At 70.3% G+C, this 57,141-nt stretch carries 52 protein-coding genes (2 of these 52 running past the window's edge); 29 read left to right on the top strand and 23 right to left on the bottom strand.

Going from position 1 to position 57,141, the window contains the following annotated elements; all coding sequences use genetic code 11:
* Together ACIBLA_RS23430 and ACIBLA_RS23425 are read right to left on the bottom strand one after the other, a co-directional pair.
* A protein-coding gene (locus ACIBLA_RS23430) for a hypothetical protein (protein WP_399199744.1) crosses the window boundary here: on the bottom strand, positions 1–97 show its beginning. The gene continues 116 nt to the left of window position 1, outside the view; the window shows 97 of its 213 coding nt (coding positions 1–97); its start codon is at positions 95–97; its stop codon lies off the left edge, out of view.
* A gap of 295 nt (positions 98–392) precedes the next feature.
* Positions 393–1,415 carry a hypothetical protein gene (locus ACIBLA_RS23425; RefSeq protein WP_399199743.1) on the bottom strand — a complete coding sequence of 341 codons (1,023 nt, stop codon included), beginning with the start codon at positions 1,413–1,415 and terminating at the stop codon, positions 393–395.
* A gap of 795 nt (positions 1,416–2,210) precedes the next feature.
* Here ACIBLA_RS23425 and ACIBLA_RS23420 point away from each other — a divergent pair.
* Positions 2,211–3,152, top strand: coding sequence for a hypothetical protein (locus tag ACIBLA_RS23420; RefSeq protein WP_399199742.1), 942 nt, complete (start codon positions 2,211–2,213; stop codon positions 3,150–3,152).
* A 70-nt stretch (positions 3,153–3,222) separates the two neighbouring features.
* Here ACIBLA_RS23420 and ACIBLA_RS23415 read toward each other — a convergent pair whose 3' ends face one another.
* The 4 genes from ACIBLA_RS23415 to ACIBLA_RS23400 all read right to left on the bottom strand — a co-directional run bounded on the left by ACIBLA_RS23415 (position 3,223) and on the right by ACIBLA_RS23400 (position 7,824).
* Complete coding sequence (locus ACIBLA_RS23415) at positions 3,223–3,522, bottom strand: hypothetical protein (protein ID WP_399199741.1); 300 nt, start codon at positions 3,520–3,522, stop codon at positions 3,223–3,225.
* Entirely contained in the window at positions 3,519–3,989 is a 471-nt protein-coding gene (locus ACIBLA_RS23410) for a hypothetical protein (RefSeq protein WP_399199740.1), read from the bottom strand. The genes ACIBLA_RS23415 and ACIBLA_RS23410 overlap by 4 nt, the downstream gene beginning before the upstream one ends.
* Before the next feature lie 276 nt (positions 3,990–4,265).
* Positions 4,266–6,377 carry a DUF4429 domain-containing protein gene (locus ACIBLA_RS23405; protein WP_399199739.1) on the bottom strand — a complete coding sequence of 704 codons (2,112 nt, stop codon included), beginning with the start codon at positions 6,375–6,377 and terminating at the stop codon, positions 4,266–4,268.
* Positions 6,378–6,540: 163 nt separating this feature from the next.
* Positions 6,541–7,824: a CAP domain-containing protein gene (locus ACIBLA_RS23400; protein WP_399199738.1), complete on the bottom strand. Its 1,284-nt coding sequence runs from the start codon at positions 7,822–7,824 to the stop codon at positions 6,541–6,543.
* A gap of 263 nt (positions 7,825–8,087) precedes the next feature.
* On the opposite strand from ACIBLA_RS23400, the gene ACIBLA_RS23395 reads away from it, so the two are divergent.
* From ACIBLA_RS23395 to ACIBLA_RS23380, 4 genes are all read left to right on the top strand, one after another.
* Entirely contained in the window at positions 8,088–8,783 is a 696-nt protein-coding gene (locus ACIBLA_RS23395) for an SAM-dependent methyltransferase (protein WP_399199783.1), read from the top strand.
* Positions 8,784–8,909: 126 nt separating this feature from the next.
* Entirely contained in the window at positions 8,910–9,986 is a 1,077-nt protein-coding gene (locus tag ACIBLA_RS23390; RefSeq protein ID WP_399199736.1) for a pyridoxal-phosphate dependent enzyme, read from the top strand.
* Positions 9,983–11,221 carry an ATP-grasp domain-containing protein gene (locus ACIBLA_RS23385; RefSeq protein WP_399199735.1) on the top strand — a complete coding sequence of 413 codons (1,239 nt, stop codon included), beginning with the start codon at positions 9,983–9,985 and terminating at the stop codon, positions 11,219–11,221. The genes ACIBLA_RS23390 and ACIBLA_RS23385 overlap by 4 nt, the downstream gene beginning before the upstream one ends.
* Positions 11,218–12,474 carry an MFS transporter gene (locus ACIBLA_RS23380; protein ID WP_399199734.1) on the top strand — a complete coding sequence of 419 codons (1,257 nt, stop codon included), beginning with the start codon at positions 11,218–11,220 and terminating at the stop codon, positions 12,472–12,474. The genes ACIBLA_RS23385 and ACIBLA_RS23380 overlap by 4 nt, the downstream gene beginning before the upstream one ends.
* A 33-nt stretch (positions 12,475–12,507) precedes the next feature.
* On the opposite strand, the gene ACIBLA_RS23375 is transcribed toward ACIBLA_RS23380, so the two are convergent.
* Positions 12,508–13,098, bottom strand: a complete 591-nt coding sequence (locus ACIBLA_RS23375; protein WP_399199782.1) for a sigma-70 family RNA polymerase sigma factor — start codon at positions 13,096–13,098, stop codon at positions 12,508–12,510.
* Between the two features lie 212 nt (positions 13,099–13,310).
* On the bottom strand, positions 13,311–13,979 hold the full coding sequence (locus ACIBLA_RS23370) for a hypothetical protein (RefSeq protein WP_399199733.1): 669 nt from the start codon (positions 13,977–13,979) through the stop codon (positions 13,311–13,313).
* A gap of 204 nt (positions 13,980–14,183) precedes the next feature.
* On the opposite strand from ACIBLA_RS23370, the gene ACIBLA_RS23365 reads away from it, so the two are divergent.
* The 7 genes from ACIBLA_RS23365 to ACIBLA_RS23335 all read left to right on the top strand — a co-directional run bounded on the left by ACIBLA_RS23365 (position 14,184) and on the right by ACIBLA_RS23335 (position 23,654).
* Positions 14,184–15,209 carry a ferric reductase-like transmembrane domain-containing protein gene (locus ACIBLA_RS23365; RefSeq protein WP_399199732.1) on the top strand — a complete coding sequence of 342 codons (1,026 nt, stop codon included), beginning with the start codon at positions 14,184–14,186 and terminating at the stop codon, positions 15,207–15,209.
* Positions 15,210–15,329: 120 nt separating this feature from the next.
* Entirely contained in the window at positions 15,330–17,525 is a 2,196-nt protein-coding gene (locus ACIBLA_RS23360) for a hypothetical protein (protein ID WP_399199731.1), read from the top strand.
* A gap of 35 nt (positions 17,526–17,560) precedes the next feature.
* On the top strand, positions 17,561–18,367 hold the full coding sequence (locus ACIBLA_RS23355; RefSeq protein ID WP_363244629.1) for an FHA domain-containing protein: 807 nt from the start codon (positions 17,561–17,563) through the stop codon (positions 18,365–18,367).
* A gap of 5 nt (positions 18,368–18,372) precedes the next feature.
* Positions 18,373–19,506 (top strand): serine/threonine-protein kinase, encoded by a 1,134-nt coding sequence (locus ACIBLA_RS23350; RefSeq protein ID WP_363244628.1) that lies wholly within the window; start codon positions 18,373–18,375, stop codon positions 19,504–19,506.
* Positions 19,503–20,177: a hypothetical protein gene (locus ACIBLA_RS23345; RefSeq protein ID WP_399199730.1), complete on the top strand. Its 675-nt coding sequence runs from the start codon at positions 19,503–19,505 to the stop codon at positions 20,175–20,177. The genes ACIBLA_RS23350 and ACIBLA_RS23345 overlap by 4 nt, the downstream gene beginning before the upstream one ends.
* Complete coding sequence (locus ACIBLA_RS23340; protein ID WP_399199729.1) at positions 20,170–22,644, top strand: Hsp70 family protein; 2,475 nt, start codon at positions 20,170–20,172, stop codon at positions 22,642–22,644. Before ACIBLA_RS23345 ends, ACIBLA_RS23340 begins: the two co-directional genes overlap by 8 nt.
* Positions 22,645–22,649: 5 nt before the next feature.
* On the top strand, positions 22,650–23,654 hold the full coding sequence (locus tag ACIBLA_RS23335) for a tetratricopeptide repeat protein (RefSeq protein ID WP_399199728.1): 1,005 nt from the start codon (positions 22,650–22,652) through the stop codon (positions 23,652–23,654).
* 195 nt (positions 23,655–23,849) lie between these two features.
* Here ACIBLA_RS23335 and ACIBLA_RS23330 read toward each other — a convergent pair whose 3' ends face one another.
* Both ACIBLA_RS23330 and ACIBLA_RS23325 read right to left on the bottom strand, forming a co-directional pair.
* Positions 23,850–24,215 carry a PH domain-containing protein gene (locus ACIBLA_RS23330; RefSeq protein ID WP_363244683.1) on the bottom strand — a complete coding sequence of 122 codons (366 nt, stop codon included), beginning with the start codon at positions 24,213–24,215 and terminating at the stop codon, positions 23,850–23,852.
* Between the two features lie 64 nt (positions 24,216–24,279).
* The gene (locus tag ACIBLA_RS23325; protein ID WP_399199727.1) at positions 24,280–25,287 is read right to left on the bottom strand and encodes an alpha/beta fold hydrolase; all 1,008 of its coding nucleotides are present in this window, start codon (positions 25,285–25,287) and stop codon (positions 24,280–24,282) included.
* Positions 25,288–25,650: 363 nt separating this feature from the next.
* On the opposite strand from ACIBLA_RS23325, the gene ACIBLA_RS23320 reads away from it, so the two are divergent.
* The gene (locus tag ACIBLA_RS23320) at positions 25,651–28,509 is read left to right on the top strand and encodes a LuxR C-terminal-related transcriptional regulator (protein ID WP_399199726.1); all 2,859 of its coding nucleotides are present in this window, start codon (positions 25,651–25,653) and stop codon (positions 28,507–28,509) included.
* Positions 28,510–28,649: 140 nt separating this feature from the next.
* Here ACIBLA_RS23320 and ACIBLA_RS23315 read toward each other — a convergent pair whose 3' ends face one another.
* Both ACIBLA_RS23315 and ACIBLA_RS23310 read right to left on the bottom strand, forming a co-directional pair.
* A complete protein-coding gene (locus tag ACIBLA_RS23315; protein ID WP_399199725.1) occupies positions 28,650–29,216 on the bottom strand; it encodes a hypothetical protein in 567 nt (188 codons plus the stop codon).
* 192 nt (positions 29,217–29,408) lie between these two features.
* Positions 29,409–30,416, bottom strand: a complete 1,008-nt coding sequence (locus ACIBLA_RS23310; protein ID WP_399199724.1) for a threonine/serine dehydratase — start codon at positions 30,414–30,416, stop codon at positions 29,409–29,411.
* Between the two features lie 225 nt (positions 30,417–30,641).
* Here ACIBLA_RS23310 and ACIBLA_RS23305 point away from each other — a divergent pair, with 225 nt between their 5' ends.
* A complete protein-coding gene (locus tag ACIBLA_RS23305; RefSeq protein WP_399199723.1) occupies positions 30,642–31,619 on the top strand; it encodes a sporulation protein in 978 nt (325 codons plus the stop codon).
* Positions 31,620–31,635: 16 nt separating this feature from the next.
* On the opposite strand, the gene ACIBLA_RS23300 is transcribed toward ACIBLA_RS23305, so the two are convergent.
* Both ACIBLA_RS23300 and ACIBLA_RS23295 read right to left on the bottom strand, forming a co-directional pair.
* Positions 31,636–32,568, bottom strand: coding sequence for a M56 family metallopeptidase (locus ACIBLA_RS23300; protein ID WP_399199722.1), 933 nt, complete (start codon positions 32,566–32,568; stop codon positions 31,636–31,638).
* Between the two features lie 3 nt (positions 32,569–32,571).
* A complete protein-coding gene (locus ACIBLA_RS23295) occupies positions 32,572–32,967 on the bottom strand; it encodes a BlaI/MecI/CopY family transcriptional regulator (protein ID WP_363244618.1) in 396 nt (131 codons plus the stop codon).
* A 117-nt stretch (positions 32,968–33,084) separates the two neighbouring features.
* Here ACIBLA_RS23295 and ACIBLA_RS23290 point away from each other — a divergent pair, with 117 nt between their 5' ends.
* On the top strand, positions 33,085–33,384 hold the full coding sequence (locus tag ACIBLA_RS23290) for a twin-arginine translocase TatA/TatE family subunit (protein ID WP_399199721.1): 300 nt from the start codon (positions 33,085–33,087) through the stop codon (positions 33,382–33,384).
* On the opposite strand, the gene ACIBLA_RS23285 is transcribed toward ACIBLA_RS23290, so the two are convergent.
* Both ACIBLA_RS23285 and ACIBLA_RS23280 read right to left on the bottom strand, forming a co-directional pair.
* Positions 33,378–35,567: an MMPL family transporter gene (locus ACIBLA_RS23285; RefSeq protein ID WP_399199720.1), complete on the bottom strand. Its 2,190-nt coding sequence runs from the start codon at positions 35,565–35,567 to the stop codon at positions 33,378–33,380. The two genes, ACIBLA_RS23290 and ACIBLA_RS23285, sit on opposite strands and share 7 nt — an antisense overlap.
* Before the next feature lie 173 nt (positions 35,568–35,740).
* The gene (locus ACIBLA_RS23280; protein WP_399199719.1) at positions 35,741–36,652 is read right to left on the bottom strand and encodes a hypothetical protein; all 912 of its coding nucleotides are present in this window, start codon (positions 36,650–36,652) and stop codon (positions 35,741–35,743) included.
* 452 nt (positions 36,653–37,104) lie between these two features.
* Between ACIBLA_RS23280 and ACIBLA_RS23275 the strand changes: the two genes are divergently transcribed.
* Together ACIBLA_RS23275 and ACIBLA_RS23270 are read left to right on the top strand one after the other, a co-directional pair.
* Positions 37,105–37,689, top strand: coding sequence for a carbonic anhydrase (locus ACIBLA_RS23275; RefSeq protein WP_363240471.1), 585 nt, complete (start codon positions 37,105–37,107; stop codon positions 37,687–37,689).
* A 124-nt stretch (positions 37,690–37,813) separates the two neighbouring features.
* Positions 37,814–39,331, top strand: a complete 1,518-nt coding sequence (locus ACIBLA_RS23270; RefSeq protein ID WP_399199718.1) for a SulP family inorganic anion transporter — start codon at positions 37,814–37,816, stop codon at positions 39,329–39,331.
* 51 nt (positions 39,332–39,382) lie between these two features.
* Here the strand turns inward: ACIBLA_RS23270 and ACIBLA_RS23265 are convergent, their stop codons facing one another.
* Positions 39,383–40,501, bottom strand: coding sequence for an NADH:flavin oxidoreductase (locus ACIBLA_RS23265; protein ID WP_399199717.1), 1,119 nt, complete (start codon positions 40,499–40,501; stop codon positions 39,383–39,385).
* A 255-nt stretch (positions 40,502–40,756) separates the two neighbouring features.
* On the opposite strand from ACIBLA_RS23265, the gene ACIBLA_RS23260 reads away from it, so the two are divergent.
* Entirely contained in the window at positions 40,757–41,071 is a 315-nt protein-coding gene (locus tag ACIBLA_RS23260) for a metallophosphoesterase (protein WP_399199780.1), read from the top strand.
* Here ACIBLA_RS23260 and ACIBLA_RS23255 read toward each other — a convergent pair.
* Entirely contained in the window at positions 41,041–42,027 is a 987-nt protein-coding gene (locus ACIBLA_RS23255) for a helix-turn-helix transcriptional regulator (protein ID WP_399199716.1), read from the bottom strand. The genes ACIBLA_RS23260 and ACIBLA_RS23255 overlap by 31 nt on opposite strands.
* A gap of 119 nt (positions 42,028–42,146) precedes the next feature.
* On the opposite strand from ACIBLA_RS23255, the gene ACIBLA_RS23250 reads away from it, so the two are divergent.
* From ACIBLA_RS23250 to ACIBLA_RS23205, 10 genes are all read left to right on the top strand, one after another.
* Complete coding sequence (locus tag ACIBLA_RS23250) at positions 42,147–42,704, top strand: DinB family protein (RefSeq protein ID WP_399199715.1); 558 nt, start codon at positions 42,147–42,149, stop codon at positions 42,702–42,704.
* Between the two features lie 4 nt (positions 42,705–42,708).
* Positions 42,709–43,818: a winged helix DNA-binding domain-containing protein gene (locus ACIBLA_RS23245; RefSeq protein ID WP_399199714.1), complete on the top strand. Its 1,110-nt coding sequence runs from the start codon at positions 42,709–42,711 to the stop codon at positions 43,816–43,818.
* 270 nt (positions 43,819–44,088) lie between these two features.
* A complete protein-coding gene (locus ACIBLA_RS23240; protein ID WP_399199713.1) occupies positions 44,089–44,655 on the top strand; it encodes a snapalysin family zinc-dependent metalloprotease in 567 nt (188 codons plus the stop codon).
* 115 nt (positions 44,656–44,770) lie between these two features.
* Positions 44,771–44,920, top strand: coding sequence for a hypothetical protein (locus tag ACIBLA_RS23235; RefSeq protein ID WP_363240463.1), 150 nt, complete (start codon positions 44,771–44,773; stop codon positions 44,918–44,920).
* 59 nt (positions 44,921–44,979) lie between these two features.
* A complete protein-coding gene (locus ACIBLA_RS23230) occupies positions 44,980–45,696 on the top strand; it encodes a M24 family metallopeptidase (RefSeq protein ID WP_363240462.1) in 717 nt (238 codons plus the stop codon).
* An 86-nt stretch (positions 45,697–45,782) separates the two neighbouring features.
* Positions 45,783–46,892 carry a hypothetical protein gene (locus ACIBLA_RS23225; protein WP_363240461.1) on the top strand — a complete coding sequence of 370 codons (1,110 nt, stop codon included), beginning with the start codon at positions 45,783–45,785 and terminating at the stop codon, positions 46,890–46,892.
* Positions 46,893–47,194: 302 nt separating this feature from the next.
* Positions 47,195–47,794, top strand: a complete 600-nt coding sequence (locus ACIBLA_RS23220; protein ID WP_399199712.1) for a hypothetical protein — start codon at positions 47,195–47,197, stop codon at positions 47,792–47,794.
* Between the two features lie 187 nt (positions 47,795–47,981).
* On the top strand, positions 47,982–48,950 hold the full coding sequence (locus ACIBLA_RS23215; RefSeq protein ID WP_399199711.1) for a DUF5996 family protein: 969 nt from the start codon (positions 47,982–47,984) through the stop codon (positions 48,948–48,950).
* Positions 48,951–49,006: 56 nt separating this feature from the next.
* Positions 49,007–49,450, top strand: coding sequence for a VOC family protein (locus tag ACIBLA_RS23210; protein WP_363240458.1), 444 nt, complete (start codon positions 49,007–49,009; stop codon positions 49,448–49,450).
* Positions 49,451–49,635: 185 nt separating this feature from the next.
* Complete coding sequence (locus ACIBLA_RS23205; protein WP_363240457.1) at positions 49,636–49,884, top strand: SCO4226 family nickel-binding protein; 249 nt, start codon at positions 49,636–49,638, stop codon at positions 49,882–49,884.
* Between the two features lie 37 nt (positions 49,885–49,921).
* Here the strand turns inward: ACIBLA_RS23205 and ACIBLA_RS23200 are convergent, their stop codons facing one another.
* From ACIBLA_RS23200 to ACIBLA_RS23180, 5 genes are all read right to left on the bottom strand, one after another.
* On the bottom strand, positions 49,922–50,695 hold the full coding sequence (locus tag ACIBLA_RS23200; RefSeq protein WP_399199710.1) for a polysaccharide deacetylase family protein: 774 nt from the start codon (positions 50,693–50,695) through the stop codon (positions 49,922–49,924).
* A 220-nt stretch (positions 50,696–50,915) separates the two neighbouring features.
* Positions 50,916–51,569 carry a hypothetical protein gene (locus tag ACIBLA_RS23195; protein ID WP_399199708.1) on the bottom strand — a complete coding sequence of 218 codons (654 nt, stop codon included), beginning with the start codon at positions 51,567–51,569 and terminating at the stop codon, positions 50,916–50,918.
* Positions 51,570–51,707: 138 nt separating this feature from the next.
* Complete coding sequence (locus ACIBLA_RS23190) at positions 51,708–54,707, bottom strand: BTAD domain-containing putative transcriptional regulator (RefSeq protein ID WP_399199707.1); 3,000 nt, start codon at positions 54,705–54,707, stop codon at positions 51,708–51,710.
* 70 nt (positions 54,708–54,777) lie between these two features.
* A complete protein-coding gene (locus ACIBLA_RS23185) occupies positions 54,778–55,098 on the bottom strand; it encodes a GYD domain-containing protein (RefSeq protein ID WP_399199706.1) in 321 nt (106 codons plus the stop codon).
* A gap of 49 nt (positions 55,099–55,147) precedes the next feature.
* Positions 55,148–55,558 (bottom strand): SHOCT domain-containing protein, encoded by a 411-nt coding sequence (locus ACIBLA_RS23180; protein WP_363240452.1) that lies wholly within the window; start codon positions 55,556–55,558, stop codon positions 55,148–55,150.
* 248 nt (positions 55,559–55,806) lie between these two features.
* Here ACIBLA_RS23180 and ACIBLA_RS23175 point away from each other — a divergent pair, with 248 nt between their 5' ends.
* Positions 55,807–57,141, top strand: partial view of a tetratricopeptide repeat protein gene (locus ACIBLA_RS23175; RefSeq protein ID WP_399199705.1) — the 5' portion only. 1,059 nt of this gene lie beyond the right edge of the window; only the first 1,335 of its 2,394 coding nucleotides appear in the window; its start codon is at positions 55,807–55,809; the stop codon falls past the right edge of the window.

The following is a 57,141-nucleotide window of genomic DNA, read 5'->3' as shown; positions in this document are numbered from 1 at the left end:
GTTCGAAGTCGGGTTGGGCGGACCAGATACGTACGGTGCGGTCGTCGGAGCCGGTGGCGATGAACTGGGCGTCGGGAGACCAGACGACGCCGCGCACACGCCCTTCGTGCCCTTTCAGTACATCGACGGGCGGCCGGTGGAAACGTCCCGTACCGCCGCTGGCAAGGCATCATCCGCTCCGGCCTCGTCCACGAGCACGTCGATCACGCACACGCCAACGCCAACCATGAATGAGCTCGTTGGGCGACTGCCGGAGTGGGGGCGTTGGTCCGGGGGCCTGTTGACGCCGTGTCGCACTCCGAGGATGGAAGAGCCTTCACCGATATCTCGGCTCTTGCCGAGCGACTGACCGCAAACGTGAGTGCCTGGCATGGCGCCGTGTAGAGGCCAGCTCAGGGCAGCGTGCGTTGCAGACGCACCAAGAGGGGTTCAAGTTGTGTGCGGGCTAGCTTTCTTACCTTTCCGAGGTGGGTGAGCGCCCGCAAGGCCGTCGGATCCAGACGGAGAAATTCCGGAGTCCAGGCGGCATCGAAGTGGACAATTCCCCGCACTGCCGGCTCCCACGTTAGGCGGTCCGGGTGTTGGAGAGGGGGGCAGTCGGGGAGACGGGGCGGCTGCAGTCGCGGATCCCTTGTGGCGAAGGCTTCCGGAACAGCCTGCCGGAAGCGGTCGTATGTGCTAGACCCGTTGGGCGGTGCGGCCTCTGCCAGTACGAGCAGGACCAGGCGGGCTGGCGGGAGAAGGCGTACGGCCTCGGTGAACTCCCACAGGGTTCCTGGCCCGGGAGTAGCGACGAGGACGACCAGACGGGCACGACGGATGAGTTCGCTGACGACGGGCTGCCAGGCATCAAGGGGCAGGTAGAGCTTGTCAGCACCAGGTAGGGGGAGTTTCTCGCCCGGCTGACCGACCGCAAGTAACTTGGCGAACCGTTGGAAGGTCCGGCTAATCCATTCCTCAACGGTTCGCGAGCTCGGGTTCTCGAGGCCCAAGCCCATGAACATACTCAGTGCCGAGCTCCGCCCGACGAATGCCGTTCCCGCCTGGAACGTCTTGCGATCCTCAGCGAAAGGGCGGAGGAAGAGGACGAAGGGCTCTGGCCCCAGCTTGAGGGGCGAGTGGAACACGCGCGTAATGTGTCGACGCCCGTGACGTGATAATCGTCTGCCGGCGTAAAGCGCGGCGCCTCCAGCACAGATCGTCCCGACCGTGATCAGGAGCGTCTGCCATGCCGGCTGGCCGCGGTACGGCGAGCTCAACACCACTCCCGTCACGCGTAATCGGCTTGCCCCGACGAGAATCAGGAGGCAACCTGATGCCTGCATGACCAGCCCGAAGATGCGCATCCCCAGTCCGGCCGCAGGGTGTTGCGCCTGCCGGCGCGCTGGTTGCTTGTTCCCTATTTCGTTGTCCATGAGGAAATGATGTGTCCACGGAACAGGTTAGCAAAGACCGAGAAGAGGTAAGTCTGCGCTACTTCAACCGCTAGGTGAAGCGCGAGTTGCTGGTTCCATCGACGAAGAACTCGAACAGCAGCCACGTGACCACCAACGTCGAATCCTCAAAGAGCGGTACCGATCATTCCAGACGCTTGCGAAGAAAGCTCCCAGGCCAGCGCCGTCAACGGCACCGCGACCTTGACCCGCCAAGGGCGGGCGGTGCGTACCGCAGGCAGGCCTGGCCTGCGGTACCGCGGCTGGGCTACCCGCCGCGTGGCCTCCTGCGCTTTGCATCGAACGCCATCCGCTGACCGGCCGTACCGCACCAGCCGCAGCTCAGCCGGCTGCGGGAGTTTATCCTCGGTGAAGCTTGCCGCGCTTTGCTTGCGGCAGCCTGTGGCGAGCCGCCGCCGCTCGCCTCGGTGAACCTGCGGTCGCGGCTCGTATGGGCTTGGCGCGAGCCGTACTCTGCTTGTTCGACAGCCAGTTGAGTCACGCTGACCCTGCTGTGCCGCTACCGGGGCGCTAACAAGCACCCGGCGTCGCGTTCGCAGCGAGAGGAGCGACATGGGTGGGCCGCAGCAACGGTTCAGAACGACCCCGACTCCTGGACAGAGACGCGTCGCGGGCCACGGGCTGACCGTCGTGGGCCGAACCCTGCGTCTCGGGGGGTTCGCCTTGGGCGCGGGGGCAGGTGGCGCCTTGCTGCGGGTTTTCGTAGTCGACCCGAGCCCAGAGACCGGGAGAATCCCTCTGGGACTGCGTCTCCTGATGGTGGTCGGGATCGTCACGAGCGGATGGCTCGTCTTCTATGCCGCTCGCGGGCTCCTGGTGCGGGGAAAACAGCACAGAACCCGGACGGTCACCTCCTTTGATCAGCTGAAGGGCGAGCGTTACGTTCTCTACCTGCGGCCCTTCGGGCTCGATTCCCAAATGGCCGCAGCCCCACCAGAGGCCCCCGGATCCTGGTCGCGTTCGCCCTTCGAGCTCCCGGGGCTCACTACGGAGGAGTTCCTCACCGGACAGTTCGCTGACTGCGGCAGGGTCGTAGCCGTCGGTCAACCCGGCGAACGGCTGCCGCTGCTCGGTGCAGAGCGGGGATACCTCCCCCTCGAAGACTGGCAGAACACTGTGAGCCAACTGATCCAGGATGCTCACGTGGTACTGATGTCCGTTGCACCAGGTCCGGGCACAGTGTGGGAGTACGCGGAGGCGCTGCGCACCATCCCGCCGGAGCGGCTGGTGCTCATGGTCTGCTGCAATGTCGCCGACTACAACGAGTTCCGCTCGGCCGCCGCCCAGAAGTACGCCGCCCGGAAGGCCGAGGAAGGAGGAAGCACATGGGCTCCCCTCCCCGCCTTGCCGGACTGCCCCGTGATTCACACCGCATCGAAGCGAGACTGGGAGTTGCCAGTCAGAGCGTTCGTTACTTTCGATCAGCAGTGGAAGCCGTGCCTACTCCGGTTAAGGGTTCAGGTTCCTCCTCTTCGGCACGCCTGGACCGTACGGCGTGCAGTGCGACGGCAGTTGGAACCTGTGATCGCGCCGTTAGCGGCGCTTCCCCAAAAGAGTGCGTCAACCGTGCCTGGCCCGCCGACGGTGTCCACGCCCCTTACTTCACCCCGGCAGCCCCTGCTTGGCAGCGCCCTCTCCCAGCAGACGCTGAGACGACGAGGGCGCAAGAACTCGCGCTGGGGGCTGCGCCGAAAATGACCGCACCGTCCAGCCTGGCCAGCAGAGAAGACGGAACCCATCGCCAGAGTCCTTCCGAGTGTGCCTCCGGCTACTCCGCTCTGTGTTCCGCCTGCCGAGCTGCTGCGCGGATAGCCTCGGCATAGGGGGCGTCGAAGGCGCGTGTTTTCCGGTCGAGATCGTGGAACGGGACGAGTGCATGGTGAGCGCTGTTCACCGACTGCATCCATGCGGACCAGGCATTGTGGACGTCTTCGTCGGTGACCTGCTCCCCTTTGGCTTGCAGCAGCACAGCATAGATTCGGAACAGATCGTCAGAATTCGCAGGAGGCTCTGCGCTTGAAGGGAGGCAGGACCGGATCAGGTCGGCAAGGGGATCAAGGTAGGTCACTCGGACAGTGTGCCCGCAAACAGGATCAGGTGCGCCAGGGCGAACACGAGGGGCACGAGGCGCTCGGAGGTGCCCAGCTCCGCGTAGCGCTTGCGCCACCCGGGAATCGGGTCTCTCTTCAAGACCTCCCATTCGTCAGCGAAGATCTTGACCGGGAGGCGGTCCTCGAGCTTGTTGATGACTGTGAACTTTGCGGTGTTGAGGTCCCGGTAGCTGCGAAGCTGCATCCACCACGTGGCGGACAGTGTGACGCCGGCCATTGCCACTGCGAGGGGTACCCACCAGGGGGACTCCGAGAGCTTGGGGGTTCCGAATCCGACCAGCGTGACCAGTGCGGACTGTACGGACAGGAAGAAAGCGTTAGCAGTCCCTCGACGCGCCGAGACCCGGTCGGCCATCTCCACGGCGAGTTTGTAGAGCTCAAGTACCTCCGGCCGCTCGTTCGGCTCAGGCGGAGTCGTCGTCACCAGTTCCCTCCAACAAGCGTCTTGCGGGCGATCTCGAGCGATGGCCACTCCGACAGCGAACAACCGTGTGCTCCCCACAGATGGTGATCACAACATCCGACGCCCTGATCGTGGCGCGCCCTGGCCTTCCAGCCGTACGACGCCTTCCCGACCGGCCATCTGTCTCGAAGCGCCCTGGCCTGCCCACCGCGAGAGCCCGAACCCCTGGCAGCGCGGGGACGGAGGCGGTCTCTGGAGCCACGGGTCCGAGGAGAATGATGGTCGGCACGGTCGCTGTCAGCCGTTGATGAGAGGAAGGTCGGTTGGGAAAGGAGGAGGAGGGGACGGAGTGGTCGGGAAATTCAATCCGGGTATCGTCGATACGCGGGTCAGAGCCTCAAGGAGAGGCAGGCCACGGCCGATGAGGAAATAGAGGGCGGCCGTCGTCGCTAAGAAGAACAGCGCACGGCGTGTCCAGAAGACCGTCCGCCCATGGTTGAACTCCCGTAAATGCGGCAGAAGTCGGAATACAAGGCATGACTCCAGAGAGAAGAAACGCAGCACGAAAGGCATCCGCAGCCAGATGACCTGCGGGCGCCAGCCTTCTGAGAAGCGGATAGCGGCCACGAGCCGTTGGCGCGCCTGGCGGGGGACGGGGAGTTCAGGAAGCGGATGGGGCATAATCTGGGCAGCCCGCTTCTGGAAGGTCTCATACAGGCCGCGATTCCTGGGCACCAGGATAACGAACTGTTCCGGCCGCAACAGACTCACCGCCTGCTGAAGTTCCCAGAACAGCGACTCGCCCTCACCGCAACGCATCATGGTGAGCCGGCAGCTGGACATCAGTGTGATCACCGCAGGGCGCCAGTCCTCGTCCTTGACCCTGGCCTTCGCCGCTCCCAAGGTCTCGATTTCTTTGTCCAGGCAGATGAACGGCCCGATGCCCGCCATGGCTGTGGAGACCGCCTCTTCCTCGGTGACCAAAGAGCCGGGCCTGGAAGGCCTCCTGGCCTGCTTGTCGTTCTTGAACGACCGCAGATAGAGAATCGGCGGGCGGGGGTCCGCCAGCATGACGGCCCGTGCGTCTTTCGCCTGCTTCAGCAGACGCGCGCGCAGTGCTGCACGAACCAGCGGCCATACAACCAATGTGCTGGGTAAGGCGACGGCGAGGAATCCCACAGGCACGCCCGCGACGCGCGGCCACGCGGCTAGCCCATAGGCGCCGGCAACGAGAAGCAGCGAGAAGAAGACGAAACAGGCGAGTATCCAGGAACCGCATCCCGCCGCTCTGCGCCGCCGCGGTGACACGTCGTCCAGTGCCCCTAGCACGTCATGCTCCCGGCGAGAGACGTAGGGGGCAAGGACAAGGTGGGGCTGCGGGGCGCATTCTGGCTGTTTTGGGGTGGTTTTCTCACTGAAACCGTGACGCCGGTAAAGCTCCCGCCTCCCGGACCTGGCGGTCGCTCCACGCCTCAGACATGTGGCCCCCGACGCGTAGCCCCAGCGGAGCACGGCGTGCAGCAGTGCGTCCTCCACCGCCCGGACTTGACTGATACCGACGGAATGATCGACCTGGAGGTGCTCGATCTCCCGCACACGCGGGGAGTCGGGCGGTGTCCGGACACGGACCGATCCCGCCCCTTCATCTTTTCCCAGCTCGGCGCGAGCGGCGAACGCGGTGTGGTCGTCAGCGACGTGCTCCGTCCGTACCGTCACCCGCGACCGGGCCGCAGCCGTCGCTGCGTGAGCCTCCAGCAGCCGGGCCGCGAACAGCACATTGGCGCCCTCCCGCAAAGCGTTGAGGATCAGCGTGTCCGGATCGTTGAGCGGTTCAGTCTCCGAGGCCCCGTCGCCAGGGAGATGGAAGCGCAGAGTAGGAGAGGGGCGATGGACATAAGTGATGCCGTCGAGGGCGGCGAGCGGAATGACGCGTGGGGACCCGTCAATACCGTGGTGCGCGCCACCGCTGAGCCTGATGACACGGCCATCGAACTCCGCCCGACTGCGAATCCCCCGTAACAGCTGCGGCGGAGAAGGCACAGGCACCTGCGGCCCGGAGCCGCTGGGAGAGGCAGCAGTATGGATGGCCTGCAGCAATACACGGTGCACGTACTCGGCCTCCGGAAGCCGACTGCCGTGGAACCGGATCAGATAGGGATCCTCTGACTCTGGCAGCTGATCCCCGAGCGCCTCAGCCACAGCGTCCATACCGGAACGCGGAATGATCCGCAGCGCGCCCCACGTCGTATCGCTTCGCGGAGGACTGAGCACAGCGTCCGCAATCACCTGAATTGGAATCAGGCGGCCGCTCAGAGCACGCAGCAACGACCAGCGGGTTTGTCCCGAATACTTGATGACGCAACGCTTCCCGTCGAAGCCGAGGCGAGCAAAATCCCCCTTCAACTCCACCGGCAGCCCAGGACCACAGCCATCTTCCGGCCTGCCCTCTGAAGATAACGAGTCCATCCGGCGCCCCCGCTCTTCCCACCAACTCTTGCACCGGCCGCGAACAACCACAAGAGGTCCTGGAAGAGGCCGAGTTGAGTTCAGGTGTTCGCGGCCTTGGTCCGTGCTAACCCGACATGCCGAAGAGTTGCGTCCAGTACGTGCCCATCTCGCCTCCGCCGCGCAAGCCGATGCCTATGTGGGTGAAATCCGGCTTGAGGATGTTGGCGCGGTGTCCGGGGCTGTCCATCCAGCCACGGACCACCTCGGCGGCGGATCGCTGGCCGCACGCGATGTTCTCCCCGATGCCCCGGTGTCCGCAGCCTGCCGCGGCGGCCCGGTCCCAGGGCTGTCGGCCGTCGGGGCTCGTGTGGGAGTAGAAGCCTCGCGCGACCATCTCGTCGCTGTGCGCCTGTGCCGCCGTCGTCAGGCGGGGGTCGCCGGACAGGGGGCGCAGGCCGGCCGCCCCGCGCTCCGCGTTCGTGAGCGCGACCACGTCGGACGTGACGGCCGCCAGGCCGTGCGGGGTCAGCGGGCGGGCCCACACCGCCGTCCAGAAGATGTCGCCGTCGGGGGCCGGGGCGTGGGCGACGCCCACCTCCGAGAGGGCGGGGTCGCGCACCGTGCGGGCCATGCGGGTGTCGGTGAGGCAGTACGCCAGGAAGCCGGCCTCCGTGCGGGGGCCGGAGACCAGCTGCTCGGCGACGGTCAGATACGCGTAACCCTGGGCCGTGACCCGCTGGTATAGGGAGCCCCCCGAAAATCCCGAGACCCCCGAGCCGCCCGCGCCGAGCCGGCCCTCGGCCGCCATGCCCGTGCAGTGCGCCCGCGCCGCCGCCGCGAGACGGGCGTCGGATGTGACGGGCGGTGCGCCTGACCGTGAACGCTCGGCGTTGACCAGCGCGGTGAAGCCACCCTCGGCAGGGCTGTCCTCGGCCACCTCGATGCCGAAGTCGCGCGCCAACCCGGCCAGCCCGTCCGCGTAACCCTGGCCCAGGGCCCGCAACTTCCAGCCGCCGCGCCGGCGGTAGATCTCCGCGAGCAGCAGCACGCTCTCCTGCGACGTCGGGCGTGGTGGTGTGAACCGGGCAACACCCAGCCCGGCACTACCCGTCACCGACAGCATCGGCGCGGGCAGTCGGGTGAGCGGTACGGCCGGGTCGGCGGCGCTCACCACCACCGTGATCCGGCTCGCCCCGGCGCGCAGCCGCCCCACGTCCACCGTGACCGTGTCGGCCCGCAGACGCGCGCCGGGTGCCGACGGCTGGTTGTAGAAGACGAAGTCGCCGTCGCCGGAGACCTTTCCGTCCTCGCCGGTGATCAGCACGGACAGGTCGAAGGGCCCCGGCACCCGGATCGCGAGCGTGCCGCCGGGCAGCGACACATTCCCGCCGGAGATCAAGTCGAGCATCCGCGCATCTCCTCTCTGTCCACCCGTGAACGGCGGGCGCGAGCCGCAGGGTTCCCACGCCGACCGTCGTGGCCACCTCTCGCCAATTCACGCGCTCCGGGAACTCGGGCCCGTCACGCCGCGACAACTCATGAGGACGTGGACGGGAAGCACGAAGACACCACGAACGAAGACACCACGAACGAGGACACGCGGAGGCCGATGTGGCGACTGACGACGACTGGTACGACGACGACAGCCTGTGGGTCGACTTCGCCCCCGCCATGTTCTCCGGCGCCCGCGCCGAGACCGTCGCCGAACTGGTCAGGACCGCCCCGCTGCTGGACTTCCCGCCCGGCTCGCGGGTCCTGGACCTCTGCTGCGGCCCCGGCCTCTTCCTCGTCCCCCTCGCCGCACGCGGCCACCGGGTGACCGGCGTCGATCTGAGCCCGGCCATGCTGGAGCGCGCGGAGGCCGCCTGCCGGGAGGCGGGCGCGGCAGGCGTCACGCTCGTCCGTGAGGACATGCTCACGTACACCGCCCCCGAGGCCTACGACGTGATCCTCAACGTCTTCACCTCCTTCGGCTACTTCGAGGACGCGGACGACAACGTCCAGGTGCTGCGCAACGCGTGGCGAAGCCTCGCCCCCGGCGGCCGGCTGCTGGTCGACGTCATGGGCAAGGAGGTGCTGGCGGGCTGGATCGGCCGTCCACAGGCTGTGGATCTGCCGGACGGCTCGTACGTCGTGCAGCGCGACACCGTCCTGGACAGCTGGCGCAGGCTTCGTACGGACTGGACGCTCGTCCGCGGCGAGACCGCCCGCACCGCGTCCATCAGGTCGTTCCTCTACAGCGCCGCCGAGCTGCACGACCTGTTCGTGGCCGCCGGGTTCGCCGACGTCGAGTGCTTCGGGGACTTCGACGGCGGCCCGTACGACCAGAGTTCGCGCCGGCTGATCGTCCGGGGCGTGAAGAAGTGACGCCTCCGTACGAAGTGACGCCTCCGTACGCCCTCCACGCAGGACGCGGCCCGCCCCGCCCCATGTCCGCGCCCACCCCCGATGTCCGTACGCCACGCTCCCCCAGCCCTGGAGGGCCCGTACGTCATGCCCCAGCTCAGCCCCGCCACCCCCCGACTCTCGGTCCCCGTGCACGACCACATCACCGACGCCATGAAAGCCCCGGCCTTCCTCCGGCTCTCCGGGAACGTCGTGCTGGCCCGCTTCGAGACCATGAAGGTGTACGCGGCGCTCGGCGCCGTACGCGCGCTGCTCGAACGCGGCCGGGTCGTGCCCGGCCAGACCCTCGTCGACAGTTCGAGCGGCATCTACGCACTCGCGCTCGCGATGGCCTGCCACCGCTACGGCCTGCGCTGCCACATCGTGGCCTCCACCACCGTGGACGCCACGATGCGCGCCCAGTTGGAGGTCCTGGGCGCCACCGTCGACCAGATGCCGCCCTCGCAGAGCCTGCGGCTGGACCAGGAGCGGCGCGTCCGGCATGTGCGCCAACTCCTGTCCTCCCGGCCGGACTTCCACTGGATGCGGCAGTACCACGACGGCGTGCACCACACCGGCTACCGCGAGCTGGCCGCCCTGACCGCCGCCGCGCTGCCCGGCGCGGACCTGACCGTGGTCGGCACCGTCGGCACCGGCGCCTCCACGGGCGGACTCACGCGGGCGCTGCGCGCGGACGGCCGCACGGTACGGCTCGTGGGCATCCAGCCCTTCGGCAGTGTGACGTTCGGCAGTGAGGGCTTCAGCGACCCGGACGCGATCATCGCCGGGATCGGCAGCTCCATTCCCTTCGGGAATGTGCGCCACGAGCTGTACGACACCGTGCACTGGCTCGACTTCCGGCACGCCATGGCCGGTGCCGTCGGCCTGCTGCGGCAGCACGCGGTGTTCGCGGGGCTGTCCACCGGCGCCGCGCATCTCGTCGCGGCCTGGGAGGCGGCGCGTGATCCGCACCGTACGCATCTCGTCCTCGGCGCGGACACCGGACACCGTTACGCCGAGCGGGTTTTCGCCCGGCACGCCGAGGCGTCGGACCCGAGCGCGCTGCGGCCGGAACGGATCGACGAACTCGCCGAACTGCGCCCGCCCTGGGCCGTGATGGAGTGGGCCGGTCGGCCGGCACCGCCCGCCGCGGTCGTCACGTCCGAGAGCGAGGCGGGCCGATGACCATCGTCGCCCTGGAAGCACTCTCCTTCGGCCTCGGTCGTACGGCACGGGCCGCCCGCGCCGCCGGGCACCGGTTCGTGCTGCTGACCGGCGACCGGAGCGTGTACCGGCACGAGTTGGCGACGGAGGGCGGCGTGGACGTCATCGACGTCGACACCTTCGACCCGGACGCCGTACGCCGCGCCCTCGCGAACATCCCCGGCCTCGCCGGGCTGATCAACACGACGGACACCTGGAGCGCGCCCGCGGCCGACCTCGCACAGGAACTCGGACTACCGGGTCCCGATCCGGAGGCCGTAAGACTTCTTCGTGACAAGGCGCGCGTACGGCAGACGCTGCACCGGGCGGGGTTGAGCGCCGGGACGGCTGTGGCGGTCGAACCCCGGTCGGCGAGCGTCGAGTCGGTGCGCGAGGGCGTCGGGCTGCCCGCCGTGCTGAAGGTGTCCGCCGGGACGTCGTCGCGGGACGTGTGGATCGTGCACGACGAGGAGGCGCTTGAGGTGGCGCTGGCGGAGGCCGAGGAGCGCGGGCGCGCGCCGGGCGGGCTGAACGGGCCGCTGTTCGCCGAGCCCTTCCTCGCCGGGCCGCTCTACAGCGCCGAGACCCTGAGCTGGGAGGGGCACACGCGGCTGCTGGGTGTGCTGAGCCGGCAGACCTCGCGCCGTCCCGCCGTACGCGAGGAGGCCGCGGCCTTCCCGGTGGCCCTGCCCGCCGGCGAACTGACCGCGATCGAACGGTGGGTCGGCGACGTGCTCGCGGCGGCCGGGCACGATCAGGGCTTCGCACACGTCGAGTTCGTCCTCACCTCGCGCGGACCGGAGCTGGTGGAGATCAACCGCAGGATCGGCGGCGCCCTGGTCGCCGAGGCCATGTGCCGCACGCTCGACGTCAACGTCTACGAGGCCCTGGTCGACGTCACGCTGGGCCGGCGCCCACGCCTGCTCGACGCGCCGCTGCGACCGACCGGGCCGGCCGTCGCGTTCGTCCTCGTGTACGCGGACGAGCCGGGCGTCCTGGCCGGGTGGGCCGGGCTGGACGGCCTGAACGCCTTTCCCGGCGCGGTGAGTTGGTACCCGGTGCGGGCACCGGGCGACGCCGTGGAGCACGTGGGCGACCAGCGCGGCTGCACCGGCATGGTGCTCGCGGAGGCGACGACGGCGGAGTTGGCGCAGCACCGGGCGTGGAGCGCGGCGACGACCGTGCGGCCGGTGATGAAGACGGCCGAGGGTATGTGAGGGGGAACGAGCACGTCGTCTCCGCCCTGACGAGGGCTCAACTCTTCCTCCTCGGTGCCTCGTTCCTCATCACCCTCGGCAGCTTCGCCGTACTCCCGTACATGTCGGTCCTGCTCCACGACCGCTTCGGGCTCGGCCTCGGGGTGGTGGGCGCCGTACTGGCCGTCGCGTCGCTGGTGCAGTTCTCGGGCGGTGTCGTCGGGGCGGCGCTGGCGGCCAGGATCGGGCTGCGGGCCACGATGCTGGTGGCGCTCGCCGTACGTACGGCGGGCTTCGCCGCCTTCCTGCCCGGCCTGACGCGGCCGGTCGTCGCGGTGGCCGCGCTGTTCCTGGTGTCGTGCGGAGCCGCGCTGTACCTGCCCGCCAACAAGGCCTATCTGGTGGCCGGTTGCGGGCGGGAGCGGCGGCCGGGGCTGCTGGCGGCGAGCGGTTCCGCCTTCAACGCGGGCATCGCGCTCGGGCCGCCGGCCGCGGCGCCCTTCGTACTGACGTCACCGGCCGGGCTGTTCACGGGGGTGGCGGTGTTGTTCGCGCTGGTGGGGGCGGGACATCTGCTGCTGCCGTCGGTGGCGGACGGGACGGCACCGGCCGAGGAGGGCGTGTCGGCACGAGCAGCAGAGGAGGAAGCGGAACCGGCCCTCGGCCGTCGTCAACTCCCGCTCCCACCCTTCGCGTTCACCGTCCTCGCCGTCTACGTCTTCATGTTCTTCCAGCACTACCTCGCCCTCTACGCCGTTCCGCGCACCTCAACCGCCTTCTACGGCGCCGTCCTCATGGGCTACGCGATCCTCCTCGTCGGCGCCCAGCCGCTCCTCGCGCGAAGGCTGGCCGCGCTCCCGTACGCCGCCGCGCTGCGGATCGGTTTCGGCGCGATGGCCGCCGGTACGGCCGTGCTCGCGCTCGGCGGCCGGGCGGGGATCGCGGTCGGCGCGGTGCTGCTCTGCCTCGGCGAGATCGTCCTCTTCCTGAAGAACGACCTGGAAGCGCTCGAACGCTCGACCGCGCCGTCCGCGACGGTCTTCGGCAGACAGCGGCTGGCGGCGGGGCTCGGCGCGTTCGCGGCGGCTGTGGTCGGCGGACAGCTGTACGGGGTGGCCGAACGGGCCTCGGCGGTACCGGTGTTCTGGCTGGTGGTCAGCGCGCAGGCGGTGGTGCTGCCCGTGCTGCTGGTGGCGTGCGTGGCGGCCGGGGCCCCCGCGCGGGCGGCGAGCCGGTCGAGGCCCGCCACCCGCGCTGAGCCGAAGAGTCGCTGAGTCGCCGAGTCGCGACGACGGCTGCGTCACACGTCACACACGCATGACCATCACCGCCCTCTCCGCGCTCTCCGCCCCTCGTCCTTCCCGACGCCCCTCGTCGTCCCACGACCACACCGCCGCGAGATCCCGCCGCGCGCGTGCGACGCGCGAGCGGATCGTGCCGACCGGGCAGCCCAGCGCGTCGGCGGCCTCCGCGTACGAGAGCCCCAGGAGCCGGGTGAGCACGAACGCCTGACGGCGCCCCGGATCCATCGAGGCCAGCGCGTCCGCGAGCGCCACCGACTCCTCGAAGCCCGGCAGATGCCGCGGCTGGGCGCGGTCCGCCACGGTCACCCAGTCCGTGGTGTCGGCGATCCGGGGCCGTACGGCCGCACGCCGGTAACGGTCCACGACCACGCGTCGCGCGATCGCCAGGAGCCACACGCGCGCGCAGGAACGCCCCGCGAACCGCGCGAGGCTCGCCAGCGCCCGCAGATAGGTCTCCTGGGTGAGATCGTCGGCGCCGGGCACGTCGGAGCTGAGGTGCACGACGAAGCGTCTTACGTCGTCGTACGTGGCGCGTACGAAGAGTTCGGCCGCCCGCCGGTCACCGAGGCCGGCGGCCAGGGCCCACGCCGTGATCTCGGAGTCGGCGGCGGCGGAGGCGGTGGCCGCGTCGTGACTGGCGGGATTGTCGGCGGGTGCGAGCCCGCCGATGGTCGGATGTATGCGGGTGGGGGGTATGCGTGTGGGCACGGGTGTGTGCCGGGCAGCAGGTATCACAAAACGTCCTTCGCGTCCGGGCGCCTTGGCCCGTGGAATCAGAGCGGTGGAGTGGTGGAGCGGAGAAGCGCTCAGGACGGAAGGAGTGGCGGCCCGCGCCGTGACACGACGTGCAGGGCCGGGAGTTGGGCCGGCGGCCGGATCGGCCGGTATGCGACAGGTGGCGTGAGTACGGGGAGGTGCGCCGCCCCTCCGCCGCTCAGTACCGCATGGGCGAAGCGGAGCCGCTCGTACGCGAACAGCCCGAGAGTGCCCATCAGCCGTACGAACGCGCGGTCGCCGCGCCACAGCCACCAGCCGCACACGAGGCCGGCGAGCAGGTGGGCGCCGAGCATGCCGGAGGTGAGACCGGAATCGGCGAGCAGCCCGGACACACCGTTCAGGCTGAGGAGTTCACCGAAGACCTCGTGCGGCATCTCGCCACCGCCCCGGCCGCCTTCGTGGCTGCCGCCGTGTTCGCCGTGGCCGCCGGCCGGACGGGGATGCAGGCCGCTGAACGCGGCGTGCAGCAGCAGTTGTCCGGCGGCGCTCGCGGCGACGATCACGGCGCCGCCGCGTTCCCTCCGGGCCAGCAACCAGCCCGCACAGCACACCGGCAGGAAGGCGAGGGCGAGTACGCGCGGCGGCAGCGGGCCGCCGGACGACAGGGCGTGGCCGAGCCCGGACACCAAGACACACACGGCGGCGAAGACCGCGGTGCGTGCGAGGCGGAGTGCGGGTCCGGCACCCATGGCCGTCATGGTGCCAGCGTGACACGGCGGTCGGGAAAGGCCACCTGATGGGCATACATCGGATGTTCAGGCGCTATGCGAGGACAAGGATTTGGTGTGATCCAGCTCACATCACGGCCTCGGGAACTTCTCGCACCCGCCCACCGACACCTCCAACAGTACGACCGCGCACCAATCCGTACGACGGAAGATGACGGAACCGGAGACCGCCCGATGAATCCGCCCCCAGAGCCCGTGACGCCCGACGCAGAGAAGACTCCGGCCTCGCCCCCGGCGGCCACCCCGGCAGCCACCCCGGCTTCGACTCCGGCCTCAACTCGGGCGACGACCACGCCGCGCGTCACCCTCCGCTCCGACCTGCGCGCGAGCTGGCTCGACGGCTTGGTCGCCCTGGTCGTGACGGCAGCCGTCTTCGTCGTCCTCTACATACGCATCGAGTCGGAGATGTCGTCCACCCTCACCGTCATGCCGTTCATGGCGGACACGAGCGAATTCTGGATGTACTACCTCAGCCAGGCGTTCGGCTGGTCCGCGCTCCTCTGGGCCTGGGGCACCGTCATCATCGGCCTGCTGCTCTCCGGCCCGCGCCCCGCCCGCCTGCCGCTCTCCGGCCCCCGTCTGGAACGTCTGCACCGCACCACCAGCCTCAACACGATCGCGCTCATCGTCGCCCACGCGCTGCTGTTCGCCGCCGAGCTGATCTACCAGGACACCGACTCCTGGCCCTCACGGCTGGGCAGCGCCGTCCTGGAGACGTTCATCCCCGGCGGCTACAACTCCGGCACCGGCGTCTGGGCCATGCCCATCGGCCAGGCGGCCCTCTACCTCTCCATCCCGCTCGGCCTGCTCTTCTACGTACGCCACCGCATCGGCCCGAAGACCTGGCGGGTCCTGCACCGCTTCGTACTCGTCGTATACGTGCTGAGTGTCTGGCACACCCTGCTGTACGGGACGAACGTCTGGTACGACGGGGCCTTCCGCAACACCGTGTGGCTCCTTCAACTCCCCATCGCCGCACTCTTCCTGCTGCGTCTCCTCCGCCCCGGCCGCCGCTCGGAACGTCTCGCGTCGCCGAGCGCGCACCGCGGGTCGAAGGCCGGCTGGAGTCTGCGGCTGACGGGCCGGGTGGCGGCCGTGGCCGTCATCGGTGTGCTGATCGCGGTGATCGCGTCAGGGCGCGACGGCGGGCGTACGGTGCCGCCGGAGGACACATCGTCCACGCACGTGCACGACGACTGACGCAGAAGCCCACCAGGCTGACCAACAGGGCCGCCGCCCATGTGAATTCCATGCGGTTGCCATGGAGCACCGCACCTCCGATCGCCATACTTTCCAGAGGGAGAACCACCACCCCTCGACATGGTCGATTCGGAGCGTGCTGTGATCGACGAGACGACAACGGGCCTGCTGGAGGCGGCAGGTCCGCAGATGTACCGGCGGAACTCGTTCCGTATCACCGGCCTGACCACGACCGCCGACCGGCGGACCGTGCGGCAGCGGCAGCAGCGCATCACACCTGCCCTCGAACTCGGCGTCGACGTCGACCTCGGGCACTCGCTTCCCGTCCGACTGGACGACGTCCGCGGCGCTTTCGACCGCATACTCGGTGATCCGCGCCGCCGGCTGGTCGACGAACTGTTCTGGCTCTGGGACGGCGACGGGGACGCCAACTCCAAGAACGGGACGAGCACACGCACCTGCGCCTGCCCCGCGACCCTGCACCACGACCACGACGCCGCCGTACGCGCCCACAGCGCCGCGCTCGACCTGGAGGTCGAGAACGACGCCCTGTCGTCCTCCGGCCGAACACTCGCCGAGGCCAGCCAACACTGGTCCGACGCCTCGCGGTTGTGGGGCCAGGTGCTCCGCCGCGCCGTGTTCTGGGACCACGTACGGCACCGTATCGCCGAACTCGACGACCGGCAGCTCGACGAGTCCGTGATCGACACGCTCCGGGACACGCTGCCGACCACCCTCGTCAAACCGCTCATCGAGCTGGCCGCGGCGGCGTCGACGCCCGCCGACCGGTCCCGGCTCGCCGTCTACGCGCGCGCCTGGCCCCTCGTATCGACCAGCACGGTCGACGACCAGCTGGAGGACGCCGCCGGGCCGCACTACGAGTCGCTGCGGGCGACCGCTAAACGGGCGTCGTCCCAGTTGGAAGGGGGGAACTGGGACGGCGCCGCGGCCGAGACGTACGACCACGCCCTGCCCGCACTGGCCCGGCTGGAGGCGATGGTCCCGTACGCCAGGCACCGCCGCACCGCGAGCGCCCGCAACGACATCGCGGTGCTGCTCAACAACTGCGCCACCGCCGCCATCGACGGGCTCGGACCGGCCGCGAACCTGAACGCGTCGAAATGGTTCCGTACGGCGGGCGAACTGGCGACGGACCCGGTCACCCAGCAGACGATCAAGACGAACCGTGACGGGCTGCGCGACATGATGGCCACGTTCACGCAGATCAGGACGCAGGTCGACCAACTGGTCGCCGCCGGCCGTATCCACATGGCCCGGACGCTGCTGCTGAGCGTCAAGAGCCAGCTGGCCGGCGGACCGGGGTCCGAGGAGATCGACCGGATGCTCGCCGGTCTCCGGGTGCAGCCCGGTGCGTACACGCCGCGCCGCGGTGGCGGCGTCCGGGCACTGGCCTGGGCCGTGCTCCTCGCCCTCGGAGTCCTCTTCGCCTTCTGGGCTTCCGGGCTCTTCGACGGCGACGACGGGGACTCGGGCTCGGCGCCGTCGAGCGGCGTCGCCGTCGTGGCGGCGGCGGAGATCACGGACAACAGCCCGGTGGGCAGTTGCATCGAGCAGGAGGCGGACTGGGAGGTCGGCGAACGCGAGGTGGACGTCGTCCCGTGCGACGACGCGCACTGGGGCGAGGTGGTGGCGTACGTACCGCTGGTGGACACGGAGTCCAGGTTCCTGACGGCGCAGTATCCGGGGATCGACCAGGCGGTGGCGCTCTCCCGCTTCCGGTGCGAACGCGCCCTCGCCGAATTCCGGCCCGACGACACGGTGATGACGGTCAAGTACTCGACCCCGCCCGAGGAGAACTGGGATCCGTCGGGGCCGACGCTCGACGAGTACACGACGTGCGTGGCGCACCGGCGGGACAACCAGAGCATGAGGGCGGCGGACCGGATAAGCGTGGACAGCACGGCCTTCGCCACCTCCGTGCCGATGGCCACGTTCGCGGCGAACATATGGGACAACGCGCCGGTGGGATCGTGCGTCGAGAGCAAGGCCGACCTCACCGTCACGACGGCGGATCTGCCCATCGTGCCGTGCGACGAGCCCCATTGGGCCGAGATCGTGGGCTATCCCGTCCTCTACGAGGACCCGGGCGCGAGCAAGTGGCCAGGTGACAAAGCTGTTTACGCGCGGGCGAAGGCGGCGTGCGAGGATCGGACGCAGGGCCTGCTCACCAGCGACCTGCGCCTGCACGTCACCTACCCCGCCGAGGACTGGTGGGACGGTCAGGACCGGCCGGTCTACGCGATGTGCGCCCTGTCCTACGCGGCCGACAACACCTTCACCGGCGGCTGGCGATGACACAGTTGCCGGACGCACGACTACCGATGATGACCATGGAGGAGCGACGGGTGGCGGGGGTCAAGGGAGCGGCTCTGCGCGTGAGTTCGCCGGAGGGCGCGCAGTCCGTTTTCGAGTTGAGCGGTGTGTCGGTCACCGTCGGGCGGGCCGTGCCCGAGCGGGCTCCGGACGTGGGTCTCGGACCGGACCCGCAGCGCTGGGTCGGCCGGCTGCACTGCACGCTCGACTTCGCCGACGGCATGTGGTCGGTGACGGACAACGCGAGCGTCAACGGGACGCTGCTGAGACACGGCGAGGCCATAGAACGCCTCCAGGCGCGCAAGCGCATCCAGCACGGGGACACGGTGCTGATCCTCGGCGACATGGACCCCGAAGGGGAGCCGGTGTACTGGGAGTTGACCTTCCTGGACCCGCACACCACACGGCCGGCGCCGTTCGGTTCGCCGTCGGACGTACGCCACACCGGACCGTGCCTGCGGTACGACTGGGTCGCCGCCAGGGCGTACCGCAACGTGGACGGCGAGGAGACGCTGATCACCGGACTGCGCCCGCAGGGGCACCAGTTGCTGCGCTACATGGCCGGGCGCAGCACCAGCGGCGCGGCCGTGGCCTGTGAACACGCCGAGCTGATCACGGCGTTGTGGGGGGCGCACGAGGAGTGGGCGCCGCACCGCTCGTACGACAGGGCGGACATCGCGACCGTCGTACGGGCCGTGCGACGGTGCGTGGAGACGGACCCGTCGAATCCGAAGATCCTGGAGACGGTGACGGGGATCGGGTACCGGCTCAACGTCCTGGCGGGCGGGGCCGGTTCGGGGACCACGGGGGAACAGGGGGCGTAACGGCGATGACACTGCTCGTCAGTGGTGACCGGGTCAGCGACACCCTCGTGATCGACCGCCCGCTGGGCGAAGGCGCGTTCGCCGAGGTCCACCGGGTGCGCCACGAGTATCTGGGCTGGCAGGCGATGAAACTGTTCAAACGGGTCGCCTCCATGGAGGAGACCGTACGGATGCTGGACGAGGCCCGGCTGCTGTCGACTCTCGGGCACCCGAACATCGTCCGGGTCTTCGACGCGAACACGGTGCGCACACCGGAGGGGGTACGGGGCTTCTTCACGATGGAGTACGTCGCCGGCGGCAGCCTCGAACGACTGGCCGCCGCGCACAAGTCGATGGTGCCCAGGGATCTGGTCGCCGAGGTGATGACGCAGATCGCCGCCGGTCTGGCGGTGGCGCACGAGCAGGACCCGCCGATCGTGCACCGGGACGTGACCCTGGCCAACGTCCTCGTCGGCTACGACGGAACGGGCATGCGCGTGCGGGTGAGCGACTTCGGGCTGGCCAAACGCGCCGACCCGTTCACGCATCTGGCCAGCGCCCAGGGGACGTACGCCTTCATGGCGCCCGAAGTGATGCGCAACCAGGGCTATTCGTGCGCCAGCGATGTGTGGTCGGTGGGGGTGATCGCGTATCTGCTGCTGACCAACCGCTTTCCGTTCCACCAGGGCGGGGAGGAATTCTCGTCGTTCTCCTTCGGCCGGTTCAACCGGTCGCTGCTCCCGCCCAGCAGCTACAACGACGAGGTCGACGAGGACCTGGACCGTATCGTGCTCGCCACGCTCGAAATCGACCCGCAGAACCGGCCGGCCACGGCTCAGTTCCTCGCGGACGCGCTGCGCGAGCGCGCGGAGTCCATGGCGGGCGCGAGTGGGGGTGGGGCGCCCGACTCTTCCGGGTCCGGGGCTTCGGGCACCGCTCCGGAGCCGGCGAAGGCCGCCGCCACCAAGCGTCCCAACACCAACAGGCCGCCCACGCAACGCGCGCGGCGGCTGGCCGAAGAAGCACTCGCACTGGCCCGCTCGCCGGGGGAACTCGACCGCGCCGCCGACCTCATGGAGGAGGCCGTCAACTTGTCGCCGTACCTGCGCGACCTGCATCTGTCCAAGCTCACGCTGTGGCGCCGGGGGGTGATGATGTGAGCGGGCGACTGTCACGACTGCGGGAAGACCTCAAGCAGCGCCGGCACCATCGCGCCTTCCGGATCGCGCCGCTGCCTTCGGACGAACTGTCGCACGAGGAGTTGGAGCGGCTGCTCGCGTCGGTGGCGGCGGCGGGAGAGGGCGGCGACGCCGAAGAAGCCCAGCCCCCGCCCGCCGACGCTGTGCCTGCCGACGCTGTGCCGGATGAGAAGGCGCCGGACGAAAAGGCGCTCGACGAAAAGGCGCTTGCCGAGGCCGCGACCAACCTGTGGCGTGCCCAGCGCAGGCTCAACCGCCAGGGTGAGGCGGCGTCCGCGCGCTCCCGGCAGACCGGCCGCTATCTGCGTACGTGCCGCGAGGCTCTGGACGAGGCGGGTCTGCTCGTACAGGAACACGAGGGCGACGCGTACCACCCCGGCCGCTCGCTTGAGGCGCTGGCCTTCGAGGAGGACCCGTCGCTGGCGGCCGACACCGTACGCGAGACCGTCCGGCCGACGATCTATCTGCACGGCCGACGGATCCAGATGGGCCAGGTGATCGTCGGGGGCCCGCCCGTGCCGGTGTCCGCGCCCGCGCCGGAGCCACCGCCGGCACCGGTCCCCGCCGCAGCACCCTCCCCCGTCTCAGAAGCACCGTCCAGCTCGCACCACGAGAGGACCGATCATGCGTGACACCGTCGACTTCGGTATCGACCTGGGTACGACCAACAGCGCCATCGCCGTCGTCGAGGGCGGAGGCGTGTCCGTCATCAAGAACAACGACGGCTGGGACATCACGCCTTCGGCGGTCTGGATGCCCAAGGAGGGCAGGATCCACGTCGGACGCACGGCGCGCGAATGGGTGGAGAAGGACCCGGCCAACGCCACCGCCGAGTTCAAGCTGGAGATGGGTCTGGCCGACTCGCGGAAGACCTTCGAGACCGCCGGAATCTCCTTCACGCCCCCACAACTCTCCGCCGAGGTGCTGAAGTCGCTGCGCGCGGACGCCACACACCACTGCGGCACTTCGCCCGAATCGGCCGTGATCACCGTCCCCGCGGCCTTCGCGCTGAACCAGAACAAGGCGACCATCGAGGCCGCCCAGCTCGCCGGATTCACCGCCGCGTGCCCGCTGGTGCAGGAGCCGACGGCGGCGGCCTTCGCGTACGGCTTCCAGGACGCCACCGACCGCGCGTACTGGATGGTGTTCGACTTCGGTGGCGGCACCTTCGACGCCGCGCTGGTCAGCAAGCGCGACGGCGACCTGCGGGTGCTCAACCACGCGGGAGATCCGTACCTCGGCGGAAAGCTGATCGACTGGGCGCTGATCGAGCGGCTTCTGGTGCCCGCGGCCGTCTCGCAGCTCGGGCTGGCCGAGCTGCGCCGGGACAACCCCAAGTGGCGTGCGAACTTCGCGAAGCTGAAGCGCGCGGCCGAGGACGCGAAGATCCACCTCTCCCGGCGCGACCAGGTGGAGCTGCTGGTCGACCTCAACGACGGTGACGGCAACCCGGTCACCTTCGAGCACACTCTGACCCGCGGTGAACTCGACGCGGTCGCCGAACCGTTCTACGTCCGGGCGATCAACCTGTGCCGCGACGCGCTGGCCGAGGCGGCCCTCGGCCCGGACGACATCGACCGGCTGCTGCTCGTCGGCGGCGTCACGCTCTCGCCCGGCCTGCGCGAGCGGCTGGCCGACCCGCGGCACGGCCTCGGGATCGAACTCGACGTCAGCCTCGACCCGACCACGGTCGTCGCCCGTGGCGCGGCGATCTTCGCCAGCACGGTCCGCATCCCGCAGTCGAAGTCGGCGCCGGTCCCGGCGGGGCAGTTCGCCGTGGAACTGTCGTACGAGCCGAGTGTCACCACCCTTCAGCCCACCGTCGGCGGACGCCTGCGCGGCGAGCAGACGAACTGGACCGGCTACACAGTCACGTTGAACAACCCCAACGGCCAGCCGCCGTTCCGCTCCGCCGCCATCGCGGTGAACGCGGAGGGCGTCTTCGTCACCGACGTGGCCGTCGACCCGCACACCACGTCGAAGTTCTTCGTCGAGCTGACCGACCCGTCGGGCGCCCGGTGCGAACTCACCTCCAACACCCTGTCGATCACCCATCGGGACCTGGAGTTCGGCGGCGTACGGCTCGCGAACTCGCTCGGCATCCAGCTCGCCGAGCAGGTCTTCGCGCCGATGCTGCGCAAGGGTGCCACCCTGCCGACCTCGGTGCGTGAGGTGTTCCGTACGTCGGCGGCCCTGCACCGCTCCGATGCCGACGCGACGATCCGGATCCCGGTCATCCACGGCGAACGCAGCCGGGCCGACCGCAACCGCACGGTGGGCATGCTGGAGATCCGGCCGCGTGACATCCGGATCGACCTGCCGGCGGGCAGCGAGGTCGAGGTGACGGTCGAGGTCGACAGGTCCAGCATGGTGACGGTGGTCGCCGATGTGCCGCTGGTTCAGGCGCAGTTCGAGGCCGAGATCGACCTGGACAACATCCGGACCAAGGACCCCGAGGCGCTGCGCGGCGACTTGGACGAGGCGGAGGAGCGGCTGCGGGTGCTGCGCGGGTCCGTGGCGGACGCGGGCTCGGCGGACGCCGAGCGGCGGCTGGCCAAGCTGGACGAGGAGCGTTCGGTCAGCACCGCCCGCGATCAGGTGGAGGCGGCGGCCGTGGACAACGGCGCCGCTGCCACGGCGGAGGAGCGACTGCGCGACCTCCAGGCCGAGTTGGACGACATCGCGGACGCGGTGGGACTGCCCGGTCTCGTTCGGGACCTGCGAGCCGCGCTCGCCGAGGCCGACGAACTCGTGCGCCAGTACGGCGACACGGCCGACCGGCAGGAACTCGCGGCGATCCGGAGCCGGTCCGACGAGGCGATCAACGCGCAGGACTCGGTCGCCGTCCGGGGACTCATCGACCGGACGGGGTCGCTGCTGTTCGAACTTGAGCGGCGCAGTCCGGACTGGTCGGTGAAGCTCTTCTACACGCTCCAGGAGATGCTCCGGTCGTCCGGGCAGGCGGGGCCGCTCATCCAGGAGGGGCAGCGCGCCATCGCGGCGAACGACCGGCAGGGCCTGGACGCCGTGAACCAGCGGCTGTACCGGCTGCTGCCGAAGGATGAGCAGGACAAGGTCGTCTGGCTGGGCAGGGCGTGAGCGACATGACCGATGTGACCGATTCGGCGCGGGCACTGAGCCTCCAACTGACGCTCCAGCGGGCGCACTCGGCGGCCCGCGCGGGTGATCTCGACCTGGCGGCACGGCTGCTGGACGAGCTGGGTGAGCCGGGTGAACTGGGCGAGCCGGGCGAGCGGGACACGGAGCTGCCGACGGTGGTGGCCGCCCTCAATCTGCGTGCCAAGGTGCATGCCCAGCGTGGCGAGCTGCCCGAGGCGGAAGCGTGCTGGTCCCGCGTGGAGACGCTGGCGCCCGACGACCCGGACGCGGCGGCGGGCCGCCGCACCCTCGCGAAGATCGCCGCCGGCCGCCGGCACGCCCGCCCGGTCGTCCACACCGGCCGGGTCGCGGTGATCGCCGCGGCACTGGCCGGAGCCGCGCTGATCGGCGGTGGCGGCTGGCTCCTCGCGAACACCGACCGAGGTGCATCGGGGTCCGTCGCCGAGGCGGACACCGGATCGGAGCGACTGCGGGCGGAGTCGCTCCGTGCCGACGAGCTGAAGGCGCGCCTGTCGGCGATCGAAGGGGGCCGTACGGCCGACGCCGAGCGCCGGGACAGCACGCTCGACGAGGCCGCGAAGCGGCTGGACATGCCGGGTGTGGAGATCCGGCGGCATGCCGGGGACGTCCAACTGGTGTTCCGTACGGGGGTGTTCCCGTACGACTCCGTGATCAGCCCGGAGGGCGCCGAGGAGCTGAGGGAGATCGGCCGCAGGCTGGCCGACCTGACGGGGGTGGAGACCACGGTGGTGGGGCACTCGGTCGCCGTACCGGGCGGGGCGCCGAGCGGCGGCTCCGTGGTCGCGCTGAACCGTGCCCGCGTCGCCGCCCAGTATCTGGCGCAGGACAGCGACCTGCGGCTGACGGACTTCCGGCTGGTCAGCGCGGACCAGCGGCAGGGCCCCTTCCCGGCGACGGACGCGAACGCACCCCGAAACCGCACGGTCACCCTGCTGATCACCCCGAAGGCACCACCGCCCCCGCCCTAGGGCGTGTTGCGAAAGTCCCGCCTGGCCGACGACGCCTGGCACGCACGCTCGCCGCGTTGTCGGAGTCTCCCGAGTACGCCCAGTACGAGGGAGATCCTCCGCCTTGCGATCGCACGCACCAGACGCCGTCGGCCCCGCCCTCCGGACGGACGGCGCTACTTTCGCAACACGCCCTAGAGAACCCCCGCCCGCCTGCTACCGGGCCGCGAACTGCGTGAGGATGGCCTGCACTTCGTAGATGTCGACGCCCTTGGTGAAGGTCTTCTGGATCGGCACCGAGGCGCCGGAGAGCCAGATCTTCAGCTCGGCGTCGAGATCGAAGGTGCCGGCCGTCTCCACGGCGAAGTGCGTGATGCTCCGGTACGGAATCGAGTGGTACTCGGTCTTCTTGCCGGTTATCCCCTGCTTGTCGACCAGGATCAGCCGCCGGTCGGTGAAGAGGATGCTGTCCCGGATCAACTGGTAAGCGGCATGGACCTGTTCGCCCTGCCCCAGCAGCCGCGCGTAGTCCTGCTGGGCGGTGGCCGGATTGATGGTGTGTGCGTTCCCGAAAAGCGCCACGAGGTCCCCCATTGATCCAAGTTGATCCATCTTGCGCGATCTTCGTACTGTACCTGTCGGCGAATCAGGAGCGGGAACACGGCGGTGACGTCGTGCCGAATTCCTCCGGTTCGGTGGCGTACGGCAGGCCCTCCAGCGGGCGGTCGGTGCAGAAGCGCGCCATGAGGTCGGCGAAGTCCGCGATGCGTTCCACCGGGGCGAGGTGGTCCGTCTCCTCGACCGTCATGAACCGGGCCGCCGGCAGGCAGGCGGCCATGGTGCGGCCCATGGCGGGCGTGGTGAGGGTGTCGTGCTCACCGGTGACGACCAGGCTGGGGACGGCGGGGGTCGGTTCGGGGCGGTACCACTCGTGGCGCATCAGCCGGGAGTTGTGCTCCGCGGACATACGCAGCTGCTCGGGGTTCTGCGCCGCGATCTGCTGGTAGACGAGTCGGGCGACGGCGGCCTTCTTGCGTACGTGCCCGGTGCCGGGGGGCGACATGAACCGGTCGGCCAGCTCACGGGCGATGGGCTCGGTCTCACCGATTCGGATCATGCCGTCCCAACGCTCCATGGCCGCCGCGTAGTCGGCCGGAATGACGGTGGTCATCCCGACGAGCATCATCCGTTCGAGGAGATGGGGGTAGTGCTGGGCGAACCGTACGCCGATGGCTCCGCCGTAGCAGGCGGCCACCAGGTTGATGCGGGGGATGCGGAGTTCCTGGACGACGTGGCGTACGGCGGCGGCGAGGAAGTCGACCCCGTACTTCGCGGGCAGGAAGTCGGCGGTCCCGTAACCGGGCAGGTCGACGGTGATGACGGAGCTGAGCGGCGTGAGCCACTTCTCGTGCCGCTGCCACGAGTGACGGTCCTGGGAAGACCCGCCCAGGATCACGATGGGCTCCGTGTCCAGCCGGTCCTGGCCGGCGATGCGGCAGGTGTAGCGGAACCCGCCGAAGGTCAGATCGTGTTCGACGATTTCCGGGTGCTGCTCGGCGCCGTGGGCCGTTCCGTCGGTGGGCTGGGTCGGGAAGGAGAGGGGGGCGGCGTCGGCGGTGGGGGTGCGTGAGCTGGTGAACGCGTCGGTGGGCACAGGCACAGGGTGGCTCCAAGGACTGAGGTGGGGGTGTCGCCGTCCGGCAAGTGCCCCTGCACGTCCCGCAGTGGTGGCACACCGGATCCGGACGCGAGCGAGCAGGAGCATTTCCGCTTCACTGCTCTTTCCAACGACCAGAATTCGCCACGAAATCATCTGGAGCCGTGACTTGGGCAGAACGTGGAACGGGATTCCCCCGTACGAGTTCCAGGAATTCGCGCACATCTGCGCCTTGCGGCCGGGCGCACGGGGAGGGGGGTGGGGCTGACCGGGTGGTGGCTGTTCTGTACATGGCGCTGCGTGATAGGCAGCGAAGACCGGAGGACCCGGCCTGCGTGACGACCGTGAGGAGTGGGCTTCGTGCACGAGCGAGCGTGGGAGCGGCGACTGACGTCAGCGCTGTCCGGTACCGGGAAGGAGCCGACGCTGGTGCTGGTCGAGGGCGACGCCGGTATGGGGAAGAGCAGACTCGTCCACCGGCTGCTGGAGCTGCCACCGGCGCGGTCGGTGGCGCGGCTGGTGGTGACCTTCCAGGCCTCGGGCGGCTTCGCGGTCGCCGATCCGCTCGGCCCGGCGCCGCCCCCGGAAGCGGCGGCGCTCGGGGTGCGGCTCACCGCGTATCAGGCACTGGAGGCGCTGCTCGCCTCCGCACGCCCCGCCCTCCTCGTCGCCGAGGATCTCCACCACGCGGACGACGACTGTCTGGCTCTGCTGCGCGGGTTGCTGAGGGAGCCGCCCGCGCCCTTCGCGGCGGTGCTGACCTACCGGCCCGAGCAACTGCCCAGCCCCGGCCTGCCGTTGGGCCGGGCGGTGGACTATCCGGCGCGGCTGTCGGTCGTGCGGTGGCGGCTGGAGCCGTTGGACGAGGGGCGCGTGCGGTGCGTGGCGGGGGAGTTGCTGGGGGCGCGGCGGTGTCCGCAGGAGTTCGTGGGGCGGTTGCGGCAGCGGTCCGGCGGTGTGCCGCAGGTCGTCGTGGACCTGCTGCGGATGCTGCGGGACGGCGACCGCCACTGGGACCTCTTCACCGCCAGGGACGTGGACGAGGCGGGAGTGCCGGTCCGGCTGGCGGAGTTGGTGCTGGACAGGACCGCCGCGCTGGCCGGGCCGTACCGCCCGATCGTCTGGGCGGCGGCGGTGCTGGACGAGCCGGCGGGCGCCGAGGACCTGGCGGAGGTCGCGGGCTACCGCGGGGACGGCGGCCGTACGGCGCTGATCGCGGCGCTGGAGGGCTCGGTCCTGCGGGAGACGAGCGAGGGGCGGTACGGCTTCGCGGTGCCGCTGGCGGCGTCGGCGCTGTACGCGGAGTTGCCGGGGCCGGTGCGGGAGCGGCTGCACCATCGGGCGGCGGCGATGCTCGCCGCGCGGGAGCCGGTGCCCTGGGCGCGGATCGCGCGCCACTGGCGCGGCGGCGGTCGTACGGAGGACTGGTTGCGGGCCGCGGAGCACCTCGTGAACGACGACGAGGCGACCGTCACGCTGCTGGAAGAGGCGTTGGACGTGGGCGGACTCCCGCCCGACAAGCGGGGGCGGTTGGCGCTGACGCTCGCACGTGGCGCCGTACTGGGCCGGCGCTCGGAAGGGACCGTCCGCGTCCTGCGCGGGATCGTCGAGGACCCGGCGCTGCCCGCCGCGGACCGCGGCGAGATACGGCTCGAACTGGGCCTGCTGCTGCACAACCGCAAGAGGCGCTTCGAGGAGGGACGTGCCGAACTGCGCCGGGCGGCCGGCGAGTTGGCCGAGGCGGAACGGCCCGCGCTCGCCGCGCTGGCGATGGCGGCGCTGGCCAACCCGTTCTTCCCCGGCGCGTCCCTCGCCGAGAACGTGGCCTGGCTGGAGCGCGCGGAAGCGGCGGCCGAGGCGTCCGGGGACCGCGCGGCACGCACGGCGGCCGGTGCCTGCCGGGCGACGGTGCTGATGAACACCGGCGATCTGGAGGCCTGGCGGCTGGTGGCACGGCTGCCCCGTGACAGCGAGGACCGCGCCGGCCGCCAGCAGGTGGCGCGGGGACTGTGCAACACGGCCAACGGCGCGGTGTATCTGGGCCACTACCGGCGCGCGGACGAACTGCTGACGCAGGGCATCGAGCTGGCGGCGCGCAGCGGCGCGCCGTTCCTGGAGCGGGTCGGACGCGGTACGGCCCTGTTCCGCGACTGGCTGACCGGCCGCTGGGAGGGCCTGGCCGAGCGGTGTACGGGGCTGGTCGCCGAGGACGGCAGCGCCAGCGACGCCCGTGTGGTGCTGGCCCTGCTGGCACTGGCGAAGGGGGACTGGGCGGCGGTGCGGGACTGGCTCCCGCCGGGCGACCCGCCGTCGCCGGAGCCGTACGGCACGTACGAGAGTCGCGCGTACGAGAGTCGCGCGTACGAGAGTCGCGCGTACGAGAGCGATGTGCACGAGCGCCGCGTGCACGAGAGCCGTGTGTACGAGACCTGCGAAGTCCCGGTGGCGGCCACCGCGGCCGGCGCCCATATCCGGCTCCTGCTGGCCCGGCAGGACGTCGACGCCGCCGCCGAAGCCGCCGCGTCGGCCTGGGCGTGGCTCGGCGTCAAGGGCGTCTGGGTCTGGGGCGCCGAACTGGCTCCCTGGGTGGTCGAGGCCCATACCCGCGCCGGGCAGGGGGAGTTGGCGCAGCGGGTGGTGGCCGAGTTCGCGGCCGGTCTGACCGGGCGGGACGCCCCGTCGGCGACCGCCGCCCTGCTCTGGTGCCGGGCGGTGCTGGCGGAGACGGACGGCGAGTGGGTGCGGGCGCGGGCGCGTTTCCAGCAGGCGGGCGCTGCGTACGCCCGGCTGCCGCACCCGTACGCCCGCGCGCTCATGGCGGAGGGCGCGGGCCGTTGTGCGCTCCTGCTCGGCGGCGACAGGCCGGAGGCGGTGGATGAGGCCGTCGCGGAACTGATCCGCTGCGTCGAGGAGTTGACCGACCTGGGCGCGGTGTGGGACGCCGCGCGCGTACGCGCGACGCTGCGCGCCCACCGCCCGGCCGCGCGTCGGCCACCGGGCCGGCCGGCGTACGCGGAGCGCATGTCCCCGCGTGAGGGTGAGGTCGCGGAACTCGCGGCCACCGGGCTCACGAATCGCGAGATCGCGGCGACGCTGTATCTGTCGCCGCGCACGGTGGAACAGCACGTGGCGCGGGCGATGCGCAAGCTCGGCATCGCCAGTCGGCAGGGCCTGGCGAAGGAGGTGGCACGGGTCCGCCCGACGTACGGCGACGGCTGAGGCGATGCCGGCCGGCACCGAGCGGCGGCGCCGACCGCGGGCGGGGCACACAACGAAGGGCGGGCCGACCGTCGTGCGTGGTCGGCCCGCCCCGCCGGCGAGCGTCGCCGGTCGGATCTCTCAGAGAGTCATGCGAGGGATCAGCTGCACATCGTCGTGCGCATCACATCGGCCTGACTCGCCCAGCTCGCGCAGCCGGTGCCCGAGTGTCCGTACCAGTTGTGGCCGAACTCATGGGCGGCGAGCAGAGCGAAGTCGCCGACCATGGTGGACAGTTCGATGCGGTCACCGGCGCCCCAGTTGCAGCCCACGACGTTGCCTCCGCCGCAGCCCTGCACATAGCCGCTGACACAGGAGACCGGCGTACCGCTGGAGGCCGTCTCGGTCGCGCTGCCCCAGTAGTTGGCGCCCTGGCGTATCGCGCCTTCGCGACCGCTGCAGGACCCGGTGATGTGGTAGCTCCACGCCGGCACCCGGACGTCCCGCTTGGTGGCGTCCACCGGCGGGAGGTTCGAGATGTCACCGGTCTCGAAGCGGGGGGAGGGGGTGGGGTCCGCGACGGAGGCCTGGGTGGTGGCGGCCTGCGTCATCGCGGCGGGACGGGCGGTGTCGGTGTTCTCGACGGCATTGGCCGATGTGGGGAGCGCGAAGAGAAGGGCGGCGGCTACGGCCGATGCCCCAGCAATTCTTCGGAGTGACGAGAGCATGACATATCTCCTTGTGGGGGGAGTGGGCCCGTGGGACAGGCCCCGAACATGGGGGGATCGCCAGCAAATTACGTGCGTGGGTGCCGCCCGCCTATCCGGGTGCGCCGACATACGGATACGTAAAGAACCCCACCGCGCGTGCCGGTGGGGCGGGAGGAGCGGGCTCCAGGGGTTCAGCGGGGGCCGAAGCGCTCAGCGGAGGTCGAAGCGCTCCGCCCAGGACATGACGTCCGTCGTGGTCGCGTTGCCGCCGCACAGCACCAGGCCGAGGCGCGCCTCGCCGCCCACGCGCTCCAGCACGCGGCGGGCGGCCGGGACAAGACAGCCGGCGGCCGGTTCGGCCCAGACCTTCGCGTGGTTCGCGAGGTCGAGAGTGCCTTGGACGGCCTCGGCGTCCGGGACCACGAGTACGTCGCTGACCAGGTCGGACACATGGTCGTAGGTGAGCTGTGAGACGGCGGGCGCGCTGAGCGTGGAGACGATGGACGACAGCGGCACGGGCCTCGGCCCCCCGGCGGCCAGCGCCTCGGACATCGCCTGCGCGCCCTCGGTCTCGACGCCCCAGATCCGTACGCCGGGCAGGCGCGCGTGCAGGGCCGCCGCGACGCCGGAGATCAGCGCGCCGCCGCCGATGCTGACGAGCACATCCGTCAGCCCGCCCGCTCCGGCCTCTCCGGCCGCGCCGCCTCCGGACGCGTCGCCTCCCGGCGCGTCGTCGGCGAGTTCGAGGCCGACCGTGCCCTGTCCGGCGACGACGACCGGGTCGTCGAAGGGGTGGACCAGGCTCAGTCCGTCGGCCTGGAGCTGGGACATGAGCGCGAAGGCGCCGTCCATCGTGTCGGTCAGCCGTACCGTCGCGCCGGCCGCCTCGGCGATCTCGACGGCGCGCGCGGGCGCGGACTTCGGCATGACGACGGTGGCTTTCACGCCCAGCGAGTCGGCCATGACCGCGACGGAGATCGCGTGGTTCCCGCCGCTGACCGCCACCACCCCGGCCGCGCGGTCGGCCTCGCTCAGCGACAGCAGCTTCGCCGTCGCGCCGCGCGCCTTGAAAGAACCGGTGCGCTGCAACAACTCCAGCTTGGCGGTGACCGGGACCTCGAGCAGCGCCGACAGTCCGGGGCTCGGGACCGTCGGCGTACGTACGACATGCCCGGCGATCAGTCGCGCCGCCGCTTCGATGTCCGAGATGCCGATCACGACACGTACCTCCTGTTGGCGCCCGGTTGCCGCCGCCTCATGAGAGACCGTACACATCGCCGCCCGAGCGACCGACCGGGCCCTGCGGTCGCGCGCACGCACTCGGCCGCGGGTATCGGTTTTCAGCCGCGGCCCTCGCCACTCCCTATGCTTGACGCGTGCTTCTACAGCCTTGTAGAAGCACGCACGCATCAGGAATCCGGGAATGAAGGAGGGAACACCTCGATGGTGTTCAAGCGACTGCTCGGTTCACTCGGCGTCGGCGGGCCGACGGTGGAAACGGTGCTGGAGGACGGTGCGGTCCTGCCGGGAGGCACCTTGCGGGGCGAGGTACGGCTGGCCGGCGGGAGCGCGTCGTACGACATCGACCGCGTCACCCTGGAACTCGTCGCCCGCGTCGAGGCGGAGTACGACGAGGGGGAGAGCGAGGGCTACGTCGCCTTCGAGCGGTACGAGATCGGTGGCGGCTTCCGGCTGGGTGAGGGCGAGCCGTACAGCGTGCCGTTCGCGGTGCCGGTGCCGTGGGAGACGCCCATGTCCGAGCTGCACGGTGAACCGCTCGGCATCAGGCTGGGCGTACGTACGGAGCTGGATGTCGCCGGAGCCAAGGACAAGGGTGACTACGACCCGTTCGCCGTACGGCCGTTGCCGGTGCAGGAGGCCGTCCTGGAGGCGTTCGGCCAGCTCGGCTTCGGCTTCAGGTCGGCGGACCTGGAGCTTGGGCACATCAACGGGAGCGGCCAACAGCTGCCGTTCTACCAGGAGATCGAGCTGATCCCGGCGCCGGACTACGCGCACCGGCTGAACGAGGTCGAGGTGACGTTCCTGGCTCACGCGGGCGGGACGGAGGTCGTCCTGGAGGCGGACGGGCGCGGGGGCTCGGGCGTGGACGACGCCCTGAACCGGCACATGGTCGGCCACGACGAGGTGGCGCGCACCGACTGGAACACGGTGGTGGCGGGCTGGGTCGACCAACTCGCCAGCCGCTACCCGGATCACGGTCACGGCAACCTCCACGGCCATGGCCACAGTGACAGTCATGGCCACGGCCACAGCTCCGGCTCCGGCATCAGCACGGGCGCGGCGGTCGCCATCGGCGCGGCCGGCCTGGCCGTGGGTGTGGCGGGCGGCCTGGTGGCGGCCGAAGTCGTGGACGAGGTCGGCGACTTCTTCGAGGGCGACGAGGAGGAAGAAGAGGGCTAGGAGACAGAGCGGGGGACTAGAGCGGGGTCGCCGCCTTCAGTACGAAGAAGAGCGTGACGGTCGCGTTCGCCGACGACAGTGCCGAGCCGACCGTCCCCGCCGCCGCCGTCCAGACCGCCAGCCCCGCCGTGGTGAAGACCGAGGGCCACGTCATCGCGGCGGGCGCCGGCGCGAGCAGTGCGGCGACCCGGCGCGGTACGGGCCCGGCGCCGCCGATTCCGGCCAACGTCGGCGTCGGGGCCCCGCGCGACACGAGCGCGGCCTTCCCGATGGCTCGTGCGACCAGTCTGCGGCTGCCGGTGTTGCGGGCCGCTTCCTCGTCGGCCCAGCGCTCGGTCGTGTACGCCACGGCCGCCTGTAAGGGCCGCAGCAGCGGATTCGCCCGTGCCGCCAGCCGTACCGCGAGCAGCGAACGATGATGACGGCCCGTCAGATGTGCTCGCTCGTGTGCGAACAGGGCTTCTCGCTCTGTTGAGTTGAGGTGATCCAGCAGTGCGCTGGAGACGACGATCCGCCCCTGGGTACCTCCCGGCAGGGCGTACGCGTACGGCTCCCTGTCCGGCAGCACCACGAGCCGCCGCTCCGGCATCCCCTCCAGCGCGCGCCACGCCCGTCGCCGTATCCGCCGGTGCCGCGCCCCCGTGACCGCGCAGGCCACCGCCACCGCGACCAGCGCGGCGATCGCCGCCTTGCCGGCCACCTCGTCGTACGGGACGGCGTCCCGCACCTCCGCGTCCGACCAGCCGTCGGGCAGCGGATTTCCCGGCAGTTGGGCGGTCCCCACGACCACCAGCAGCCCCAGGCACAGCGTGCTGCACACCGCCAGCACCACGGCCAGCGCGGTCAGGAAGCGGGTGGCCAGGCGGGGATGGAGATGCTGCTCGGCCAGGCGCGCGACCGGCAGCGCCGTGAGCGGCAGCACCAGCGGCAGAAAGACGAAGACGCCCACGGGTCAGTCCTCCGCCTCGTCCTCGGTGGCGTGCAGCAGGTCGCGCAGCAGCCGCTCGTCGTCGTACGACAGGGCGGTGACGAACCGCGCGAGCACCGCCTCCCGGTCCGACTCCGCGTCCAGCACCCGGCGCATCCGCAGCGCGGCGAGCCCCGCCCCGTCGGAGGCCGCGCGCCACTCGAAGGAACGGCCCGAACGTTCGCGGGTCACCGCGCTCTTGGCCTGGAGGCGGGTCAGGATCGTCATCACGGTGGTGTACGCGAGGGTGCCGCCGAGCCGTTCACGTACCCATCCGGCGTTCACCGGCCCCGGCGCCTCCCGGAGCGCGGCCAGCACCTGCGACTCCAACTCGCCCTGCCCCCGGCGCCGGCGCTCGTCCGGGCTCTCGCGCTCGCTCACACCATCTCCCGTCAACTTCTACAGTCCTGTAGATTCTGACGCAGATCGCGGGCCCGTACCAGTGCGGGCCCGTTCCGGTGCGGTCAGCGACCGCGCCAACGCGGCCTGGAGGTTCCGTTGCTTGGGCTTGGTGAGCTGTCGATCATTCTGATCGTCGTGATTCTGGTGCTCGGTGCCAAGAGGCTGCCGGACCTGGCCCGTTCGGCGGGCAAGTCGGCCCGCATCCTCAAGAGCGAGGCCCGCGCGATGAAGGCGGAGAACCGGTCGGCGGACGGACAGTACCCGGTCCGCCCCGGCGAACCGATACGCGCCGAACCGATACGCGACGCGGAGCCCGTACGCGACCCCGAACCCACACACCGCGACCCCGAGGACCGCCGGCCACCCGGCCCCCGCCCCCCGACCCCGGGTCAGTGAGCGTCCTCCCGAGGCACCTCGACCGACAGGTTGGGCACGATCCGGCTCAGCCGGCCGGGCATGGCCCAGTTGGCCGGACCGATCAGATGCATCAGGGCCGGGACGATCAGGCCCCGGATGATCAGAGCGTCGACGAGTACGGCGAAGGCGAGGCCGAAGCCGAACTCCTGGAGCACATGGTCGTCGCCGATCAGGAACGAGCCGAAGACCAGGATCATGATGCCGGCCGCCGCCGCGACGATCCGGCCCGTCTTCGCCTGACCATGTGTCACCGACCAGTGGTTGGCGGCGACTTCGTCCGCGTGTGACGTGCCGTGGCGCCGGTGGTGCCACTCCTCCTGCATCCGGCTGACCAGATAGACCTCGTAGTCCATCGAGAGCCCGAAGAGCACCGAGAACAGCAGCACCGGGATGAACGCGTCGACCGGCCCCGCGACCGGCACGTTCAGCAGCGAAAGGCCCCAGCCCCAGGTGAACACGGCGTTCAGCGCGCCGAGCGCGGCGCCGACGGACAGCAGGTTCATCACCGCCGCCACCAGCGGGATCAGCACGCTGCGGAACACCGCCACCAGCAGCAGGAACGCCAGGATGACGACGATGGCGATGAACAGCGGCAGTTTCTCGCCCAGCACGTGTGAGAAGTCGATGTTGGTGGGCGTCACCCCGCCCACATGGACGGGGGGATGGCCCGGACCCTCGGCCTCGGGCGCCAGGTCGCGGATGGTGCTCACCAGGGTGACGGTCCGCTGCGACCCCGGACCGGTGGTCGGGTAGAGGATCGCGAGCGCGACCTTGCCGTTGGGCGAGGTCGTCGCCGGCGTCACCGACGCCACCCCCGGCGTTTTGGCGGCGGCGGCGAGGAAGTTGTCGAACGCCTGCGCGTCGTCCGCCGACTTCACCTCCGTCACCAGCTGGAACGGCCCGTTGTAGCCCGGCCCGAACCCCTTGGCCAGGGTGGTGTACGCCTGGCGGGTGGTGGAGCCGGAAGGGTCGTTCGCGGCGCCGGACGAGCCGAGGCGCATCCAGAACAGCGGCAGCGCGATCACGACGACAAGCGCCAGCGCGCACGCGGCCACCGGCACCCTGTACCGCTGCACGAACGTGGCCCAGCGCAGCCAGAATCCGGCGGCGTCGTCGGAGACCGGCCCCTTCTCCGCCTGTGCGCGCCGCTCGCGCCGCGAGAGGGTCTTCGGGCCGAGGAAGCCGAGCATGGCGGGCAGGAACGTCAGTGAGCCGGCCATGGTCAGCGCGACCGTGAGGGCGGACGCCGCCGACAGGCCGTACAGGTAGTCGATCCCGAGCGCGAACTGACCGAGCAGCGCGACACACACCGTGATCCCGGCGAACAGCACGGTCCGCCCGGAGGTGTTGACCGCCTGTGCCGCCGCTTCCTCGTACGACAGGCCGGTCCTCACCGCGCTGCGATGGCGGCTGATGATGAACAGGCCGTAGTCGATGCCGACGCCGAGCCCGATCAGTACGGCGAGGTCGCTGGACACGCTCGGGGTGTCCATGACGTGCGACATCAGCTTGATGAGGGAGGTGCCGATGACCAGCGCGACGGCGGCGGTCACCAGCGGCATCAGCGAGGCGAACAGCGCTCCGCCGAACACGATCAGCAGGATGACCAGCGCGGCGATCGCGCCCACCGCCACCGACAGACCGGGGCCCGGGCTCTCCTCGTTGGTGATGGACTGACCGCCGAGCGAGATACGGACGTGCGGACCGTCGGCGGCCTTGGCCGTGTCGATCAGCTTTTGGGCGTCCGCCTTCGTGACGTCGGCGGCCTTCATCTTCCAGTTCACGCCGGCGAACGCGATGGTGCCGTCCTTGCTGATCTGCGCGGCGCCCTGCGGGCTGTAGGGGCTGACGACCGACGCGATGCCGGGGATGGCGGCCACCTTGGTGAGCGCGGCGCTGACCGGCGTCCGCACCGAGTCCGAGACGACAGTGGCTCCGCCGGTCGCCTCGATGACGATCTGGTCGCTCTCGCCGGAGGCCTGGGGGAAGTTCTCGGTGAGCAGGTTCACGGCCGCCTGCGCGTCGGTGCCGGGCAGGCTCGCGCTCTCGTTGTACTTGCTGCCGAGCCCCGTGCTGAGCGCGACGGTGACGACCAGAACGAGGAGCCAGCCGGCGACGACTCCGCGGCGGTGCAGGAAACACCAGTGAGCCAGACGAGACACGATGTTTCTCCGCCGGGATGTCGAGTGACCGGACAGGACAGACGAAGACCTACGCGACGGCGACACGGCTCTGGCGAAACGTCACTCCAACGAGGGCGGGTCACTCACCCGCAGCTCCCTGCGCCCTGTGCCCTGCGCCGCGCGCTGCGGGTGCGGGCTGCGCGGGCTCCGCCTCAGTCGTCGTGCTCGGTGCCACCGTAGAAGTGCAGCTGTCCGAGCCATCGGATCGGTTGGCCGACGGGGAGGGGGTCACGCTCCGGTCGGGGGAGGGGGACCTTCGACCAGTCGATGTACGGCCGGCCCTCAGGCGGGTGATGAAGCGCCTCACGCAGCTCCGATCCCACGCCTTGCCCGCCCGGCACATGAGTCCACACCCCGAAGTCGTCGTCGAGGCTGTGGCCGCGGAGGGCCAGCCACTCGGCGAGATGGCCGTCCGCCTTGTCGCGTACGGTGGACGGGTCGTTCACCAGCCAGACCCACCCCTTGGTGCTTCCGCCGTGGCCGACGAGATGGGTCATCTCCAGCAGATGGAAGCCGTGGGGATGGTGGGTGCCGAAGCCGCCGGGCGGCTCGGGAAGCTCGATTCCGTCCAGTTGCTCCACCCGTGTCCTCGCGATGTCGTCGTACGGATCGAGCCGGACCGCCTCACGGTAGGCCGCCGCCGCCCGGTGGTCACCCAGCCAGTGCAGGGCGCACGCACGGGAGAAGACGGCGAGGTTGTCGGCCGGCCGGCGGGAGAGCGCGCGGTCCGCCGCGCGGACCACGTCGGCGGCCAGGGCCCGGCCGGGCCCGTCGTCCGGCGCGAGTTCGGCGGGCGGGTGGTGTGCGGCCTCGAAGTGGTCCTCGGTAGCGCCGAATTCCTCGTTGAGGTGCGCCCGCAGTCTGCCCAGGGCGAAGAGCGTCAGACAGCTCAAGGCGGTGGGGTCGTCGGGGACGCTCTCCTGGACGGCGGCGTAGGCGTCACCGACCTCGGCTTCGTCGTCCGCCAGTTCCTCGGGCAGTTCGTGCTCGGCCGCTTCCCAGTAGAACTGAAGGGCTGTCCCCGCGTCGGCGCGTGCCGACTCCATGTCCGCTGTGCTGTCCATGGTCGGCAAACTAGCCGCTGCGCCGAGTGCTCCGCGGCCGTTCCGTCCGGTCGCCGAAAGTTCCCGCACTGAAGATTCCCGGCCAACCGGCGACGGTCGCCCGACGCCGAATAATCTCCATGGTCCGGGTCAATTGTCGAACGTAAGGCCGGTTTTTCTCCCCTCGCGCCGCGACGCACCGATAGCCGGGACATGCCCCGTTCACATTCAGGTCACATGCGGCGAGTTTCCAGGATGATTTATCTGGCGTGATAGCGTCGCCACGATCAAGGTAATGCCTTGGTAAAGCGTACGGTCTTCACAGGAGGGCAGCCGGTCCGCGATGTCGCGGGCGGCGCGCTCCAGCCTGCCCGTGACTCTGTGCGGAGACGTCACGGACCAGCAGGTATCTCTCCCTGACCCGACCACACCGCGCCCCGTCCCCACACCGCGGGCGCAGGAGGCAGGCCGCCATGAAAGCCCTTATCGAAAACGCTCGTTCCTTTCCGGATCGCGTCGCCGAGCGACGCCATGAGTTCCGCGTCCTCGCCGCCGGGCAGCGGCCCGACGCGCTCTTCATCACGTGTTCCGACTCCCGCGTCGTACCGACACTCATCACCGGCGCGCGGCCGGGAGAACTCTTCGAACTGCGTACGGCCGGGAATATCGTTCCCCCGTACGATTCCGACCGCCCCAGCGGCGAGACCGCCACGATCCAGTACGCCGTACGGGTCCTCGGCGTGCGCGACATCGTGGTGTGCGGGCACTCCCACTGCGGCGCCGTCGGGGCGGTGGTGAGCGGGGCGGACCTCTCCGCCGTTCCCGCCGTACGGGGCTGGCTGGACCACTCCGTCAGCGGGCTCCCCGACGACGCGGGCGTCCCACACGCCGTACGGCACCACGTCGCGGCCCAACTCGACACGCTGCGCGGCTACCCGTGCGTCCGCGAGGCGATGGACGCGGGCACGCTCACGCTCAGTGCCTGGTACTACGAGGTCGACACCGGTGCCGTGAGCGTCCAACGGCCCGAGGCGGACGGGACGTTCGTGCCGCTCTGACAGGGCGCGAACCGCGGCATTGTCCCGCGTCGTCCTCGTCGTCCCGCGTCAGCGTTCCCGCGTCCGTGTCCTCTCGTCCGCCCGCCCCCCTCCCCCGGCGGACCGCTCCTCAAGGAACACACCTATGGCTTCTTCTTCCCTGATCTCGCAGTTGAAGGAACCCGCCGTCCTCCGACGTGACGTCCTCGCCTCGTTCGTCGTCTTCCTCGTCGCCCTGCCCCTGTGCGTCGGCGTCGCCGTCGCCTCCGGTGTGCCGGCCGAACTCGGCCTGATCACCGGCATCGTCGGCGGACTGCTCGTCGGCCTCCTGCCCGGCAGCAGCCTCCAGGTCAGCGGCCCCGCGGCCGGTCTGACCGTCCTCGTCTTCGAGGCCGTCCAGGAGTTCGGGCTCGGCGCGCTCGGTGCCATCGTCCTCATCTCCGGACTTCTCCAACTCCTCCTCGGGGCACTCAAGTTCGGGCGCTGGTTCCGGGCCATCTCGGTCGCTGTCGTGCAAGGCATGCTCGCCGGCATCGGGCTTGTCCTCGTCCTGGGCCAGGTCTACGCGCTCGCCGACGAGGCCCAGCCCTCCGGCGGGCTCGGCAAGATCGCCGGGCTGCCCGGACTCTTCGCCGAGGTACTCGGCGGCGGGGCGGCGCTGACGGCGTTCGCGCTCGGCGCCGCGACCATCGCCCTCCTCTTCCTGTGGCCGACGCTGCCCGCCAAGGCGCGCGTCGTCCCCGGTCCGCTCGCCGCGGTCGGGCTGGCCACGGGCGCCGCCGTCCTGCTGGACCTCGATGTCGCACGGGTCGAGGTCCGGGGGCTGCTCGCGGCCGTCGACCCGCCCGGTCTCGGGGACTTCGGCAGCCTGGCCGGCGTCGCCGTCATCGGCACGGTCCTCGCCTTCACCCTGATCGCCTCGGCCGAGAGCCTGTTCAGCGCGGCGGCGGTGGACCGTATGCACGACGGCCCCCGTACCGACTACGACAAGGAGCTGATGGCGCAGGGCGTCGGCAACACGGTCTGCGGCGCGCTCGGCGCGCTCCCGATGACCGCCGTCATCGTGCGCAGCGCCGCCAACGTGCAGGCGGGCGCGAAGACCTCACTCTCCCGAATCCTGCACGGCGTGTGGCTGCTGCTGTTCGCCGCACTGCTCCCGTTCGTCATCGGCGTCATCCCGCTCGCCGCGCTCGCGGGCGTCCTGGTGCACGCGGGGACGAAACTCGTGCCGGTCAAGGAGATCGTCCCGCTGTGGCGGACCCACCGCGGCGACGCCGTCATCCTCGGCGTCACCACCGCCACCATCGTGGTGGGCAACCTCTTCGAGGGTGTGGTGCTCGGACTGCTCCTGTCCGTCTGCAAGTCGGCCTGGGAGACCTCCCACATACAGCTCAACGTGCGTGAACTCACCGGCGGGCGCCTGGTCGTGGCCATCACCGGCAACGCGACCTTCCTCCGCCTGCCGCGCATCCTCGACCAGTTGGAGGCCCTGCCGCAGAACCGCCCGATCGAACTGGACCTGACCGGCCTGCGCCACCTCGACCACGCCTGCCAGGTGGCACTGGAGACCTGGTCCCAACGCCACAACGACGCGGACACGGTCCCGGTCCGTATGGTCCCGCCACCCACCCAGGACCGCTCCTCGGCCGCCCCCGTCGGCTGAGCGCTGTCCCCCGGGCCGTTCGCGGCCCGGGGGACGAGGCGCTGACTGTTGTCAGTGCAGCGTCTTCAGCATCGCCGCGTCGAAGGACCTGATGTCCCCGGTGCGCCCGCCCAGCGTCTTCGCCGGCCACTCCGGGTCGGCGATCAGGGCCCGGCCGACGGCGACCATGTCGAACTCGTCGCGTTCCATCCGGTCCAGCAGCTGATCGATGGGGGTGACCCCGGAGTCCTTGCCCTGGAAGGACTCGTTGAAGACACCGTCCAGGCCGACCGAGCCGACCGTGACCGTCGGCCTGCCGCTGATCTTCTTCACCCAGCCGGCGAAGTTCAGGTCGGAGTCGTCGAACTCCGGCAGCCAGTAGCGCCGGGTGGACGCGTGGAAGACGTCGACACCGGCTTCGGCCAACGGCGTGAGCAGGGTGTCCAGTTCGGCGGGCGTCCGCGCGAGCTTCGCGTCGTACAGGCTCCCCTTCCACTGGGACATGCGGAAGAAGAGAGGGAAGGAGTCGGACACGGCGGCGCGGCAGGCCGCCACGATCTCGGCCGCGAAACGCGTACGGGCGACGATGTCGCCTCCGTAGGCGTCGGTACGGCGGTTGCTGCCGGCCCACAGGAACTGGTCGATCAAGTAGCCGTGCGCGCCGTGCAGTTCGACCCCGTCGAAGCCCAGGCGCTCGGCGGCGGCAGCCGCGTCGGCGAACGCGCCGATGACATCGTCCAGGTCCTTCTGCGTCATGGCGCGCCCCTTGGGCTCACCGTCCAAGGACACGCCCGACGGACCGACCGGCTCCGCGTCGGCCACCGGCGGGGTGCCCTCGGCGCGCGTGACACCCACATGCCACAGCTGCGGGATGATCGCGCCGCCCGCCCGGTGGACGGAGTCCGCGACACCCGCCCAGCCCGCGAGCGCGTCCTCGCCGTGGAACCGGGGGACCCGGTCGCTGGTGCCGGCCGAGTCGTGGTCGATGTAGGTGCCCTCGGTGATGATCAGCCCCACGCCGCCCGTGGCGCGCCGCGTGTAGTAGTCGGCGACGTCCTGGCCGGGAACGCCGTCCGGGGAGAAGTTCCGGGTCATCGGTGCCATGGCGATGCGGTTGCGCGTGGTCAGCCCGCGGACCGCGAAGGGGCGCGCGAGGGTGTCCGCCGAGCGGCGGGCGTAGACGTCTGTCATGGCAGTCCTGTTCCTCGGATGGGGGTGTCCGTCCGTCGCCAACACATGAGCGCGGCGTACGCATCCCCGTTCGGCGCCGATGTGGCGCAGGTCTCCGGACGGGTCGGCGACGGCCGTTGTTCAGTGCGGCTTTGTCGACCCGTCGCCGGGGCGCGGCACACGATCCCCACGGACACGCATGGTGAAGAGAGCTGGGAGATCGTATGAGTACGTCCATTCCTTCCGGTCCGGACCGGAAGGCAGGACAACCGCGACCTGCGGGGCCGTTACGACGAGGAGAGCCCGCGCTTCGCGCTGGCGGTACTGCCGGACACGCAGTACCCCTTCGACGCCGACAGCTCGGACCCCGACCCGCTGCGGGAAACCTTCCACTACCTCGTCTCCGAGCGCGCGGAGGCGAACATCGCCTTTGTGACGCATCTGGGCGACATCACCGAACACGGCACGGAGCAGGAGATCACGCTCGCGGCCGACACCTTCCGCACCATCCACGGCAAGGTCCCCTACAGCGTCCTCGCGGGCAACCACGACATCGACGGTCAGGGCGGGCCGGCTGCGGCGTCGGCGTAGCGGCGGGCCAAGTGGGCGAAGGCGGCCCTGAGTTCGGGCGGGCCGACGACCTCGACGGCGGCGTCGAACCTGCCGATGGCGGCGGCGAGGCCGGGCCATGACCAGGACCCCAGGACGAGCCGGCAGCGGTCCGGACCCAGTTCCTCGACGAGCCCGTCGTGGGTGTGACGGGACACCTCGGCGGCGGGCAGGTCGAGGATCACCTCGCCCCGGCAGGGCCAGTGACCGGAGTCGTCGGAGCCGTAAGAGCCCTGGAATCTGTTGACGACGAAGGCCGCCACGTCGCCTCCGGGCAGTGCGCGCGGGGTGAAGCGGGGGCCTGTCGGCGTACGGGTGCGAGTGATCCGGTCCGCGCGGAACGTACGCCAGTCCTCGCGGTCGAGGTCCCACGCGACGAGATACCAGCGCCCGCCCCAGGTCACCAGATGGTGGGGCTGCGTCCGGCGCGGCGGAGGGTCGGGGGTGCCGGCGCTCGGGTAGTCGAAGCGCACCTCCTCGCTCGCGTGGACGGCGGCGCTGAGCGCCATCAGCACACCGCTGTCGGCCTGCGGGCGCGTCCGCGCCGTGGGCCGCTCCACGGCGGTGACCCGGAGGGTGTCGACGCGGCGGCGCAGCCGGGCCGGCATGACCTGCCGGATGGTGTTCAGCGCACGGGCCGCCGCCTCCTCGATACCGGCGCCCGTGGTGGTGGCGATCTGGAGCGCCACGGCGAGAGCGACGGCCTGCTCGTCGTCGAAGAGCAGCGGGGGCAGTTCCGTACCGGCGTCGAGCCGGTACCCGCCCTCGGGCCCCTTGGTGGCCACCACGGGATAGCCCAGCTCACGAAGCCGGTCGACATCGCGGCGTACGGTGCGCGGGCTGACGTCCAGCCGCTCGGCGAGCAGCGCGCCCGGCCAGTCCCGGCGGGCCTGGAGCAGCGAGAGCATCGACAGCAGGCGTGCGGAGGTCTTCGGCATGGCGCCGATTGTCGCCCGAGAAGCGGTCACCACCTGTCCTCTTCTCTTGCGACGGTTGTGCCGTGCCGCAACACGAGCGGGACCACGTGAACGTGAACCACCGGAAGGACCCGATCAGCATGGCTACCAATTCCTCCGAGCGCACCGACCTGCTCGCCGCGCTCGCGACCGCGCGATCCGCCCTGACCAACACCGTGCGCGGACTCAGCGACGAGCAGCTCGGCGAGCACCCGACGGTCAGTTCGCTGTCGCTCGGCGGGCTGATCAAGCACGTCGCGTCCACCGAGGAGGCGTGGCTGCGCTTCGTGGTCGACGGCCCGTCGGCGATGAGCTTCGACCTGTCGGCCGGTGTCACCTGGGCCGACTTCGCCGCCGGTACCGCGACCGAGTACCCGCAGTGGGCGATCGACCGTGAGAACGACTTCCGGATGCTGCCCGGCGACACGGCGGCCGGGATCCTCGCGCGCTACGAGCGGGTGGCGGCCCGCACGGCGGCGACCCTCGCCGCCGTCCCCGACCTGTCGGCGACCCACCCGCTGCCGGAGGCGCCCTGGCACGAGCCGGGGACGGTGCGCAGCGTACGGGGGGTGCTGATGCACGTCATCGCCGAGACCGCCCAGCACGCCGGGCACGCGGACATCCTGCGCGAGTCGATCGACGGCCAGAAGTCGACCTGAACCGATGCCCGTTCGCACTGTTCTCGGCACCCGCGCGCTCAACCGCGCGACACTTGCACGCCAGTTGCTGCTCGACCGCTCCGACCTCCCGGTCCTGGACGCCGTCGCGCACCTCGGCGGTCTTCAGGCGCAGGAACCGCAGGAGCCTTATCTCGGGCTCTGGTCACGGCTGCGCGCCTTCGAACCGGCCGCGCTCTCGGGCCTGTTGACCGGGCGGCAGGTGGTGCGGACGCATCTCATGCGCCGTACGGTCCACCTCGTCACCTCGGACGACGCGCTGGCGTGGCGGGCCCGCCACGAGGCCATGCTGCGGCAGCGGGTGCTCGGGGTGTACCGCCGCGAACTGGAAGGAATCAATCTGGGCGAACTCGCGGCGGCGGGGCGGGCGTTGATGGCGGACGGCGAGCCGCGCACGATGACCGAGCTGGCGCGGGCGCTCGCCGCGCGCTGGCCCGCGCCGGGGCCGCGGGCGCTGGGGGAGATGGTGATCAGCGCGCTCGTACCGATGGCGCAGCTGCCGCCGCGCGGGCTGTGGCGGACCAAGGCGGGTGTACGTAACGTGCTGCTCGCCTCCTGGCTCGGGCGCGAGGTCGCCGACCTGCCCGCCGACAGCTCCGATCCGGTGGGCCAGGCGCTGCTCCGGCGCTATCTGGCCGCGTACGGTCCCGCCGCCTCGGCCGACCTGCGCGCCTGGTGCGGCCTTGCCGGACTCCCGGCGGCGGTGGCGGCGGCACGCGAGGAGCTGGTCTCCTTCCGGGACGAGCGCGGCCGGGAGTTGCTGGACCTCCCGGACGCGCCGCGCCCCGATCCCGACACACCGGCGCCGGTGCGGTTCCTGCCGGCGTTCGACAACGCGATCCTCGGCTACCACGACCGCGGCCGGATCATCGACGACGACCACCGTGGTCTGTCGGTCGCCGGTGAGCGGGTCGTCCTGGTCGACGGCCGGGCCGCCGCGACCTGGCGCGTCGAGGCGGGCACCGTGACGGTCACCCCGCTGGGCCGGCTGTCGCGCGCGGACCGTACGGCTGTCGCCGAACAGGGCCGGGAGGTGGCGTTGTTCCTCTCCGACAACGAGAGCGACGGCGTACGGGTGGCCACGTCGTCCGAGTAAGAGAGAGGGCGAAGGACACGGGGAGGGGTACAGCTGGCTGAAGCCGGCCCAGCTGCCACGCCGGCGACCTCCCCGGCTACGCCACCCGCACCGGTGCCACGGAGGACGGCCGCCGCGTCGTCGTCCTGGAGGCCACGGGCGACGACCGCACCCGGTGACGCGGTCGATCAGGTGCGCCGGATTGACGGATTGGTGTCAGGCATCGCTGGGCAGTGAGCAGGGGAACTTCATGTCATGTTCACGACTGTCTCTCCCCCAAGGAGGCCGACCATGCACATCCGTAAGTTGACCGGCGGGCTCGTCGCCGCACTGGCCGTGACGATTTCCCTGATGGGTGGCCAGGCCGCCGCCGCTCCCGCCCCGGCCGCGGAAACGGCCGTGGCCGCGCGCGTGATCACCTACGACGCCAGCGGCGCCGCGGAGTTCAGGTCCGCGGTCGACCAGGGCGCGGCGGTCTGGAACGCCAGCGTCGACGCCGTCGAACTGCGCCCGGCCGCGGCCGGCCAGTCCGCCAACATACGCGTCATCGCGGACGACGGCTGGCCCCGCGCCCAGACCACGTCCCTGGGCAACGGCACCGTGTGGATGGGACGCCAGGCCGTGAACGAGGGCCACAACACGATCCGTATCGCGTCCCACGAACTGGGTCACATCCTGGGCCTCCCGGACATCAAGCCCGGCCCCTGCTCAAGCCTGATGTCCGGCTCCAGCGCGGGAACGTCGTGCACGAACGCCTACCCGAACGCGGCCGAGAAGTCCGCGGTCGAGCGCTACTTCGGCGGCGCGTTCACGCGGACGGCCGGGGACGCCCCGCTCAACACCCTGATCGTGGGCTGACGTACGACGCGTGACTCCCGGCAGGAGTGCCGGTACGCCCCGGAGCGCGACGCGCGCTCCGGGGCGTACCTGGCTGGGCGGGTACCGGCTTTTTCGCTCGTCTACGCTGACATCCGTGGATGCCACACTGAGCGGCGACACCTCGCTGACACTGCCCGAATTCGACGCCCCGCCCGCCGATCCCCTGCCCCTCCTCCAGGCGTGGCTGGACAGCGCGGCCGAGCGTGGAGTGGGAGAGCCTGGAGTTCTGGTACGGCAGCCCTGACCGTCTGCACCGGCGGCTGCGCTACGACCGTTACGTAGGGACGAGACGATGGGGGACAGATGAGCGACGAGGCGACTGCCGAGGCGACCCGCGACGAGGCGACCCGTGCCGAACACCTGTTGAGTGCCCAGGCCAAGGCCGCCGAACTCTTCGCCGAGATCGAGTCGCGCGGGCTGGTCGCGCCGGGCGTGGGCGAGCAGGCGGTCAGCGACCGGATCCGCGACCTGGCCAACGAACTGTTCGGCCCGACCCGCCACTGGCACAAGCGCATCGTCCGCTCCGGACCGAACACCCTCCACCCGTACCGGGAGAACCCCCCGGACCGGGCCATCGGCCAGGACGACATCGCCTTCGCGGACTTCGGCCCGATCTTCGAGGAGTGGGAGGCCGACTTCGGCCGTACCTTCGTCCTCGGCGACGACCCCGTCAAGCACCGGCTGCGCGACGACCTGCCCGAGGTGTTCGCCGCCGGGCGCCGCGCCTTCGACGCCGACCCGGACATCACCGGCGCCGCTCTGCACGCCGAGATCGGCCGGCTGGCCGCCGAACGCGGCTGGGAGCTGGGCGGTTGGCATGCCGGGCATCCGGTGGGCGAGTTCCCGCACGAGAAGATCGACGGCGCCGACATCGAGTCGTACATCGCGCCCGGCAACGGCACCCCGCTACGACGACCCGACCGCGCCGGACGCGTCTGCCACTGGATCCTGGAGATCCACCTCGTCGACCGCGACGGCGGCTTCGGCGGCTTCTACGAGGAACTCCTCGACCTCGGCTGAGCCCCTCGTACGCCTGTGTGAGGATGATCCGATGTCGAGCGGTCCTGGGGAGAACCGGTCGCGCGAGAAGGGGCGGGGAGAACACCATGGCCGAGCACGGGTCTTCAGGTTCGTCGGGTTCATCAGGTTCGTCCATACCGGACGAGGAGTGGGAGCGTTTCCTGCGGGACGCCGAGTCCGGCACGCGAAACGCGCCCGAGGAGCCCTCGGCGCGGGCCCGGATGGTCGAACGGCGCCTGCGGGACGAGCCCGGCCCTCCCGCGGGGTGGCGGACCCACCAGCCGCCGCCGCGCCGACGGCGGGTCAAGGCGTGGTACGTGGTCGGGCTGCTGCTCGCGGTCGCCCTGCTGGTGGTGGCGGTGGATCCGGGGCGGGTCGTCGGATGGTTCGACGGCGGAAACGGCGAAGGAAACACCGCGGGCGCTTCGTCCGCCCCCGAGCGTCCGGCAGCCCAACTGCCCACGCCGGAAGAGCCGTTCAGGGGATCACCGGCGGCGGAATGGGACGACGGGACGGCCGGGATCAGCATGCCCGAGGCACGGGCGACCGGTTGGATGACCAAGGAAGAGGTCGCGCAGGCACTGGACGAGACCCGGAACTTCCTCGCCGCCTCCAGCCTGGATCCCGACGTCCTGCGCGGGGAACGGCCGGAGACGGCGATCGCGTTGATCAACCCGCACCAGCGCGACGTCCAGGACTACTTGGCGACCGCGTTCGGCGAGCCGAGCCAGGAGGACGACCCTCTGCTGCTGTTCAGCCGTTTCGCGCAGACGAAGGTGCGGCTGGTGGGGGACGTGGTCAAGACGCGGGGAGAGATCACGTTCCGCGAGGGCAAGCGCGGCGCGCTTGAGGTGACCGCCGATGTCACCTACGTCTACCCGGTCGTCCGCGCCGCGCCGGGCAGCGACGAGGTCGCGCGCACGATCGCGCGCCGCGAGACGGTGCTGAGCTGGGACGACCCGGAAAAGGTGATCACCGAGCCGGGCACGTTCTCCCTCGTCTCCTACAAGGTGGACGCCACCAACGGCGGCTGTGGCGACTCCACGGGCTACTTCAACCCCGAATTCATGGCCGAACGCACGGTCAAGGATCCGGGAAACGGCCCCGAGGTTGACCCGTACGACCGCAGCACATCGATGGACACCCGCATGCGAGAGGGCGCCGAAACGGAGTGCGGAACCGCCACCCGATCCTGAATCCCGCCCTCCCCGACAGGGCGGGATCGGGCCCCCGCGCTGCCGCTGTTCCTGCCCGGCATCGGCTCCGCGAGCGCGTCTCCGGTCCGGATATCAGGATTCATCGCTCTGTCCTTTCATGAGCCAATAACCAACGGTGAGACCTTACCGCTGACGGCAGAAATAGTGTCGTCATTGAACTCGACGTAACGGCTTATTCGCCATTCGGCTGAGCCCGTCCACCCGTCCAGTGGGAACTGGCCGGTCGATTTCGTGATAGAGTTTAGCGAATTCACAGGACGCCACAAAAAAAGGGGAATGGCGTGAATACCGAGAAGGTCACCGCCCGACGTCTTACGGCCGGGGAGGTTGCAGAGTTGGGGCTCCAGGACACCATCTTCGTCTCGGCAGAGATGGCTGGCCTTCCTCTCGACTGCTACGCCCCGGCTTTCCTCACGGAGCCGGGTAAGAATTCCGAGGGAGGGTCCTTCGCCGCGAAGACGGTCTTCGGTGACGAAATCCACGTCCTCCCGGACAATGCCGAAGAGCGCGGGATCTGGATCGCCGACAAGGCGGGAGAAGAAATCGAGGTTCTCAAGAGCGCCGGCGTCCTTCTGAACCTCGCCCTGTTCGTACCCGACGGAAACAGGGAATCTCTGGAATCGCTCTACTCCGCCGCACGCGACGCGTTCGGCGCGGGCATCGTTCAGCGCTGGAGCGAGGAAGTCGTCGAGGTGCCGGACGTCAAGGTCGACCTGTTCGAGGAGCCGGCCCGGGGGCGGAAGAACACGAGCGGTCAGAATCGCGACCGCCGTGCCCTCGACATCTACCCCACCCGTGTGCGGTTCCTGGAGCCCAGCGACGGCTGGCGGTTCATTGTCGAGCCGCACAAGGAGATCGTCGACGAGACACCGACGATCTGACCTGCCGGCCGCCTGAGGAACACCGCGGTGGCACAGACGCTCGGCTGGGATCTCCGGATCTCCCAGCCGAGCGTTTCGCATTGAAGCGGGCTTCAGCGCGCCCGAAGTTGCGGGGGGATCGGAAGGCTGTGCAAGGTGGAAAGGACGGGGAACGCGTCCCACGCCGCCGAGCAGAGGGACCACCATCATGGGGACGACGGAAACCTTCCGAGCCGGGTCGGCGTGGCCGCGGTTGCGCGTCGACGATTGGACCGAGACCCGCGAGACGCTGCACATGTGGGTTCAGATCGTGGGCAAGGTCCGGTTGGCGCATGCTCCGCTCCTCAACCACTGGTGGCAGGTGGCCTTTTACGTCACTCCGCGAGGGCTGACCACCTCGGCCGTCCCCTACGGTTCCGGCGCCGGTGCTCGCGCCCCTGCCGGAGTCTTCGACATCGAGTTCGACTTTGTCGACCACATGCTGCGTCTGCGCACCAGCGACGGCGGTGCCCGCAGCATCGCCCTGGAGTCCATGCCGGTGGCCGACTTCGACGCCCGTGTCCTGCGATCGCTGGACGAGCTGGGCGTACCCACCACCATCCAGGACCATCCGAACGAGGTCGAGTCGACGGTCCCGTTCTCGACGGACCACCAGCACCACACGTACGACCCGCTCGCGGCCCAGCTGTTCTGGCGGCAACTCCTCCAGGCGGAGCGCGTGTTGAGTGCGTTTCGGTCATCCTTCGTCGGCAAGGTCAGCCCCGTGCACTTCTTCTGGGGGGCGATGGACCTGGCGTGCACCCGGTTCTCAGGGCGCCGCGCCCCCGTCCATCCCGGAGGCGCGCCGAACTGCGGTGACTGGGTCATGGTGGAGGGCTACTCGCACGAGCTGAGCAGCTGCGGATTCTGGCCCGGCGGCGGGGACGAAGGGGCCTTCTACTCGTACGCGTACCCCGAGCCCGCCGGGTTCGCCGACAGCCCGGTCACCCCGCCGGAGGCTTTCTACAGCCGCCAGAACGGGCAGTTCCTGCTGCCGTACGAGGCGGTACGCACCGCCGACGATCCCGATCGCACACTCTCCGGCTTCCTGCAGAGCACCTATGCGGCAGCCGCGGACGGGGCCGGCTGGGACCGGGCGGCACTGGAGACCGATCCGGAGCGCTGGGCCGACCGGTGAGCGTGAGTGCGAGCCGGGCGCGGAGACCGGAAAACACAAGCGGAAGGACAACCCTCATGACTGCCAGTGCCGACTGGCCGGTGCCCGAGCAGGGCCTCGTGCTGACCCACTTCCTGACCGTGCGGGACGTCGCGACCTCACGCCGCTTCTACGCCGAGGTGTTCGGCGGTCAGGTGGTGCTGGAGGAGAACCCCTGCATCGTGAAGATCGCCAACGGCTGGATCATCATGAACCCGGGCGGCGGCCCCACCCCCGACAAGCCCGACATCATCCTCACCGCCCCCGAACCCGGCGACCCCGTGTCCGCCTTCCTGAACGTCCGGGTGGCCGACATCGCGGCCTTCTACGAGCAGGCGCGCGCCAAGGGCGCCCGGTTCCTCACCGAGCCCCTCGACCGCAAGGCCGAAATCCGCTGCTACATCAAGGACCCGGACGGCTACCTGATCGAAGTCGGCCAGGCCACCGGCATGTTGGAAGGCATCTTCGCGGATCGCGGCTGACAGCATCGGACGGTCAACGGCTCCGAGAGGCAGCATCCATGGCGCCACGCCTCCCTGGCCGGCACCACCCTCCGGCCGGCATTCGCCATCACGGCCGTACGGGAGCACGATGGAAGAGACGTCGCCGGCAGGGGGATCTCGCGATTCGGAACGCCGGGACGTGAAACGGAAGGAGGTACGACGTCATGACCCAGTTCATGGACGTCCACCACGGGATGAAGGGCATCACCGCCGACCAGCTGAAGCAGGCGCACCAGGCGGACGTGGCCATCGAGACAGAGGAAGGCGTCCGCTTCGAGAGGGTGTGGGCGGACCCGCAGTCCGGCACGGTCTACTGCCTCTCCGACGCCCCCTCGGCCGAAGCGGTCCAGCGCATTCACGAACGGGCCGGCCACCAGGCCGACGAGATCCACTCGGTCCCTCTGACCGTGTGAGGATCGTCCCGGTGAGCTGTGCCTCGCACGCGACTGCTCAGCGCACCGGGAAGCCGAAGGAGTAGCCCTGCTCCTTGAGCCAGGGAAGGGTCCGGCGCAGGGCCTCGACGGTCTGGGAGCGCTCGCCGCCCGCGTCGTGGAAGAGGAGCGTGGGCCCGTTGGGCAGCTCCCGCTGGACGGTGGCGACGATGGCGTCCGCGCCCGGCTGCTCGAAGTCCTTGGTGTCCACGTTCCAGCCCAGCGGGCGCATGCCACGGGAGGCGGCGAGTTCACGGCTGTAGGGGGTGAACGCCCCGCCGGGCGCCCGGTAGTACATCGGCCGTACACCACCGGAGGCCTCGGTGATCATGCGTTCGGTGTCGAGGATCTGCTGGGACTGGTAGGCCTCGGACTTCTTGTCCATGGCGGTGTCGTGCGACACCGAGTGGTCGCACAGCCGGTGCCCGTCCGCGACGACCTTCTTCACGAGGTCCGGGTGGGCCTTCGCCTGCGTACCCACCATGCAGAACGTGGCCTTCGCCCCGTTCTCCCGCAGCACGTCCAGCACTTGAGGGGTCCATTCGGGGTCGGGGCCGTCGTCGATCGTGAGGTTCACGCCCCGCGCCCCCTCGTCCGAGGCGTGCACGATCTCGGGGGAGACCGGCTTGACGGCGTCGCCCGGCGTGGCGGACGGGGACGGCTTCGGCGACGCGCTGTCCACGGAACCGGCCTGTGCGGTCCACACCGAGGCACCGGCGGCCAGCACCGTCACCCCGAGCACCGCCCCGATCAGCTTCCCGTACCAGCCCCGCTCGCTGCCGTGCCGTGCCATGTCCGCCCTGCTTTCGCGTAGTCCCTCGCCGTTCCCCGGTCGCCTTCCGACCAGCTGACAGGACGACGGGCGCCGACCACGGGATGCGCCCGTTACCGATCACGAACAATCCCGTGGGAGTTCGGGGACAACGGAAGCGGCCCAGGCCGTCCCGCACCGACCGGCGCGGGACGGACATGGTCGGTGGGTCAGCACATGAGGGACCAACCGATTCCGGTTCTCAGTTGGCCCAGACGACCGGCTCGTCGCTGTACGCGTCACCCTCGTCGAAGGAGGCGGCCGTGACGGCCTCGCCCTTCGTGGCGCTCAGCGAACAGGTCTCGTACGACGCGCCCTTGGTCTTGAACTCGGTGGGCGCGGTCTCGTTGTCGCACTTGTCCGGGATGTCACCGATCAGCACGACGCCCGTGGTGCCGCCGCCGTCCAGCACGCCGTTCAGCTTGAGCGACGCGTACGAGAGATCGGTGCCGCCGACGTTCTCCACCTTCATCTTGATGAAGTAGGGCGTCATGCCCGCTGCCTTCTCGCCGAAGGCGGCCATGTCGGACTCGGCCCCCTTCTCGATCGCCGTGACGGTCACGGCGATGGTGCCCTTCTTGTCGCTGGTGTACTCGAACGGAACGACAGCCCTGTCGCCGACCTTGAGTTCCGTTCCCGGCGCGGTGGTGTCCCCGTCGGCCGGGGCGTCGTCACCGGCGTCCGCGCCCTCGTCGCCAGGCTCGGACGTGGCCGGGTCCGGGTCCGGGTCGGATTCCGGGGTCGACGCCGCCGGCGTGTCCTTGGCGGCCGACCCCTCCTCGTCGTCGGTGCAGGCCGAGAGCCCGAGCGCCATGGTGACCAGAGCGGCCGCGATTGCGATGCGTCCCTTTTGCACTGCTGTTACCTCACTGCTCACGAGAGCTGTCCCATCCGACAGCCTCGAAGGTTCGATTGCCTTGTTGAGGCGCACCGTGACACACCGCGGAATACGGCGAGCACATGCCGGGAATACGAGGTGAGCGGGGGTACGGGCTCAGTGGATCCTGGCCCGAACGGCAGCCGCCTCGTCGGTCAGATCCCGCGCGGCGACGTCGTCTCCCGCCGCGGCCCGCAACCCGGCGAGTTTCTCCAGAACGCCCGCGAGCAGGTACGGGTAGTTGATACCGCGGGCCACCTCGACCGCGTGCTCCCCCCGGTCGATCGCGGCGCGCAGATCGTCACGGTCGTCCGGGTCGTACAGCCGGAGATCGAGCAGGTCGACGAGAACACGGGCCTCGAACATGGGGTCATGGCTCGTGCGCGCGACCTCGACGCCTTCGAGCAGCCGGCGGCGCGCATCGGCGTACTCACCTCGGGCCAGATGGAGACAGCCCCATGCGTGGGCGGTGTAGAACGTCCCCGACGGCCCGATGTCCCGTACGTGCGCGGTCAGTTCGGTGAACGACTCCGCCGCCTCCGCATGCCGGCCGAGTGCCAGTTGCGCCTGGCCGAGCCAGTAGGTGTCCCGCGCGATCAGGGTCCGGATTCCCTGCTTCCGCGCCCCGGCGACGATCTCCGCGAGAACCTCTGCCGCGACCTCGGGTCTCGCCGCCTGCAGGTGAGCGAGGCCGACCTGAGAGTACGCGTGCAGTGCCGCCGCCTCCTGCCCGGCGGCCATGAGCCGTTCCCAGGCCTCGCAGCCCGCCGCGATCGCCTCGGTCAGACGGCCGTTGGGTACGAGGAAGAACGGTGCGTTGCCCAGCGCCTCCAGGTAGCCCCGCCGGTCCCCCATCCGCTCGAACAGGCCCATGGCCTCGGTGTTGGACTCCTCGGCCGGACCGTACCGACGCCGGGTGTAGCACAGTCCGGCCATCGAGATGAGCAGTCTGGCCCGGCCTCGCACATTGCCCGCGGCCGTGGCCAGGCCCATCGCCGTCCCGTAGCACTCCTGCCAGTCGTCGAAGTACCGCTCGGTCTCGAACAGCGCCTGCCCGCCCACGGCCAGCTCCCAGCAGAGCTCGTCCCTGCCCAGCTGCGCGGCTTGCCGCACACCCGCCACCAGCGGGATACGCTCCGAATCCAGCGACACCATCGGCGTCACAGTAGGCGGCAGGCTCTCCTCCACCCGCTCCGGCCGCCAACGGGAGGCGTCCCGCTGGAACCTGTTCTGTCCCATGTGGTCTCGGTCCGCGATGTCCGTGAGGGCCAGGAGGGCACTGAGGACGCGGACGACGGCCTCGTCCCGCGCCTCCACCGGCTCCTCCATCTCCGCGCGTTCCCTCGCGAAGGCGCGGATCAGATCGTGGAAACCGTAACGGGCCTGGCCGTTCGGCGTTCCGGTGACGTCGAGCAGATGGACGTCGACCAGCTCGTCGAGGAGTTCCTGGGCCACGCGCAGTTCGGTGTCGACCGCGGCGGCTGCCGCCCAGAGCGGGAAATCGGGTGCCTCCAGGAGCCCGAGGAGCCGGAACAGCCGTCGCGCCTCGGGCCGGAGTCCCGCGTAACTCAGCCCGAAACTGGCCCGTACCTCAAGATCGCGGTAGCGGAGCGTGTCCAGTCGGTGCTGTTCGTCCGCCAGCCGCGACACCAGGTCCGCCAGGTGCCAATGCGGTCGTGACACCAGGAGCGAACCGACGATCCGGAGCGCGAGCGGCAGCCGCGCACACAGTCCGACCAGTGCGGACAGCTCGGCCCGGGTGGCCGAGGCCAGCCGGTCGCCCGTGCTGCCGCGCAGCATGGCCAGGCTGTCGGCCGCGGACATCTCGTGGAGCGGGACCCGGTGCGCGCCGCCGAGACCGCCCAGCCGCACGCGGCCGGTGGCGATCACACCGCACGTACCGCTGGCCGGCATCAGGGGAGCCAACTGCTCCTCGTCGAAGGCGTCGTCGAACACCACCAGGATCCGGCGTTCCGCCAGCATGCTCCGGTAGAGATCCGTACGCTCCTCCGGATCGTCCGGCACCGCGGTGGCGGGCACGCCCAGAGCGCGCAGGAAGCGGCCGAGTACGGTGGCCGGTTCGGCCGGCTGGGTACGTGTACCGGCCAGCGCCGCGAACAACTGCCCGTCGGGATAGGCGGACTTGAGGCGATGCGCGGCCTGCACCGCGAGCGCGGTCTTGCCGGTCCCACCGGGGCCCGAGACCGTCACCACGGCGGCCGGCTGATCGGCGGCGCGGTCCGTGCGGAGCACCGCCTCGATCTCCGCCAACTCGGCCTGCTGGCCGCTGAAGTCGCCGAGAGTCGGAGGCAGCATCCGGGGGCTGTGGGCGTTCCGGTGTTCCGGCTTCCCGGTCGCGACCGGGAGAGCGGTCGTGGGATGTGGGGGATCCTCACCGAGAATGGTCCGGTGCAGGTCCCGCAGCGTCTGACCGGGCTCCAGGCCGGTCTCCTCGGCCAGGATGCGGCGGACCTGGAGATAGGCCAGCAGCGCGTCCGCCCGCCGGCCGCAGCGGTACAGCGCGAGCATGAGCTGGGCCCACATCCGCTCACGGAACGGGTGTTCCATCGTCAGTGCGGTCAGCTCACCGAGAAGCTCGCCGTGCCGGCCGAGCCGCAGGTCGACGTCGATTCGCTCTTCGAGTACGCCGAGCCGCAGTTCGTCGAGGCGAGCGGCCTCCGAGGTCAGGGCCGGTACGTCGGCGAGCCCGGCGAACGCGGGCCCCCGCCAGAGGCCCAGGGCCTCGTCGAAGAGCCGCCGAGACTGATCAGGATCACCGGCGGCCAGCGCAGCTCGGGCCATGTCCACCAGATCCTCGAACCGCGCCGCGTCCAACTCGTCACGTCCGGCGCGCAATAGATAACCAGGACCCTCCCTGGCGATACGCCGCGGATCCCCCAGGTGCTGCCGGAGCCGGTGGACGTAGGTCTGCACGTTCTTGGCGGCACTCTTCGGCTGCTCGGCGCCCCAGATCGCCTCCGCCAGCGCATCGCCGGAGACGACCCGACCCGCCCGGCACAGCAGAACCGCCAGGAGTAACCGCCCTTTCGGCGTCCCCAGTTCGACCGCGACGCCGTCCCGCCGCACGGCCAGCGGGCCCAACACCCCGTAGTCCACAGCCGCCCCCGTCAGTCGCCGTCAACTGTAACGGCGCGCGGCGGGGGTCAGCCTCGGAGAGTGGCCCGGGTTACGGGCCGGGGGCACGGAAGTTCACCTGCCGGCGGGCCGCCTCGTCGATCTCGTCGATGGTGAGGAGCGGGGTGGCCCGGGTGTGGAGCCCGCCGCTGGCTTTGACGGTGAGACTGACAGCGGCCATGGAGACCGGGTCGGGGAAATCGACGATGAGCACGGTGTCGTCCTCCCCGAAGGCGAAGTACATGGCCTCGACCGTCCCGCCGAGGCCGGTGACGACCTGCTCGACGGCGGCCCGCCGACCACTCGCGCCTTCGCTGAGCAGGCCCTTCGCGCCCTCGGAGGTATAGGTGGCTTGGATGAGGAACTTCGTCATAGGGACGCTCCGTACCCAATCGGTCCACCAGGCGCCGGGATTGGCGGCGTCAGTGGAGAACCTTGGTCTTCGCCTTCTCGAATTCCTGATCCGAGAGGGCACCCTTGTCATGCATCTCGACGAGCTTCGCAAGTTGCTCCGCATGGCTGCTGCCGTCGCTTCCGGCAGTCGCGCGGATGTAGGAGTCGAAATCGCGCTGTCGGGCCCGCGCGTGGTGCTGCTCACGCTTTCCCATGCCGCGACCGCGGACGGCGATGTAGACGAAGACCCCGAGGAAGGGAAGGAGGATGACGAACAGCAGCCAGCCGGCCTTGACTCCTCCGGGCATGTCGTCCCTGACGATGTCGGCGATGACTCTGAAGAGCAGAATCAACCACAACACGCTCAGGGCGAAGAAGAGGACCGTCCAGAACGCGCCCAGGATCGGATAGTCGCTTGCCAGGTTTATTTCTCCGGTCATGGTTTTTTCTCCGCTCGTAGGGGACGGTGCATGCGTCCTTGCCCCCGGCCCCGCGCTACGCCTTTACCGAAGTCGGCGGCTGCGCGATCCCACGGATGCGGGAACCCTCACGCTCATGGTGCGGCTTCGGCAGGCAACCTGCCACCCGGACATGTCGCACCACGAGGCACGGTTGCCAAGGCGGTCTGTGAGAGCGGTCTGTGAGAGCGGTCTGTCAGAGCCGTTGCCCTGCTGCCAGACTGAGACGCATGGCTGGGAGTGCGCGTCCGTCGATGCAGGAGCTCATCAACATCCGCCGGCATGCGGGATTCGTGGGACGGCGTAGTGAACTCGACCTCTTCCGCACGAACTTCGACACGCGACCGGAAGACCCGGAGCATCGGTTCGTCTTCCATATCCATGGCAACGCCGGCGTGGGTAAGACGACCCTCGTACGCGAACTCGTCCGGATCGCGCACGAGCGCCAGGCGCTCACCGTCACGGTCGACGAGGCCGTGAACAGCGTGCCCGAGGTGCTGGAAGCGCTGACCGCGCGGTTCGCGCGGCTGGGGCACCCGCTCAAGGCGCTCGACCGGATGCTCGCGACCTACCGCCGTCGGCGGGACGAGGCGTCAGCCGCGTCGCTCGCGCAGCCCGAGCAGGGTCCGACGGCCGCATCGCTCACCGCTGCGCAGGCCGGCCTGATCGGCCTCGGCATGGTGCCGGCGGTCGGCGCCCTCGCCGCCGCCGTCGACCCGGCTCAGCTCGCTCGCGGCGCCGACCAGGTACGGGCCGCCCTCAGTACTCGTACAGGCAGGCCGGAGGACGCGCAGCTTCTCTCCGAACCGATCCACGCCCTCACGCCGACCCTGGTCGCCGAACTGGACCGTGTCGCGTCCCACGCTCCATGGATCGCGATCTTCTTCGACACGTACGAACGCACCGGACCGTTCCTCGACACGTGGCTGCGCGATCTCGTCATCGGCGGACGCCACGGCTCGCTGCCCGCGAACGCCGTGATCACACTGTCCGGTCAGGGCCCGCTCGACCCCAACTGCTGGGCGGACCACGCCGACTTGGTGACCGAGATCCCGCTCGCGCCCTTCACCGAGCCGGAAGCGCGGCAGCTCCTGGCCGCCAAGGGAGTGCGGGACGAGAAGGTGGTGCGGGACGTACTCAGGCTCTCCCGCCGCCTGCCCGTCCTGCTCTCCACGCTCGCGGAGAACGCCGCTCGTCCGGGCGATGTGGACGATCCCAGCGCCACCGCCGTCGAGCGCTTCCTGAAATGGGAGCGAGACCCGGTCCGCCGCGCGGCGGCCCTTGCCGGAGCGTTGCCACGGAGGCTGAACGAGGACATCTTCATGTCCGCTGTCAGTGACGCGGGAAGTTCCGACCCGACCGCTCTGTACGACTGGCTGCGCACCCTGCCGTTCGTGAGCGAGAGCGGAGGCTTCGCTCACTACCACGACGTGGTACGCGACCCGATGCTGCGGCTCCGGCGTTCCGTGTCACCCGATCGATGGCGTGCGGCCCATGGCCGCCTGGCGGAGTCGTTCGGACAGCGGCGGGAGTCCGCCGGGGCGGGACTGGCGTACGGGGAGCAG

Origin of the sequence: Streptomyces sp. NPDC050433, assembly GCF_044458565.1 — a bacterium.
Classification (GTDB): Bacteria; Actinomycetota; Actinomycetes; order Streptomycetales; family Streptomycetaceae; genus Streptomyces.
The sequence above is the reverse complement of the archived record's forward strand: the minus strand, read 5'-3'. Positions and strand labels throughout refer to the sequence as shown.

Excerpts from the sequence above, each read along its gene's own strand:
- ACIBLA_RS23425 (WP_399199743.1), bottom strand. The coding sequence starts at position 1,415 with ATGGACAACGAAATAGGGAACAAGCAACCAGCGCGCCGGCAGGCGCAA.
- ACIBLA_RS23420 (WP_399199742.1), top strand. The coding sequence starts at position 2,211 with ATGGTGGTCGGGATCGTCACGAGCGGATGGCTCGTCTTCTATGCCGCT.
- ACIBLA_RS23400 (WP_399199738.1), bottom strand. The coding sequence starts at position 7,824 with ATGCTCGACTTGATCTCCGGCGGGAATGTGTCGCTGCCCGGCGGCACG.
- ACIBLA_RS23395 (WP_399199783.1), top strand. The coding sequence starts at position 8,088 with ATGTTCTCCGGCGCCCGCGCCGAGACCGTCGCCGAACTGGTCAGGACC.
- ACIBLA_RS23390 (WP_399199736.1), top strand. The coding sequence starts at position 8,910 with ATGCCCCAGCTCAGCCCCGCCACCCCCCGACTCTCGGTCCCCGTGCAC.
- ACIBLA_RS23385 (WP_399199735.1), top strand. The coding sequence starts at position 9,983 with ATGACCATCGTCGCCCTGGAAGCACTCTCCTTCGGCCTCGGTCGTACG.
- ACIBLA_RS23370 (WP_399199733.1), bottom strand. The coding sequence starts at position 13,979 with ATGACGGCCATGGGTGCCGGACCCGCACTCCGCCTCGCACGCACCGCG.
- ACIBLA_RS23365 (WP_399199732.1), top strand. The coding sequence starts at position 14,184 with ATGAATCCGCCCCCAGAGCCCGTGACGCCCGACGCAGAGAAGACTCCG.
- ACIBLA_RS23360 (WP_399199731.1), top strand. The coding sequence starts at position 15,330 with ATGGTCGATTCGGAGCGTGCTGTGATCGACGAGACGACAACGGGCCTG.
- ACIBLA_RS23355 (WP_363244629.1), top strand. The coding sequence starts at position 17,561 with ATGGAGGAGCGACGGGTGGCGGGGGTCAAGGGAGCGGCTCTGCGCGTG.
- ACIBLA_RS23350 (WP_363244628.1), top strand. The coding sequence starts at position 18,373 with ATGACACTGCTCGTCAGTGGTGACCGGGTCAGCGACACCCTCGTGATC.
- ACIBLA_RS23340 (WP_399199729.1), top strand. The coding sequence starts at position 20,170 with ATGCGTGACACCGTCGACTTCGGTATCGACCTGGGTACGACCAACAGC.
- ACIBLA_RS23335 (WP_399199728.1), top strand. The coding sequence starts at position 22,650 with ATGACCGATGTGACCGATTCGGCGCGGGCACTGAGCCTCCAACTGACG.
- ACIBLA_RS23315 (WP_399199725.1), bottom strand. The coding sequence starts at position 29,216 with ATGCTCTCGTCACTCCGAAGAATTGCTGGGGCATCGGCCGTAGCCGCC.
- ACIBLA_RS23305 (WP_399199723.1), top strand. The coding sequence starts at position 30,642 with ATGGTGTTCAAGCGACTGCTCGGTTCACTCGGCGTCGGCGGGCCGACG.
- ACIBLA_RS23280 (WP_399199719.1), bottom strand. The coding sequence starts at position 36,652 with ATGGACAGCACAGCGGACATGGAGTCGGCACGCGCCGACGCGGGGACA.
- ACIBLA_RS23275 (WP_363240471.1), top strand. The coding sequence starts at position 37,105 with ATGAAAGCCCTTATCGAAAACGCTCGTTCCTTTCCGGATCGCGTCGCC.
- ACIBLA_RS23270 (WP_399199718.1), top strand. The coding sequence starts at position 37,814 with ATGGCTTCTTCTTCCCTGATCTCGCAGTTGAAGGAACCCGCCGTCCTC.
- ACIBLA_RS23265 (WP_399199717.1), bottom strand. The coding sequence starts at position 40,501 with ATGACAGACGTCTACGCCCGCCGCTCGGCGGACACCCTCGCGCGCCCC.
- ACIBLA_RS23255 (WP_399199716.1), bottom strand. The coding sequence starts at position 42,027 with ATGCCGAAGACCTCCGCACGCCTGCTGTCGATGCTCTCGCTGCTCCAG.
- ACIBLA_RS23250 (WP_399199715.1), top strand. The coding sequence starts at position 42,147 with ATGGCTACCAATTCCTCCGAGCGCACCGACCTGCTCGCCGCGCTCGCG.
- ACIBLA_RS23245 (WP_399199714.1), top strand. The coding sequence starts at position 42,709 with ATGCCCGTTCGCACTGTTCTCGGCACCCGCGCGCTCAACCGCGCGACA.
- ACIBLA_RS23240 (WP_399199713.1), top strand. The coding sequence starts at position 44,089 with ATGCACATCCGTAAGTTGACCGGCGGGCTCGTCGCCGCACTGGCCGTG.
- ACIBLA_RS23230 (WP_363240462.1), top strand. The coding sequence starts at position 44,980 with ATGAGCGACGAGGCGACTGCCGAGGCGACCCGCGACGAGGCGACCCGT.
- ACIBLA_RS23225 (WP_363240461.1), top strand. The coding sequence starts at position 45,783 with ATGGCCGAGCACGGGTCTTCAGGTTCGTCGGGTTCATCAGGTTCGTCC.
- ACIBLA_RS23215 (WP_399199711.1), top strand. The coding sequence starts at position 47,982 with ATGGGGACGACGGAAACCTTCCGAGCCGGGTCGGCGTGGCCGCGGTTG.
- ACIBLA_RS23210 (WP_363240458.1), top strand. The coding sequence starts at position 49,007 with ATGACTGCCAGTGCCGACTGGCCGGTGCCCGAGCAGGGCCTCGTGCTG.
- ACIBLA_RS23205 (WP_363240457.1), top strand. The coding sequence starts at position 49,636 with ATGACCCAGTTCATGGACGTCCACCACGGGATGAAGGGCATCACCGCC.
- ACIBLA_RS23200 (WP_399199710.1), bottom strand. The coding sequence starts at position 50,695 with ATGGCACGGCACGGCAGCGAGCGGGGCTGGTACGGGAAGCTGATCGGG.
- ACIBLA_RS23185 (WP_399199706.1), bottom strand. The coding sequence starts at position 55,098 with ATGACGAAGTTCCTCATCCAAGCCACCTATACCTCCGAGGGCGCGAAG.
- ACIBLA_RS23180 (WP_363240452.1), bottom strand. The coding sequence starts at position 55,558 with ATGACCGGAGAAATAAACCTGGCAAGCGACTATCCGATCCTGGGCGCG.